The following is a 47324-nucleotide window of genomic DNA, read 5'->3' on the forward strand; positions in this document are numbered from 1 at the left end:
TTTTTTTATATTTATTGTTGTAAATTATTGTGCTTGTTGAGCTTGTTCTATAGCTTCTTGCCATGTTCTATTCATTTCATCCCAACCAATTGTTGAAATTTGATAGATAGTGTAGATTAAATACAGAACGTTAATAATCATAATAATCATTGCTACAAGTTTAGCAGTTTCCATAGGTTTGGTTTCTCCTTCATAAGCATCAGGGTTTAGTTGTGCATCTTTAATTTTGTTTCCAGCTATAAAATAAGCAGGAGCAGATAGTAAAATACCTAAGCCTCCAAAACAGCAGCATAAAAGACCTACAATTGATAATACATAAACTACAGTTGGGTTGAGTTTTTTCTTCATAAGTTGGATTGTTTAAATTAATTTCTTGACTGTAAAACTAATAATAATAATTAAAACGGAAGCTATTGCTAATCCATTAATAATTTTATTAATAGACTTAAATTTATAAAAAAGTGAGGTTATTATAACAATAGCTAATGGTATAAGTGCATAAATAGCTGGATACATTTTAAAAGCAGCTATAAATTCACCTTGAAATAATAAGCTAATACCACGTTGTAAACCACAACCCATACATTCAAAGCCAAACAATTTTTTGTTTAGACAAGGTAGCATGTATTGTTCTTGAAATAGTAACATTAAAGCAAATGTAAAAAATATCTACAAAAAAAGCTGCTTTTAGTTAGCAAGATCAATAGCTTTTTAGACTAATAGCAAATGAGTTTTAAAGTTTATTTGGTATAACTGTCTATTGAAAATAATTATCTTAGCCATTTATTAGATAAAATGAAACACAAAAATACCATAAGTTATTTACTTATTTTACTAGGAGGGAGTATTGCTATTTATGCTAATGCAAATGAAAAGCAGAGTATTCTGCTTTTGATATTAGGTATTTTTACGTTAATGTCTGGTTTGTATATTTTAAATGCATCGTTGTCTAGCAAACCTCCAAGAAATGATTATGAAATTAAGGACGAAGAAGAATGAGTTTTAATATAGGTGATTTTGTATATGTTTTGGATGAAGCACTCTCTGGTAACATTATTAGAATAGTAGGTTCTGAAATAACTATTGAGGACGAAGATGGTTTTGAGTTGTCTTTTAGGGCTCATGAAATTGTAAAAAAGCAAGGTGATAGTCTTAGAAAAGGAGCTTTTAGAAGTAAAAGTATAAATCAAGTACTTTCAGAAAAAGAATCAAATAAAAAAAGAACACTCCCAAGAGTAAAACCAAAAGAACGCTTTCAACCAACTATGGAAGTCGATTTGCACATTCATCATTTAGTGAAATCTGAAAGACATTTAGGGAGTCATGATAAAAAATTAATTCAGCTTGAAACAGCAAAGCATAAATTAGAATTTGCCATGCAAAAGAAAATACAGAAAATTGTATTTATTCATGGCGTAGGAGAAGGTACTTTAAAGCTAGAATTAGAATATTTATTTAAGCGCTATAACAACTTAAAGTTTTATGATGCCGATTACAAAAAATACGGTCAAGGCGCAACAGAGGTTTATATCTATCAAAATATTGATCCACACGATTAACTATTTTAGGTGTTAAAATGCTGGTGTTACAGATCTTGAAGTTGTAGTTGTTAACGTTCCAAAATCTAAAGTATCTTGAATTAATATTGGTAAAACAATATTTGTTAGATTTAGTGATAATTGAAAACTTTGTGAAATGGGATGTAATCTAAAAGCAGTTGCAGGAATGTTATTTACTACATCTACATTTAAATAATCTGCTCCTACAGTATTATTTTCTATATCGTTTGCAGGGTTTTGATCTTGTGTAGTGCCTTCTTCATTGATAGTGAGTATCAAATCGTTGTCATCATCCGTGTCAAGATAATTTGGAATACCATCACCATCTGTATCTAAAGCTTCGGTAAGTAATAATTCTACAGTGTAATTTGGCATTTCGCTTGCTGTTAATACATTATCACCATCATCATCTGCATCTATATAATTTGGCAAACCATCACCATCTGTATCATCGTTTTCTAAATCACCATCACCATCTATGTCTTCTAATTCAGCAGGAATGCCGTCGTTATCGTCTTCGGTTAACACTATTGCAAAAATGGCGTTTACATTAGAATTATAATCATTGGTTACACTTAAGTTTGAAGGTGGTATTACACTGCAAAAAACGTCGCTATTAATTTCATTATTATAAGTTCTATAATTAAATTGATTATCATTATTAGTAAACGCAGGATTATTATTAATTAAGTTTACCAGTAAAGGGTTGGTAGCATCAAATTCTGTTGCAATTAATTCTACTAGCGTTGTATTGATAACAACTGAAAGCGATTCTGCTGGATCTGTTTTTATTTTGTAGCATATTAAATCGCCACAGTCGACAGTATTAAACGTCTCTTCAAATTCTAATGCTGTTGTAATAATATCACCATCATTACAACTTGTAAAAAGAAAAGCTAGAGTTAAAAAAGAAAAAATAATTCTCATATATAGTAGATTATACAGCAAAAATAACAGAATTACGTAAATGATACCATAGCTTATGGTAATTAATTTTATTTGACTTATTTTTGACAGCTAGAAACACTTGTTTTTCCTTTTGCAATATAGTGATAACAAAGGATTAGCAATAAATATTAAAGTTTTCCCAAAAAATGAAGCAAGTATATTTTGATAGTGCAGCAACAACGCAAATAAGATCAGAAATTGTTGAGAAAATGACAACTGTTATGCAAGAGTGTTATGGTAATGCCTCTTCAACACATAGTTATGGACGTTCATCCAAGTCTATGGTTGAAAATGCAAGAAAAACAGTTGCAAAACAACTTAATTGTTCGGCTTCCGAAATTATATTTACTTCTGGAGGAACAGAAGCAGATAATCTTGCCTTGCGTAGTTCTGTTAGAGATTTAGGAGTAAAGACTATAATCACTTCACGTATTGAGCATCATGCAGTTATTTACACTGTAAATCAATTAGAACGCGAATATGGTATAACTGTTAAGTTTGTAGATTTAGATGAAGAAGGACAAATAGACTATACACATCTTGAAGCATTATTACAATCGCCAAAAAAGAAATTGGTGAGCTTAATGCATGTAAATAATGAAATAGGAAACATTTTAGATATTAAACGTGTAGGCGAATTATGCAAAGCAAATAACGCTCTATTTCATAGTGATACTGTACAATCTGTAGGGCATTACGAATTAGATTTGCAAGATATATCTATTGATTTTTTGGCAGTTAGCGCACATAAATTTCATGGTCCAAAAGGTGTAGGTTTTGCTTTTGTTAGAAAAAATTCGGGTATTAAACCTTTAATTTTTGGAGGAGAGCAGGAGCGAGGAGCAAGAGCAGGAACAGAAGCTGTACACAATATTGTTGGTTTAGAGGAAGCGTTAAAAATATCATATGCTAATTTAACTGAAGAACGTGCTTATATCACTTCATTAAAAAAATATTTTATTAAATCTATAATCGAAGCCTTTCCAGAAGCGAGTTTTAATGGAAGTTCGGCAAATTTTGAAAAAAGCACCTATACTCTTGTTAATGTATGTTTACCAATTGCACCAGAAAAAGCACCAATATTATTGTTTCAATTGGACTTAAAAGGAATCGCTTGCTCTAAAGGAAGTGCTTGCCAAAGTGGTAGTGCTAAAGGTTCTCATGTATTATCACAGATTTTATGTTATGAGGATATGCAGAAGCCTTCACTTAGATTTTCATTTTGTAAATACAATACAACAACAGAAATTGATTATGTTGTAGATGTTTTAAAAGACTTTATGTAATTTTGCTATATGTTAAACTACACTACTTATTTACATAAAACAGCTACCGAATGGGTGACTTTTGTTCATGGAGCAGGAGGAAGTTCGTCTATTTGGTTTAAGCAAGTAAGAAGTTTTGGTGCACAGTTTAACGTATTAGTTCTAGATTTAAGAGGTCATGGTAATTCTAAACCAGCTTTAAAAGATGCTTTTAATTCTAAATATACTTTCGATTCTATTACCAATGATATTGTAGAGGTTATAGACCATTTAAAGATTCAAAAATCCCATTTTATAGGTATTTCCTTAGGTACTATTTTAATAAGAAATCTTGCCGAAAATCATCCAGAACGCGTGCAAAGCATGATTATGGGTGGCGCCATTATGAAATTAAATTTCCGCTCGCAAGTACTTATTAAACTTGGTGTTGTATTTAAATCGGTAGTGCCTTATATGTTACTTTATAAGTTTTTTGCATTTATTATTATGCCACGTAAAAATCATAAAAAGTCACGTTTATTGTTTGTCAATGAAGCAAAAAAACTGTACCAAAAAGAGTTTTTACGTTGGTTTAAACTCACTTCGGAAATAAACCCATTATTACGTTTCTTTAGAGCTAAAGACATAAAAATACCAACTTTATATGTTATGGGCGAACAAGACCATTTATTTTTACCGTCTATAAAAAATATAGTAGCTAAACATATAAAATCGACGCTGTTAGTCATTGAAAATTGTGGACACGTTGTAAATGTAGAGCAACCAGAAACATTTAACATTCAGGCTATTAAGTTTATTAATGAATTAGCTTAATAACTTTGTCTGAATTTTTTTTCTACTGAGAAATTAATCAGATTCATAAAATTATCGTGCACACCAAGTGTTGTTTCTAATTTTAATTGATTGATAATGTCTTTAATACGTTTGGCATCGAATTGCAGATCTGGAATAGAAATATAGTTTTTAAACAACTGCCCAATCGTTTTATAATAAATCGCTTCGAAGCTATTAAGGTCTAATGGCATTTTGTCTATATACTCATAATTGTTTATTTGAAAAGATTCCAACACTTTACCAACGTAATCCTTATGCAAAACTTGTTTTGGATTTACGATATTTAGCTCTTTAATTTCTGGATGATCTACGGCATATAAAATGGCTTTTGATACAAAATCGACTGGCACGATATTGAGTCCGCTTTCTTTATCAATCCATATTCTAAAAGCATTCGTAAACTTCTTAGAATATTTATCTAAAAACATTGGCCAAGAGTAAAATACATCGAATTTTGGTGTTTCAAAAAACGGCTTATCTAGTAATCGACCACAAATAATACTAGGTCTTAAAATTTGCGAAGCAATATTAATAGCCTTGCATTTTTGTATTACATATTGTTCAGTTTCGTATTTAGATTGCTCGTAAGGGTTTCTAAAACTATCGACGTTATATTTTGAAATAGTATCGTTTACCACTTCATTCTGGATACCAAAAGAGTAGGCCGTACTTATATAAATAAACCTGTTGACAGATTCCGGAAGATTTTCCAAAAGCTGTTGTGTTGCAATATAGTTTTGCTCATGTACTACTGTTTTAGAATTTGTAGCGTGAGATAAATTAGTAGAACCTGCACAATGTATTATTGTAGAAAAATTATAGGCTTTAAGCGTGTCTTTTTTTATATTAACAAGGTCTTCTGCAATTACTGTAATTCTTTCCAGACACTTTTCTACACTAATATCTTTTAGGTAGTCAGGCTTAGTACTATTATTTAAAACCTTTAATAAGCGTTCTTTTGCAGTAATACTTTTATCTCTAATTACAACATAAAGGTGCTCTTGAGTATTATTAGAAATGACTTGTTTAAGCCAATCGAATATTACATGACTTCCAACAATTCCAGTTCCTCCAGTAAGCAGACAATTCATAGTTTGTAATTAATATAAATTAGGCACGAATATACTATAATTACTGTTGTTGTAAGACTTCTATTTGTTCTAAAATCTTTTGTGCTTCTGCTTGTTTTTTATCGCTTTCACTTCTGTTAGTAGTCGATAGCTTGTAAGATTGTTCTAGCAGGCTTTTATAAGCGTCTTGTAGTTTATCGAGTTTACTTTTCTTTTTAAATATTCCAAACATAGTTTTATTTTTTTTACAAAGATAAAAACTAGTATCTCATTTACTTTTAAGGTTTTGTTAAAACGGTTCTTATAATAAAATTATCTATCTAAAGAATACAGAATGCAGATAACGTCCTGGCATAAAAGTAAAACCTCCAGCAATAATTAGTGCTCCAAAATAGAGTAGTATCATCTTGCGTTTATGCACTGTAATATTTCCTTTTTTAATTGCGATGTATGCAGTGGGAACAGTATAAATAGTTAAAAAGCTAAAGAGGTGAATCCATCCAAAATGATTAAAAACGGTTGGGCCAACTCCAGCGGGCATAAAAAGCGTTACAAATGCCGTAAATAGCATAAGAGCCATATATATTCTTCCCAAGGTTTTGTGTAATGGCGTTCCTTTTTTTAAAATAAGACTAACAGTTCCAAGTACAAAAGCAGGAAGCACTGTAAATAAATGAATGAACATTAATGTTTCGTAAGACATAGTTAGTGGTTTAATTGCATATTCAAATATGTGTAATTTATAATTGAAGTCAATTTATAAAAGTATGAGTTGTTATTTTTAGGTGACGAAATGTGTTTTAAAGACAAGATATCTTAATTTTTAACTGTTGGTCTTTCAATACCTATTAACTTTAAGCAGTTAAATAATATTCTTTTAGGTTATGATTTGTGGTTAGTGAAGCTTTTATTTTTTTTATAAATGAATAAGTTTGATTCGTTTATCATTAATGAATATGAACGTTCCCATTGTTGCGTTTCCTTTTAAGATGAAATCAAACTTCTTTGTTAAATTTTCGGGCACTTCAATTTCGACTTTATCAAAATACAAGAATGTATTATTTCCAATCGGTTTTAATGTTACATTCATTTCTTCATTTCCAGGATCTAAATTAGTATAGTATCTATTGGGATCGAGATATAATTTAAATTGAGTTGAATCTGGCATCTTTGTTTTTGATACAACTTTATTTAATGAATAATCAAATGTTGTTCCATCAGATAGTGGTTGCTTTAATGCTGTCCGCTTAACACTTAATTTATATCTGTAACCCCAAGCAAATTCAAAACGATCTAAGTATTCGATTGATGAATCTGGGGAGCTAAACGTTAATCTTTTGAAATGCTCATAATTTTGAAAGGATAAATAAGGATCGATAATTACGTTTTTATTTGTAGTGGTTTGCCCATTTAAGGACATTGAGATAAAAGTAAAAAGTATAATTATTATATAATTCATATTTTGTTATTTTTAGAATAATTGCTTTTCGTAAATGTCTAACAATGTCAGGTTATTATAGTTTTCTATTTTGAAAGGTTCACTGTAATGTCTAATTACTTTGTCATTTCTGTACATAATTTTTAAAATTATGTAGCCTTGTTTCAGGACGAGTCAGTATTAACCAGAACGTTATTACATATGGTTTGTTACGTGTTTTAAGCACCTAATTCAGTAAATAAAAACCGAATAGAAAATCCAGGAATATTTTCGCAAGTAGGCTAGAACTAGCAATAAATGGTATACGGTATTACCCACAGTTTTTATTCCTCAATTGATGTCTCCCAACCATCATAATCTCCATTCAAGTCAGATGCTTTTTGCCACAATTCCAATGTATATTCATCTATTTCGTCATAACTAACTTTGTCAATTCGTGATACTGAAATAACAAATTTGTATTCATTCGGTTGTTCTATTTTTTCTTTGGTTTTTGTCAAATCTGCTTATTATTTCATCCTGAATTTTCCATAATTCGTCAGCATCTGCGCTACTTGACAAACCATTGTCTTTCTGATTTGGCATTTTGATTGAAATATAGACAACGTTTTCTTGTTCTTTTATTGGTGCAACAATAGTCAAATTCAAATCGGTGGCAATAGAACTTAATTTGTCATTTACATTCGAGAAGTAAAATGTCCAATCTGGTTGATATTCGTTTTTCGGCTCGGATTGTCCGAATATTTTACTTAAAAATCCCATGAATAAAATGATGGTTAATATTTTGTGACGATGTTTTTTCAAATTGTGGGTAACCCGGCGAGGATTATGAGTTGTTTTCGCCTGTAAGATATTGTAAATATCTGTAAGGTAGAAATAACCGTAAGGTCGAAATAACTTATAACCAAGAGTTCTTGTTTAGTGCGCAGGGAAGCAAGCAGTCAACAATAACTTTGGCGAAGCCCTAGTCGGGTTCTGGTTAATGCGAGCGGAGCGGAGTATTAACCAGAACGTTTGTGTATATGGTTTATTGAGTTGTTAAATAACTAATTTAATAAATCTAAACTGAATATAAAAACGGTACGGTTTTTATAAGCAGGCCAGGACTAGCAATAAATTAAAGGCGCAATTATTTATTTTTTGTTTTATGCACTGCATAAAGAAGTGTTTGGCTTTCTTTTCCTTTAAGTTCTATTCTGCCAAGTTTATCAAAAACAAAATTTGTATTATTTAGTTCTTTTTTTAAACGACCAGAAATTAACAGATCTTGTTTAAGTTCATTGCATTTACCTTGAATTCTAGCAGCTGTATTTATTGTGTCTCCATGGTATGCAATTTCTTTTTTGAATTTGCCTACTTCGGCCACCGTAACAATACCGGCATTCATACCAGCTTTAAAATGTGGGATACAATTGTAATTCTTTAGGTAATATTCCATTCGGCTATCCAGTCGCTCTTTAAAATTGAAATATGCATTGAGGCAGTTTTCATCTCTTAGTCCATCTTGAAGTTTCCATGTCAAGATTACTTCATCACCTACATATTGATAAATTTCTGCTTCATTTTCTACTACAATGCCTAAATCGTTGAAGCAGTCTTGAATCATTTTGCTGTATTCAATGTGACCTAAATCTTCGGCATGTTTCGTTGAAGACTGGAGATCAATGAACATAAAAATGCGTTCTTCCTCACTAGGAGTATAGAACTTACCACGTAAAAGTTTCCAGAAATTGTTGCTCCCAAGAAATAAGTTTACTTGCCTTAGACCAAACATAAAAATATCTACAGATACTATGTATAAATAGATTGCAAAACTACCAGGTTCAAAAGCAAATCCTATAAATGATATATTCTCTCCATAAACGGCATAGCCTAATGAAATGATTGACACTAGAAATAGGATAACATAAACTAATCTTAGTGCCAATAATTTTTGAAAGGATATTCTTTTATAACTATGCTCCTCTGTTAATATTTGTGCATAGCCCGAGATAAATCCTATAATTGGTCCAGAAATAAAGATTGTGATTATTGATTCCCAAAATTCAAATTGAACAGAACCTAACTCTTTAGTTCCTTCTCCTCTTACAATACTGAAAAATATTAACGCTAGAGTCCACCCAATACTATATTGCTGAATAATTTTCCATCTGCGTTTATTCTTGAACTTCATTGCGTTCTCTTTTTGTGGCTATTAATTAATTGTTTAGTGATTAGTAGTTTACGTAGATAAATAATGACATTTATTATTACATTTTTATTTAGAGAATGTTTACGTTTTGTTTTGGTGTGCTAAAGATATAAAAATGATAGAATCCCATTATTCATAATTCCAAATATGTTTTTATGGGTTTTAATTTCTAGTTGCGGTTTTTCTTTATTGCTTTAAAACGTTTATACATGGCTTGTTGCCCGTTTAAGTAACCCATTTAATAAATATAAACTGAATAGAAAAACAGCACGGTTTTTATAAGTAGGCGAGGACTAGCAATAAATTATATTCTTTGTTGTACTTAGTTTTTTATCCATTCAAAATATAAGTCATCACGCAATCTATTCAGACTTGTTATTGATAAAAACTTAAAAGCAGGTGCGATAAAAACATATCTTAGCATTAGCATTTACAAAACAACTACTAAAATAAAAATAGGCAAAAACCCTTCCGATTTAGTTAAGATTGTAACTGAAGTTCCGACTACAGGAAAGCAAAGAATTATACTCATAAAAATTCTAAAAACTTTGTGGATTTCGACTTTCACGTATCCATTTTTAGAGTTAATTTTTCCTGTCATAACACAAAGAACCTTCTCTCAGATAGTTGAATAGATTATTTTGAATTCGTTTCCGATTATTATTCCGCGAAAAGGTCTGTCGGTATATTACGAAGTCATATTTTTAGACTTTTCAGTTCTCCGAGTTAATCAATTTAGCATTTCTGCTTGGTCATCAATTATCTTAAATTGCTTTTCTTAACAATATCCCGTAAAATTAGCCTGATAAGATGCCTTTTACTTTCTATTAGTCACTTCTTCAGTTTCGCAACCAAACAAGCTTTTCTCCATAATTAATTTGCTTACACCTTCTGGTAGCATGTTTTGCCAGCCGTCTTCACCTTTATTAATCATACTTAATACTTTTCTAGAGAATATATTAAGAGTAGCTGGATCGTAGTCTGCAATATCTACCACTTTACCATTGTATTTAAAGAACTTATAAAGTTCTTTCATACGTGGATGCACTTTTAAATTGTCACTTGTAGTTATAGTACCATCTTCATTTTCCATTGGATATAAATACACACGTAAATCTTTAAAAAAGAGTTTACCAAAGGCTTCTAAAATACCACCACTTAATTGTCTGTAGTATTTCTCATCGAAAATATCTATTAAATTATTCACGCCCATTGCTAAGCCCATTCTTGCTTTAGAGTATTGCGAGAAGTATTCTACAAGTTTGTAGTATTCTTGGAAATTAGAAATTAATACGGTTTGACCTAAAGAGCATAACAGCTTAGCACGATCCATAAAATCTTGCTCGTCTATTTCTCCTTCTGCTCGTAGATTTGAAAGTGTGATTTCAAAAACAACTTGTGTTTTTTCTTCATCTACTTTATTTTCTTTTAAGAACATGTCTAAAGATTTTTTGTACATATCCATATTTACTTTGGTAACAGGTCTAAAACTTCCACGAAGCGTTAATATGTTACGCTTGTAAAGCACTCTTGCCGGTAAAACGTTGTTTCCGTCTGGTGCGAACATTACAGCATCGGTCATACCATTTTTTACCAATTGCAAGCTCATTAAACGGTTATCTACATTTGCAAAAACAGGACCAGAGAAATTAATAGTATCGATTTCTAATTGATCTTTGTCCAGATGGTCGTATAAATAGCGTAATAATTTTCTGGGTTCATTATACTTATAAAACGCGCCATAAATAAGGTTTGTTCCTAATTTACCTAAGGTTTCTTGTTGTAAACGTGCATCGGTTTCTTTAAAACGAATATGTAAAACAATTTCGTTATACTCTTGTTCTGCATCTACTTGATATTTAATACCAATCCAACCGTGTCCTTTGTACTTTTTAGCAAAATCTATAGTGGCCACAGTATTAGCATAACTAAAAAACATTTTATGAGGATGCTTGTCTCTGGTAATACGTTGCTCGATTAAATTTATTTCATGATCTAGCATTTTACGCAAACGATCTTCGGTAACGTAGCGCTTATCTTTTTCAATACCATAAATGGCATCACTAAAATCCTTATCGTAAGCAGACATTGCTTTGGCTATGGTTCCAGAACCTCCACCTGCTCTAAAAAACTGACGTACAGTTTCTTGACCTGCACCAATTTCGGAAAAAGTACCGTAAATATTTTCGTTTAAATTTATACGAAGTGCTTTATCTTTTAGCGAAGGAATACTTTCTATATCTTTGTCTCCTTTTAGTTTAATTTCCATAGTTGAGGCGTTGTTTTGTCTTACTTACAAAGGTATCAAATAAGTATAGCAAATAAAAAAATAACTTATTTTTGTGATAAATAATAGCAACAGTGAAAATTACATTTTTAGGCACAGGAACATCACAAGGCATACCAGTAATTGGTAGCACGCATCCTGTATGTTTAAGTGCTAATTCTAAAGATAAACGCTTACGTGTTTCTATTATGGTGGAATGGCAAGACTATACTTTTGTCGTAGATTGTGGTCCAGATTTTAGACAGCAAATGCTGCGTGCCAATCCAGAAAAAATTGATGCTTTTATATTTACGCATGAACATGCAGACCATACCGCTGGGCTAGATGATATTCGTCCGTTTTTTTTTAAACAAGGAGATATAAATATTTATGCTCATCAGCGTGTTTTAGAACAGTTGCAACAGCGTTTTGAATATATTTTTACAAAAGAAGAAAAGTATCCTGGTGTTCCAAATTTAATAGAAAATGAAATAGTAAATAAACCATTTACTATTAATGGATTAGAGATTACTCCTGTTGAAGGACTCCATTATAAGCTTCCTGTTTTTGGTTATAGATTTGGCAATTTTGCTTACTTAACAGATATGAAAACGATTGCTGAATCCGAAAAACGAAAGCTTTTAAATTTGGATGTTTTAGTACTTAATGCTTTACGCGAAAAAGAACATATTTCACATTTTAACCTCGCTCAAGCATTAGCAATAATTAAAGAATTAAAGCCTAAACGCGCTTATTTAACACATATTAGTCACTATTTAGGTTTTCATGATACAGTACAACAAAAACTTCCTGAGAACGTTTTTTTAGCGTACGATGAACTTACAATAGATATTCCAAATCCATAAATTAAATTTCAAACGACTTAACAACTTACGCATTATGAAGAATCGCATTTTTATGTATCTGTTTATATTTTCTGTTTTACTGTTATTATTTCAGTTTATGAATTCTAAAAAAATATTTGATGATAGTAATCAAAAAGCGTCTACTTCTAAAAAGCAAATACAAAAATACCAAGATTCAATTTTAACCTTAAAGGATGATATTTACAATTTGTCTCAATTTAGTTTTGATTATGATGATTATTCTTACGATTATTTTTTAAATCAAGGTTACGATGTAGACAAACTTATGGTTACCGTTAAAGATGCCTTGTATTCACAAAACGAGTATGAAGGCGAGCAACATCCGCTAGTGCCTTATGTTTCTACAACAAATACTAAAATTTTAATAAACTCTATTAGAGTTTTAAATCACAAATGGATTATTGCCGATTTTACTGATGGACAACTTTGGGGAGAAATGCTAGTGGCTTATTCTCTAAACGAGGAAGGAGAACTTAATTTTAGAGTTTCGGAATCTTTATTGAAACCTATTCACTAGTCATTATTTCACATTAAGATAAGCAGTAGTTATTGTGTATTCTCCATTTATATTATAGCCTTCTACAGTAATTTTATATGTGCCTTTATCGTTACTAGTATAGGTTGTATAAGTGTTTGAAGCGCGATTTCTGTCGGCAACTAAAACGAACTAGTAATCCTAAAATTATGAGATAATGATATGTGAGTTTTAGGCTCTTCATGGTTAAAATTTAAATTTATAAGTAATTGTTGGAACAGGAATAGAAAATATGATGTTTTAAAAACTTGAATTTTACCATCATTATTTTGGAAAAATACAGAATTTGGATTATTACGACCTAATATATTGTAAACTGAGGCTTAATAGACAAAAATGATTATCAAATCGAATAGTTAAAATTTAAAACTAAAAAAATAGAAAGTAAATAACTTAAAGCAATTTAATTAACCAATTCTTAAGTTCATAAAAGTTTTGTGGTGCAACACCATGCCCTACAGGAAATTCTGAATAGTGGTGCTTAATGTTTAACTTGGAAAGAAATTCTGGCGTTTTTCTAGCCCAATCTACAGGAATAACTTGGTCTACAGAGCCATGAGAGCAATAAAAGTTTAAATGTTTGTAGTTGTTCTCTGGTTGCGTTTTAAATAAATCTTCGTTAATATAACCACTTAAAGCAATTACATTATTAATTTTTTCTGGATAGGAGAGTGCTACTGCATAACTCAAAATAGTGCCTTGACTAAACCCTAAAAGCGAAACATTGTCTTTATTTACAGAGTAATTAGCAAGAGCTTCATCTATAAATGTGGCTATTAAATCGCGAGATTTAATAGCTTCCTCATTATCACTCCATTTACCTTTTTCTGCATCAAAATTAATGGCATACCAAGCATTTCCATAAGGTTGCATACCATAAGGCGCTCTAACCGAAATAATAAATAATTCTTCAGGCAATTCACTAGCAAAAGAAAACAAATCGTTTTCATCACTACCGTAACCATGAAGCAAAATAAGAAGGGGAGCATTCTCTATTAAAGACGATTCGCGAACAACGTGATACAAAGATAAATCTGCCATTAGTTACCTAAGTCTTTAAACCATTGTTGAAATTTTTCACCAACAACAGGAATTAATTTTGTTTCACCTTTTACTGCAAAAATTATAGCATATAACCAACTTGCAAATGTAACAAGCCATAGAATGCTACCAAACATACTATTAACGTATTTTTCAACAACATTAGATAAAATTAGCATAATTATTAAGCCTATCATTTGTCGAATGTGAAAATTTGTAAAAGAATTTTTTCTCTCAAAATTCATAAAAACAGCTACAAAAGTGCCTATAAACGTTATGTAACTTATTATGGCAAGTGTTTTCCCTTCTTCGATGGTGTTTTTATTCATTTCTATAAAACAGTTTTATTGTTTGCAATTACACCATAAACTTTGCCTTTTAACTCTTTATTTAAAAACAGACTGTTTTTAGATTTTGAGTGTATGTTTTTTGTTGTAAAAGTATACTTTGTATCTGGATTAAAAAGCGCTAAATCGGCCTTGTTTCCTATAGCTATAATAGTATGTTCAACATTAAATCTGGCTTTTCCCTTAGTTAATAATTGTATCGTTTTTTTTGTTGAAAATAGGGTTTGTAAAGCTCCAAAAGCGCTTTCAAGCCCTATGGTTCCATAATAGGCAAAATCGAATTCTACTTTTTTATCTTCTATAGTTACAGGATTATGGTCGCTTGTAACCATATCTATTGTACCATCTTTTACGCCTTCAATTAAAGCATCGATATCGCTTTGTATTCTTAGAGGCGGAAGCACTTTAAAATGGGTGTCAAAATCTTCTAATTCGCTATCTGTAAGGCACAAGTTGTGTATTGCAACACTACAGGTAACGTTTAATTTTTTCTTTTTAGCGCTTCTTATTAAATCTACAGATTCTGCTGTAGAGAGTGTTGGGATATGTAATTTTCCACCAGTATATTCTAATAAATACAAATCTCTAGCGACTTGTAGTGCTTCAGCTAGACTAGGATTTCCTTTTAATCCTAAGCTTGTACTTGTTATATTCTCGTTCATTACGCCTTGACCAGAAATTCTATTTTCTTGAGGAAAAGAGCACACTAAACCATCGAAATTGCTAGCGTACTGCAAAGCAATTTTTAAAAGATTAGGGTTTGTAATCGGTTTTTTATAATCTGAAAACGCAACTGCACCAGCTGTTTTCATATCGTACAGTTCTGCTAAATCAACACTCGCGCTATTTTTAGTTAGTGCTCCAATTGGTAATAAGGTAACAGCATTGTTTTGAGCTTTCATATTTATAAAAGCGATGGCAGAGTTTGTATCGATAATTGGATAAGTGTTGGTTTGCATGGCAACGCTTGTAAACCCCGATTTTGCAGCAGTTTTTAATCCGTTTTCTATAGTTTCTCGATCTTCAAAACCTGGTTCTCCAAAACAGACACTACTATCGAACCAACCTTGCGAGATATGCAAATTCTCAAGGTTTATTTCTTTGTAATTGTTAGTGTTTTTAATGTTTTGAGCGATTTTAGAAATCTTACCTTTTTCAATTAAAAGGTCTTGGGTAGTGTTATGAAAATCACTCTTAGAATCAAGTATTGTTGCAGATTTTATAAGTACGTTCATTTAAAATATTTTAAGATGAGCATTTCAAAAACTAAAAGTATTAACGCTAAAATAACAAACCATTTCCATAGGGCGTTTACTTTATTGTCCTTTTTTATGGTGTTAAAGACCTCAGAAATAGAATTGCTAACCGTTACATTATCAAGATTTGAAAAATTTTGATATACCAAGCTGCTTTCATTTCTATTATAATTATAGCTGACATTTTCTATAATTTCGGACTTATTTTTGATATTATAAATTCCGGCTTTTTCTGGAGTTTCAGAAGTTGTAATAGCTACTTTATTATTAAAATATTGTTGTTGTGGAATAACATTGGCGTTATCATTAACCAATGTTAAGACAGCATCTTGTTGTAAATCTGTAACCACATCGTAAGTGTTTTCTTTACCTATAGTATAATACAAGTTAGACAATTGTAAGCTGCGTTTCGAGATGTTATAAAAGGTTGGCACAATAAGATTAATATCTTGAAAACTCGAGTTTTTTCTGTTTAAAGCTGAAGTAAATACAAAGGCATTATTGTTTTCTGATAAAAATGGTTTGCCGTCTTCAAATTGAAGCACAGCAGAAGCATTTGCTAAGTTTTGAGGATAGTAAGATTTTATCTTGGGATATTGAAAATTAGAGATCTGTTTCTCGAATACACCATCACTATACAATGGATGCGAATAATTAATAGTTGTTAAGCGTTTTTCAGTTTTAGAAAGCGCAGAAAAAGGATTGAAGTTATAGTTTAGAAGTATGTTGTTATAGTCTTGGATATCAATATTTTCTGATGGAATAACAATTAAAACACCACCATTAGTTGTAAAGGACTTTAGAGCTGTTGTTAGCGAGCTAGGAATCTGGTTTAATTCGTTTAATATAATAAGATTTTGACTCGTAATATCACTGTAATTTAACTGATTGAAAGCTGTTGATTTATAACTAAATTCGTTGGCAGTGTAGATGCTTTTTAAGAAAGCATCGCTAGTTTCATTAATAGCCAAAACGTTTATTTGTGAGTTGTTATTTATGTTAAAATATAACGTATTATCAAACTGAAGATTAACATCATCGATAGACACTTTTCCATCAATACTTTCGTTTGCTGGTAAGGTAAATACAGCTGTTGCTTTATCTGTTATTTTAACCGAGGATTTAGTCAATAAATTACCATTATTATATAAAGACACTGGAAGGTTATTAAGATTGCTTCCGTTATTTTTAAGATTAACAGTTAATTCTATATTGCTTGATGTTCTTTTAGAAATGTATAAACTGTCTATACTAACGTTATTCTTATTTACAGGTTTTAATTGTACCAAATTAAGAGTCGTGTTCTTGTCATTTCCAGCTTTAAAATTGGTGTCCTTTTGCTGAAAATCACTTATAAAAACTACATTTTTAATCGTGTTACTGTTTTTAGAAAAGTACTTTTTACTTTTTAGTAAAGCAGCTTCATATGGTAATTGATTTGTAGAATAGTTAAGTTGTAACAAATCGTTGGTAATGGCTTTTATAGTCGTATTTCTAAAGCTATTATCATTTGTAATAAGTGAGATGGTTTCATCGTCAGGAATAGTACTAATAATGTCGCTTACAGCGCGTTTAAGCAATTCGCCTTTAGCACCTTTTACTTGCATACTAAAAGAGTTATCGAGATAAATAACAGTTTCAGATTTAGTATTAAACGTTTTAGTTTTTGAAGTAAATGGCTGCGCAAATGCAATAACAATTGCTGCAAGAATACCCATTCTGGTTAATAAAGTAAGCCACTTTTTTATTTGAGCACTTTTTCGTGTTTGTAGCGACACTTTCTTTAGAAAGGCGACATTAGTAAACGCTTCCTTTTGGAATTTACGTAACTGAAATAAGTGAACAATAATTGGGATTAGCAGTAAGAATAACGCGTAAAGAAGTTCTGGGTGTTTAAACTGCATTGCTAATTTTGATTAGGCAAATATAAAAATAATACTCAAGTATGAGAAGCTTTAACAGAAGAAAAAATAATCAAGCATCGATTCTTTATTTAATTTAGAAAAGTAGCTTCTAATAAGGACTTGTTCGTCTTTATTTGCAACACTTACAATAGTCTGTGAGTGTTCTATAGTCTCCAAATCGTTAAATGGTTTCATTTCTACGTCATAAATATGTTTTCCTATTTTTTTAGGATTATCGCAAATCCATTGAAATGGAATATTTAAAGCAATGAGCTTTTTAGCTATTGTTTTTCCTTTTTTTCCTGCTCCCCAAATAACTAAAGGTCTGGAGTTGTTGTATTCTATTTTTAGGAAATAGTGTAGTTTAATGTCTAAAAAACTGTTTTCGGCATAATTAGCATCCGTTCTAGACGCTCTTGTACCATAATCTCTCCATAAATGAAGGATTTTATCACTAGGGATTACTTTGTAATTAGCTTCATAAAACCTAAAGGTTAAATCGTAGTCCTCTGGGTAGCGTGTTGGATTAAAGGCATCAATGGTTAACAAATCTTCTCGATTAATCATCCAACAAGGTGATGGAATAACACACTCTTTATATATTTCAGAATAATTAATTCCATTTGTAGTTAAACTGTTTAACCATTGCTCGTATTTTCTGTAGCCATCGCTTATGCCTTCCGCAGAAAAATAACTAACCAAGCCGGTTGCTATGTGGTTTTTTCCGTGTAGTTGTAAATTATTAAGTAGTGTTTCAAGTTTAATGTTTGGCATAATATCATCACTATCCATTCTAGTAATGTAATCACCTTTGGATTTTGAAAATGCTAATTTTAGGGCATCAATAATTCCGGAGCCTTCATTTTTATAAAGAGTAATTCGTTTATCCTTTTTAGCATAATTTTCTACTAATTTATAACTGCTATCCGTTGAGTTATCGTCTATAATTAGTAATTCCCAATTAGAATAGGTTTGATTAATTATAGAATCTAAGCATTCACTAAGAAATACCTGTGTGTTTTTAAAAGGAATTAATATGCTAATTAATGGATTTTGCATGGTTGCAATATAATAATCTGTAACCTTGAATTTAATAGATATTAACAAAACTTTACAATTTGTATATGTAACGGATTGTACATTTGTTCGTCTTAGTATTTTAGACCATTAACATAAAACAAAAACAATGAAAAAACACCTATTAAGTGTTGTATTTACTGGAGTTCTTCTAGTAGGATGTAACGCTACAAAAACTGCAGGCGGAAAATCTACTAACGATTTAGCCTCGTTAAATCCTATTGAAACAACTTTAGATTTAACAAAAGTTATCGACGATAAAGCGCCAGTTACAATAAACCCTGGACGTTTTACTGTAGAAACGGTAACGTATAGATTGCCAAGAGTAGTACAAGGAACGTATTCTGTTAGTGACTTTGGAAAGTATATTGACGATTTTAAAGCCATTGATTATAAAGGAACAGAATTACCAGTAGTAAAAACAGATACTAATACTTGGACTATTAGTAATGCTACTAATTTAGATATGGTAACGTATAATGTTAACGATACTTTCGATATGGAAGCTCAAGGTGGTGGAATAGGGTTAGAGGTGCCATTTTCGCCTGCTGGAACTAACATAGAAACAACTAACTACGTTTTAAATTTACACGGTTTTATTGGGTATTTTGATTCTTTAAAAACGGCACAATATAAATTAGACGTTACTGCTCCAAAAACAATGTTGAAAACATCTGCATTACAAGAGACTGGAACAAAAATGAATGCTGATGGCATGTCTATGACTTCAAGCTATTTTGCTCCAAGATATTTTGATATTACAGATAATCCAATGTTTTACGGTGCATTAGATGTTGAAGAATTTAAAGTTGGAGATATTAAAATTGTATTAAGTGTGTATTCGCCTAACAAAGTACATTCTGCTGAAAAAATTAAAGCAGTAATGGAAAAAATGATGTTAGCACAAAAAGCATATTTAGGAGACGTTAATACAACGCCTCGTTATGATATTTATTTATATTTATCTGAAGGAAAAGCAGAGTCTCCAAAAGGTTTTGGAGCTTTAGAGCACCATACATCTACTGTAGTTGTCCTACCAGAATCTATGCCAGACGCCGCTTTAGCAGAAAGTATGATCGATGTGGTTTCTCACGAGTTTTTTCATATTGTAACTCCATTAAGTGTGCATTCTGAAGATGTACATTACTTCGATTACAACCAACCAACATTCTCTAAACATTTATGGATGTACGAAGGTGTAACCGAATATTTTGCAACGTTATTTCAAGTAGATCAAGGTTTAGTTAGTGAAGATGAGTTTTTTACTAAAATAATGGGTAAAATTAAATCTGCATCTGCAATGGATGATGCGATGAGTTTTACTGAAATGAGTGAAAATATTCTTGACGAACCTTATGCTCCGCAATACGTAAACGTATATTCTAAAGGCGCTTTAATAGGAATGTGTATTGATATTATATTACGTGAGGAAAGTAATGGAACTAGAGGCATTTTATCTCTAATGAAAGAACTATCTCTTAAATACGGTAAAAACAAACCTTTTGAAGATGATAATTTAATTGCTGAAATTACTGCAATGACGTATCCTTCTGTTGGAGCATTTTTAAACACACATGTTGTTGGTGGAACACCAATTAACTACAACGACTTTTTTGCTAAAGCAGGTTTAGCATTAACTGAAGGAAAAGTAAAAACTAATTACATCCAGAATGATGGTGTATTAATCTTTGCTCCAGATATGACTACAATGACATTACCTTTCTCTGAAGCTGTAAAGAGCAATAGTTTCTGGGCAGAAAATGGTGTATTACCGGGAGATGTTATTAAAACAATTGATGGTAAAGAGTTAACAATGGCTAATGCTCAAGAGATGTTAACTGCTGCTTACATGTGGAAACCTGGTAGAGATGTAGATGTTGTAATTGATAGAAAAGGTAAAGAAGTTATTGTTAAAACAACATTAACACAATCTTACACTACGGGTTCAAGTTTAGCTGTAGATCCTAATGCAACACCAAAGCAGAACACTTTGCGTAAAGCTTGGTTAAAAGGATAATTATTATATTAAAAATAATAAAGACCTATTAGTTAATTTCTAATAGGTCTTTTTTTTGTATTAATGTTTTGGACTAGAATCCTTCAAAAACGCCTAAACCAAACAACGCGAAATCATATTTTACAGGATCAGATTTATCCAGTTTTCGTAGAGAAGCATCCAATTCTGCTAGCGCTTTACCATCGTTTTGTTTTCGATTTAAAAGGCCTAGTTTTCTTGCGACGTTTCCAGAATGCACATCTAACGGACAAGATAATTGAGTAGGAGAGAGGCTTTTCCAAATTCCAAAATCGACTCCAGTATTATCGTCTCTAACCATCCATCTCAAAAACATATTAATACGTTTTGCGGCTGATTTTTTAAGGGGATCACTAACATGTTTTTCGGTACGTTGTAGATGTTCGATTTCAAAAAAGGTTTGTTTAAAATGATGAATGGCGTTTTGTAAGGATTGATTTTCTGCATGCTTAGCAAAGACAGATTCTAATCCATTATGGTTTTTGTAAATATGCTGAAGACTTTTAATAAAAGTGATAAAGTCTAAGCCATTAAAGGTTCTATGAGCAAAAGGTTCTAATTTCGCTAAATCTGTTTCTTGGTGATTCATCACAAAATCGTGAGGAGAATGCTCTAGTAGAGTCATCATTTTATTTGCATTATTAATAATGCTTTTTCTATTTCCCCATGCAATAGTTGCACTTAAAAATCCGGCAATTTCAATATCTTCTTTTTTACTAAATTGATGTGGAATTTGTATAGGATCGCTTGTGATAAAATCGGGTCTGTTGTATTGCTCTACTTTGGCGTCCAGAAATTCTTTGAGTTCTTTTTTATTCATTTTTCACATGTTTATAACAAAATGGGCTCTAATTTTTACCAAATATAAACCCTAAATAGAAACTTAAGTATTTTATATCCTTTTACTGTCACTAAGCCTTCACAATAAAAATTAAGAGTTAAGTCTAAAATGAAAAATCCCCATCGCTAGATGAGGATTTGTATAATTTAGTTAGAATAGTTTTATTCTATGCGATTAAATACAATAGCATCCTTTGAATAATCAGTTGGTCGTGTTCCACCTCCAAAAGCCATTGCCATCTGCAATTCGTCACTAGATTTCATTTCCAGAATCCCTTTTATTCTTCCCATTTCTGTGTTAGATTCATTATCTATAATTATAAAACCAATACTCGCAGGTGATGTTTTGTCATCGATAGTATATTTCATCGCGGCTTTTTTTCCTTGGTGATCGTATGATTTTCCTCCCATGGATTGTCCATTGAACTCGAATGTTGAATACCCTTCACTTGACAAGGTTAGAAAACCAATATCACCCTTATCTTTTCCTTTCCATTTTCCTACATATTCGCTATCTGAAACAGTAAAAGAACATAAAAGCAATAGTGTAACGAGAACAAACGATAATCTCTTTAGAATTTTAATAATCAGTGTTTTAAGTTTAGAAAGTATGAATATAAATCAATAACTTAAAAAATACTAATTTATTTTTTAACATGTCCCTTCAACAAGTATTACAATACTATTTTTTTACTAAAAAAAAGTAGATGAATATTTTATTGATTGTAAAAAAAGAATATTAAAACATAATGGTAAAGACTTCCATATAAATAAAGGGCATTAAAATTATAGATGTAGTAGTAGCTTACTCCATCTTCCCATCAACCATAACCAACTTTCTGTCAGCCAAATTAGCTAATTCTTCGTTATGTGTTACAATTACAAATGTTTGTCCAAATTCATCACGAAGTTTAAAGAATAGATTGTGAAGATTTTCGGCACTTTCGCTGTCAAGGTTTCCAGATGGTTCATCGGCAAAAATAATACTAGGATTATTAATGAGAGCTCTCGCTACTGCAATTCGTTGCTGTTCTCCACCGGAAAGCTCGTTTGGTTTGTGGTTGTATCTGTGAGATAAACCTAAGAAATCCAATAATTCTTTAGCGCGTTTTATAGCATCGGCTTTAGGTGTTTTTTTTATAAAAGCAGGAATGCAAACGTTTTCTACGGCTGTAAACTCTGGTAACAATTGATGAAACTGAAAAATAAATCCAATATGTTCGTTTCTAAATTTCGCCAATTGCTTTTCAGAAAGAGCACTAATATTTTCGTTATTAATGACTAGAGAAGAACCATCGGTTTTAGAAATACGATCTAAAGTACCTAAAATTTGAAGTAATGTTGTTTTTCCTGCTCCTGAAGCGCCAACAATAGAAACAACTTCGCCTTTTTTAATGTGAACGTTAACGCCTTTTAAAACGTGCAAGTCGTCGTAATACTTATGGATATTTTTAGCTTTAATCATATAAAAAAATAAGAGAATGAAAAATACTACTTTACAAACTAATTTACAACTTAAAACGGTTTAAGATTTACCTTTAAATATGTTTTTTAAATTTGAATAATCTATAAAGTAAACCATTCTAAGTGAAAAAGTATTTCCATTTGGCTGATCTAATAATTCATTTAAACTACTGCCAAAATCTTGAGCTCCATCATCATTAAAATTAAAAATACGATTACGATATTGTGCAGTTAAAAAACTTCCAGGAGCAAATTGCCAAGAGTACGTTAGGTTAAGATTCCAAGTACTAAAATTAACATCTGGATCGCTAATGTCTTCTTTTGTGTAATCATTGTCTCTATGTAATCTTCCATTTTCACCGAGCTCATAAATGTTATCCTCATATTGTACTGAACTCCAATAGTTTCTAAAACTTAAGGTTAAACTATTCATTGCGTTAAAGTTATAGCTTCCAGAAATACTGTTTTCTATAGTTAATTGATCGCGTTGACCATAAATAATATCATCTCCAATAAAATCTATCCAACCGCGTTCGCGAAGTTCTTGATCCCATTCAAAAGAATATATTACAATAAAGTTTTCATTGAATTTTATTCTTGGTTCTACACCAAAAAACACACTTTGATACGTTCTGCCTTCTTCAAAAAGTGTTTCATAGCCTACATTAACATCTATTGCATACTTTTTATTATAATTTGTAGATATAAATGCACCTGTATTTAACCAATCTTCAGTAATAAAATAGCGACCATCAACGCGAGGACCAAAATAATTAAATTGTTTTCCTGGTTGTACATTAAAATTACCTCCATAAGCCATTAAGCTCTTTTTTCCTATGGCAAAAACGCGCCCACCAAAATTGAACCCTGTAAAAGTTCCTGGTCTATATAAGCTATTATAGTTCGCCCAAGAGTTAATTCTGAAATTGTTTAAATTTTCCGTTGGTTCAAAAATTTGATAAGAAAAATCGGCACTAAAATTACTATAGTTGTTTCTAAAAAGAAGTCCCATATCATTAATATCGTATTCTTTATCTGCCAATTCATGAGTTAAACTCCATCTATATTGTCCACTATTTTTACCAAAACCTAAACTTGAACTTATTCCAGTTTGTGTTCCATCTACAAGGTTAATATTGCTCATCTTTACTTCGGCAATAGCCCCATAAGTATTTTTCTTATTTTTTAAATCGAATAATAATCCAGTAACATTGGCATCTCTATAACCAGAACCATTTCTGTCTCCATTTATATCATTAAAACCGGAACCATTACGCGTAACATTTGTATTTATTAAGGTTACGGACGAGTTTTTATTAAATTGTTGATCTACAACTAAAATGTTGTAATTGGTTAAAGGTTCGACTGTTTCGCTACGCTTGTCACCAGTAACAGCATCAATAATATCTACATCTGTTTTTTCAGTAATAGCATTAAAAAATCCGATGCCTAAACCATTTTTTGTTCTACCTGAGACTTTTACTGCATTCAGCAAGGCTGTTTTCTGCGGAAAATCTCCGTCTATAATTTCGTCTGTTCCAAGAATAGGGTTACCAATTGGATTACTACCAATACGTCTAGAAAAGAATAAATTACCTTTTCTAAATAAATCGACACCTTCTGTAAAAAACTGTCTTTGCTCGGAAAAAGCTTGTTCGAATGGTCCTAAATTAAGCTGCACATCGTCAAAACCGACTTGGCTAAAATCTGGAATAAGTGTTGCATCAAGTGTAAAATTCTCTGTAATTCCGTATTTTATATCTAATCCTACATTAAAATCGTCGAATTTATCACCATCGAAACGATCTCCTACATACGAGGCAAAAGGATAAAAACTTAATCGCGTAGGAGGTTCAAGATTTAAAAGTCCTTTTAACTCCCCATTAAAAAAACCAATACCAGCACCACTAGTAACATCTACAGGGTTCCATGTAGTCTGTTCTCTTGTTGTTCTATAGTGCCTGTGAAATTGAATGCCCCAAGTTGGGTTTTCTTGTTGCGTAAAACGTAACGCTCTGTAAGGAATCTTTATTTCTACAATCCAACCATCAGCAACGGTTTTTGTTGCACTTTCCCAGACGGCATTCCATCCAAAATCTTCTCCGTTTCCTGGACTCTCGGAAGCATCCGCTTGAGTTCCAGAACTAAATACAAAAAATTCGGTATTATTTTGTGCATCGTTATTTGGGTTAAAAACCGCAGCAAAAAAATCTGACTGACCAAAATCATCTCGTTGCGTAAACTGTTTCATCATATCTTCTGGGTTATCATAGAGGTAGGCAGAAATATAAATACCAGTATCATCGTAAGTCATTTTAACTTCAGTACGCTTATTTTCTGGCATTGTTTTACCTACTGTAGGTTGGAACTCAACAAAATCTGTAGCAATTTGTGCGGTTTTCCATGCTTCGTCGTCTAAAACACCATCAATTTTTGGTGCATTATCGGTTCTCGTAATAGAATATGTTTTTTTGTCTTGTGCAGTGACTTGAAAAGTAAGTAATGCAGCTAATACGACAACTGAAAAAAGTTTCATTCGATTTATGGTAGTTAATGATTGATAAGTTAAAGACTAGCAAAGTTTTAGTTTGTTACAACCTTCATTGCAAAACTACTTTTACAAAGGTTTTTTTGTCTTAATAAAAAGTTAAATAAATAGCCTTAAGTAAGGTCTTACTTAATAATTGGACTTTATTTAAGTAAATTTATCTAATGGAGAATAAAAACTTAAAAATAGCAACTTTCGCAAATGGTTGTTTTTGGTGTACTGAAGCCGTTTTTAATAGAGTATTGGGTGTACAAAAAGTAATTTCTGGCTTTACCGGTGGAAACATAAAAAATCCTGCTTATCGCGAAATTACTACAGGTAGAACTGGTCATGCAGAAGGTATTCAGATTTTTTATAATGAAACACAGATTAGTTATATTGAATTGCTTGAGATATTCTTTGCAACTCATGATCCGACCACTTTAAATAGGCAAAATCATGATGTTGGCACTCAGTATCGTTCTGCGGTTTTTTATCATTCTGAAGTACAGAAACATCAAGCTGAAGCCTTTATCAAGCATTTAGATTCTGAGAATATTTTTGAGAATAAAATTGTAACCGAAGTTACTGCTTTCGATGTTTTTTATAATGCTGAAGCAGACCATCATGAATATTACGAGCGCAATTCTGAGAACTCGTATTGCCAATTCGTTATTCATCCAAAATTAAAAAAACTGAGTACCTATTATAGCACTAAACTAAAAACTAACAATTCAACGAAAACACAATAAGATGCCATATAAAAAATTTGAAGAGTATAACATGCAAGTTACAGACGATGTAAAAAGGCGCTATAAAAGTATTATTGAAGATTTAGGTTAAGATACGCAACGTGATGGTTTACTTAAAACTCCAGAACGTGCAGTAAAGACTATGTAGTTTTTAACACAAGGTTACGAGCAAGATGAAGCTCAAATATTAAAAAGTGCTATGTTCAAGGAAGAATATAACGATATGGTAATAGTAAAAAATATCGAGTTGTATTCACTCTGTGAGCATCACATATTACCGTTTTTTGGAAAAGCGCATATTGCTTACATACCAAATGGACACATTGTTGGATTAAGTAAACTACCAAGAATAGTAGATGTTTTTGCAAGACGTTTACAAGTACAAGAGCGTTTAACACATCAAATATTAGATTGCATAAACGATACTCTTAAGCCAGAAGGTGTAGCTGTTGTAATTGAAGCGTCACACATGTTTATGATGCTGCGTGGCGTGTAAAAACAGAACTCTATAACAACCACATCTAGTTTTAGAGGTGATTTTAAAAATAAAGAAACGCGTGCTGAGTTTTTAAAATTGATAAGTTCTAATTTGAGTTAGAGTGATGTTTAACGTTGCGTGAAATTCTATGAGCTTGGTTGTTTTGTAACAAATCTCATAAAATCATGACTTGTATTGTAATATAGACATTCTGTTTTATCTAATATAGTAGTGTTTTAATACTCTAATAAAAAATGGAACACTATTTGCTTTATTAACGGTATTAATATAAACTAAACAATGAATTTAGAAAACACAAACAAATACAAAATATTAGCAGCTAGTATCCTTTTTGATGCAATAGGTCTTGCTAGCTTTATTATTCCTGGAATAGGAGAGATTACAGATGTAATTTGGGCTCCAGCATCAGCTTATTTAATGACTAAGCTTTATAAAGGTACTGCAGGAAAATTAGGTGCAGCTGTTTCTTTTATTGAAGAAGTAATGCCAGGATTAGATGTGATACCAACATTTACATTAATGTGGTTATACACCTACGTATTTAAAACAAAAACTATTATTGATATAAGTTAATTACTCATCGTGATTTATATATTGAAAAAGCACTCGTAAGAGTGCTTTTTTTGTTCTTTTAAAAGATATAATTCCTTTCAAGTAATTCTACAAATTTTTCAATTTCACTTGCTGAAGGATTATCGCTTCTATTTTTTACAGAATAAAATTAAATACTTTCAACAAATTTTGAAAATACTTTTTTATGAAGTTCCAGATCCATATTTGGAGAAAGTGACGCACGTACAATATAATCTTTGTCTCCTTCTTTAGTTGTGCCTTGAGTAGATGTTGCAGGTATGGTCCAATAACATCCTTTTAACTGCCCATAACTTACACAGAACTTACTTTCATTAGGGATTTCGGTAATCATTAAATTAATTAACTTCAAATTTAAACCTCTTTTGTAAGTTTCCTTTTCTTCATCAGTATCACCTTTAGTAGGAAGGTCTAATGAAAAAACAGATGGTGTAAATCCTTTTTCTGCCAATTCTTCAGAAACAAAATTGATTTTCGCTTCTGGTAAAGTTTCCTTAATAAAGTTTACAAATTCACGTGTGTTTTTATATGCATCAACAATTCTTTGTTTCATTGAAGGCAATTGTTTGGTTAATATTTCATATTGAAAATCTGTAGCCTCATTATCACAAAGTGTGAGATGCATTTCTATTTTCTCCATCAATGCTATCGTTTTTTTATTTCCTACACAATAGCCAGCAGTACATTGACCACCACTTGGAAATTTCGATCCACTAGCAAACGAAATGGTTCTAACTGTTGATAGTATTTCATCATCTCCTAAAAAGTGTACATTAGGACAAAACGTTTGATCTAAAATAAAAACAGGATCAATAGCTATTTCACCAGTTTCAGTTTTACGTGTTGCACTTAAAGCTTCTTTTAATTTTTGAAGGTCTGGAACTTCAACTCTTGGGTTTGTTGGGATTTCGGCAATTATATAAGGAACAGCATCTTGTTTAGCAATTTTATTTAAAACGGTATCAATACTTTGCACCATATCACTATTACCATCCACAGGTAAATCTACCACTTCAACATTATCAATGCAAGCTGCAACGCGTCTTGCTTGGTCGTTTGTTCCACCATAACAATTTGGAGGTACAATAATTTTGATAGCCTTTCCTTTGTGTTTTTCTAGTGCATCATGAATTAGACCCATTAGAATAGCATATTGAATAGAGAGTCCGCTAGAAGACACTAGTGCTTTTGTAGTTGTACTAGTAATCTCGTTAATAGCACTTAAGACTAATGCTTTGTTTGTTTCTACGTTACTATTCTTATTCTCTAAAGAAGAGTGCTCTAAAAGTGATTTTAAGGCCACAAGAGCATTGGCTGGCGTCATTGCTATAGTTTCTCTTCTTCTTACATGCTGAATATCTGAAATGTAATTATTATTATTATTATTATTATGTTCACCATTTACTAATAAAACACTTCCAAGGTGAGACTGAATATTGATAAAAAAGTCAATATTTGGATTAGAGCTAATAGTGCCGATTTTATCTTCTTGTGAAATGAAAATGGTACTGCCATTATATGCAGAAATGGCTTCCATAGTCTCAACTTTATTCAAATCAAAGGCATAGCCATAAACACTTTTTACTATTTCAGCATCAAAACACTCTGGTAATTCACCTATATATGCAATTTGTGTGTTTTTATTATCTAATAAATTTTTTCTTAAAATGGCCAAAATAGGAACCGTCTTTGAAGAGAAACTGATTACGTTTTCTGGTTTTAGATCATGCAATTTAGCAACTACCCATTCTAGTAGGCAAGATAATGGATGACCTAATCTTATATAGTCGTATGCAGTAGGTAATTTACTAAGTGCAGACGCTTTATAATTATTGTTATTAAATAAGGTTTCAAACTGCTCTAAAAATTGAGTTTTAGCTAACTGTTCATCATAAATATCTAGTCGATGGGTTGTTGTACTCAACCAGCCAACTGGCATGTTTTCTAATACAGCTTTAATATAATTTTTCATTTTATTCTCTTCCATAACTTACACCTTTAAATAGGTTGGCAAGATACATAACTGTTTAGAATTATGTCGCTTTTATTTAGGGGAGTACAAATTAAATACTTTAGTTTTTTAGAAAATTAAGGACTTGTTTTAAGTCCTTAATGACAATGTTAGAAAGGGAATGTAAACTGTAATAGAATTTTAGTAAATAGTCTTACACTAGTCCTGAAATCCATATGTGATGGCATATTTTTTTAATCTATTATTCCATCAAATGTTTTATAGACAAATTCGGTTGACAGAGAATCCTTAATAATATCAAATTGTAAATTTGTGAATTCTGCTCCTCTGCGTCCAACTCCTTTTTTTTCTCGCACATTTTCTAATTTATTCCAATCATTATATATGGTTAAATTAAGAACAGCACATAAGCCATCACCTTGAACATTGAAGTATAAGGATTCTTTTCCATTTTGGTCATCATATTTTTTAAGCCAATAAGTTAATTTTGATTGGTCAATTGTATTAAGTTGTTTGACTAACTCGTCTTTGTATATTTTTGAATCTGGCATATTATTTTCAAATATGGAATTTTCATTATTACATTCTGGTCTATCGCAAGAAACAAATCCAAATAGTAAAAAGATTAAAATAAAATTAATTAATAGTGTTTTCATATGTTCGTTTTTTATGTGTTTGGGTGTCTCGTGTTATTGGTTTGTATTATTCTAAAATATAGTACGATAACGTTTTTTTATATTGTTTATTACTATCTAATATAACCGAAAAGTAATAGGCGATAGTTTAGTTGTTTTTATATCAGATTATAGTATTTTATTGATGAAAATATATTAGCACTTGATTACTTTTATTATCATGATTTAACTAAAATTCCAAATTATTGTTTTAAATTATAAATAAATTCTGTACTCCATGTTTTTTGTTTAAAAAATTCTGACTATTATTTTGAGTTATGACAATTGAATTTTTATAGCAGAACTTTAAAGTAGGGCAGGAGCCAACATTTTTAAATGTAGGTGTTGGCTAATATTATTTATTCCTTCTTATTTTTCTCTTCAGATAATTCATTGTTTATCAGTTTTTTTTAAGCTAAACGTTCGCTTTTTTAGAAAAACCGTTTGCCAATTTTTCTTAAATGCTTATGCCATTCAGAATCGGTTGTTAATTGACCTTTTCGTTTATCTCCCATTTATCAAAATATTATTATTTCGTTTCTTTTAGTTTTTCAACTAATGGTATTTTAATGTTATAATTAATGATACAAAGCATAATACACTTTTGAGCGACTCAAGACTTAGATTGAAACATCTATTTAAACAAAAAAATGATTTTGGGATAAAGCTTTTACAACTAGATTATTCAATATTTTAAACTAGAACTTCACTAACCTGAATGACAGGTTCAATGTTTGTAAAATTAGGTAAATCTCCCATTATTTTTTCAGCATTTGGTCCAAAGGCATTTTGGAATTCTTCTACAGAGTCAAAATACATATTACCCATTCCGGCAAATGGAGCTATGGATCCGGGAGCACCACCACCAATTCCTTTTTCAACAGTTGCACCCTTAAGTGATACTCCTAATAGAGAACCAACCAGTGGTAAATGTTTATTACAATAATAGTCCATGTCAAATGTTTTACCTGCCGAGTTAGGATAAACGACACTTACCTTAATCATTCCTTTTTTCATTATAATTTATTTTAGATTATTGTTACTATTAAAATGGTATTTATTCTTTTTTTCCACTTTAGGAAATGGTCTGAAAGTATATGATTTTTGAACTATTTTCCAACGCTCTTGATATTTCATTAATAGAAAATAATCTGTAAAAATCCTCCAATTCCGTATTACAATTTCTGCTTTCGCAATTGCCGCATCATTTTAGTAATCAATAGAAATAATACCTCCTATTCGGTTTGATTTTTGTCCCTCTTTGACATTTGCAATGTATTTCTTTCCAGAGCGAATTCTTAGGCTGTCATTTATAATCGTGTATAAATTGAAATCTGGGTGAAAGGCTCTTTTAAGCTTTTCGGGTTCGCCATTCGCCGTTCCATCTATATAATCCATTAATGTTTCTGTAATCTGTGTGATTTCAGATTGGCTATTTTACAATTGGGCTTTAGCGTTTATCGTTCCAGCGAAAACGAAGACTATAAACAAGATTTTAGTGAGTTTCATTTTATATGATATTTTTCAAAGATTAGACTCTATCGTTTGTTTCTGTTTTTTTATCTTGTTAAGATATTGAAAATATCTGAGAAAAATAAAAGATAAGGCAAACGACAATTGCCAAAATGTTGAGGCATTGAAATTCATTTGGAACGCGGCGCGGCGTGAACTACAGTTTAGATTGGTGTTTAAAAACTAAACATAGTGAATAAACAATTGACAAAAGAAACTGTAATGCTTTTTGTATATGTGTTGTAATCTGCTATTAGTTGGACCTGTTTATGGTCACCCTATTATTCTAAAATAACTTCAATTGCTTTTTCTAAAAACTCGTCTTTACCAGATTTTACACCTTCTACTGTTTTATTCACATATATATCTGGTAATATTCCAACGGCATGATGCTGAGAACCGTCGTGTTTTACTACTTTCATTCCTGTCCAACTCATTCTGTAATTCGCTAATAAGGCAAACGGATTTACATTTCCGTTTGCACCAGCGGTAGGTTGACCAATAATAGTTGCTAAATTATAATGTTCTATAAAGCTCATATAACTTTCAGCATAACTTATAGATCTACCATCAATAATAAAGACCACTTTCTTATCACCTAAAAACGGTTCTTTAGCAGTTATTTCCCAGCCTGTATCAACATACCCAAGCATATTCTCTTGATCTGGGTATATTATTTTAGGTGTTCTCAACCATGCTTTTGAGGTATCATTTTCTTTGAGTAGATGCGAAATAAAATCATGATTACCATTTGGATAACCTCTCATATCGCAAATAATACCTTTGGCTGCTTTTAGTTCTGGTAAAAGTGAGGTAATGGTATCCATTTCTATTGTATCTAGATTAAGATAGTAGATGCCATTCTCTAAAAGTTTATACTTATTTTTTTGTATCTCAATTTCAGTTACGCTATAGTTATATGTTTTATCGCGTTTTAATGCTATAGTTTCATTATTTACTTGTATCAGTAATTCTGAATCTTTACCACCAAATAAACTTGAGCTTTGTGCTGAATGGTTTAGCCAACCTTTTGTCCCTGCCGAAATTCTAGAATTAACCTCTTTAAAATACTCCTTGGACGCCATATTATCTATTTTAGTAACAACATCTCCGACGTTTAGATTTATGCTGTCGTTAGACACCTGCGTAATGATTAGTTTATCTTCAATCCACTCCCAATGTATTGGTGGTACAAATTTACCAAAACTGCCACCAGAGACCCAAATATGTCCATCTTTCAAGCTTGCTGTAAATTTTTCTAAAGTAATGAGATGGTCATTTTCATTTTTATCGATAAAACTTTGGTTTAAAGCGGTTTCAAGTTCCTGTTCCCAATTAGTATTGACTTCTTCGAAATAAGGATAAAAGTGTTGAAAAACATTGTAAGCGATAATAATATTGCCTAGCCGTGTAGCCAATTCTGTAGGACTATCACTAAGGATATTCAATGCATCCTGCGTTGCCTTTAAATTATCACTTACAGGATAAGTGTTTTCATTATTACCAAATAGGTTTAATGGGATTTGACAAATAATACCATCACCAATTTCTTTTTCAATTAATTCTCCAAATTCCGGAGCTTCTTCAAAAATAGATTCACCTATTACTTTTTTTATTTTACCTTCATAAGATAATACGGCGCAACTTTCACCTTTTTTGTTTTCTGTTTTTGAAACGCTAAATGAATAACCTTTGCCTCTTCCTACCCAATCAGAATTTTCATTTTTATTTCCAATTTCGTCAGCTTCGAAATCACTATTGTTTAAAGGTATTTCAATCCATTTATCGCCCTCTTCATAGTAAAGGTGAATAGCGTCTAAATATAATGTGCCTTTACCCATAAACATACTTCCAAATGTCATTGAACTCGCCAAGTCATCGACTTCTCCTATAATTTCGTATTCTTGCCATTCATTACTTTTTATTGGTCTTGATCCCATATTATCAAAGAAACCCGTAGTCTTATCTGATTTATCAACCCTCAACCATAAATATCCACTTCCTTTTGAAGCTTCTTTAATTCTTACCCAACCCGTATATTTTATTCTTTTTCCTAGATATTTTTCAAGATTTAAAGACCTTGAAAGATTGCTATAGCGACTAGATTCGTCAACCTCTGAATACCTATTTACTCTCACACTACGATAAGGACTATTTTGGTTACTCATATCTAATGAAACACCTCTATGTTGCCAGTATGTTGATTGATAATCCTCCGTGTTTTCCGGAGTTATTGCTGCAAAATCATAGTTTCCCTTTGTTTCAGTAAATACAACGCTGGGTGCAATAGGTTTGAATAAACTGTTAAGTGTACTTATAACCTCGGATTTACTGTTGCATTTAATAATTTCTCCTGCACCATGAGCTGCAAAATAATTCCAATCAATTTTTGAGGCTTCATCACTGGGATGAAAATATTTTACATAGCCAAAAGCTTTTGCAAAGGTTTTTAAATTGTCGGTTTTGTCTTGCTCTTTTTTACATGAAGTAATAACAATTAAAATTATACTTAAAATAGAAATTAATTTTTTCATAGTATTAATGTATTGTTTAGTTTAATAGGCCTTTGTATTTTACTTATTTTTTAATCAGAGGAAATGTCTTAATTAATTTACCGACCATTTTTTGTTTCTACATTTAGAATGTGAAAATTTTAAATAAAATTGTAAAAAATTGAGTGCGAATATTTTATTTTTGACGCCTTTTGTACGACGTCTTTATTTATGTTTCAACATAAACTATTCTCCCTTCAACTAAAACCGAAAATAAAAAAAACCTTTAATTTATTACTTGATACTATGTTAAGTTAGGGAGTAATAATTGAAGACTGTTTACTAATGGTTTATTTAGATAACACAGCCTGTTTTTTTAAATTTTCCATCACAAAAAAACAATAAATAAACTGTATTTAAAAAGAGTAGTTGCTTAATTTTATAAAATTAAGTATCTAAAATGCGCAACAAACAATACTGATACTCTTAAATTGTTTTATTGTTTATCCATTTTATCTAGCTCTCTAATTATTTTAGAAGGGAGCACTCCTGTTCTTTTTTTTAAAGCAGAATTGAAAGATTCTTTACTTTTAAAACCAATTTCATTGGCTATGGATTGTATGGAGTATTTTCTAAATATTTTGTCTTTTTTTAACCTGTCAAGAACAAAATCTATCCTTAAATCATTAATGTAATTTGTGAAGTTTTTCTTGTAATATGAATTAATAATTTTGGACAAATAGGTTGTGTTTGTTTTGATTTTCTTTGCAACATTTGAGGCCGTACAATCTGTTCTTAAATAATATTTTTTATGCTCTAATTCCTTTAATTTATCTACTATTCTTTTTATTTCAAAATCCTTAATATCTAAAGACACAACTTTTGGTTTGATATTAGTTTTCTCTTTTATTGAAACTTTTTCTAGTAGTAATTTTAATTCTATACCATCCTTTTTTTGCTTTTTTCTATAGATTATAAAAAAGACAATAAATATAATAGAGAATAATAATGTAGTGACTATTAAAATAGTCTTTTGTTTTTGTTTTTGTTTTTTAAGGTTTTTTACTTCCGCATTATAGTTATCTACTTCAATTTTATTAAACTTTGAATTTACTGAATTATTAAAATTAGTCTTACCGCTTAAGGAAGCTAAATATTTTTCAAAATAATAATCAGCTTTTTCTAAATTGTTAGTCTTTAAATAAGATTTGTATAGCATCTTATGTGTTTTGTTTAGATAAAAACCTTCTTCCTTATTTCTATTTAATGCTGAAGTATCTAATCGCTTAAAGTTATCTATTGCCTCATTATACTGTTCTTTTTCAAAGGCTATTAAACCAGAATAGTAGGATTTTAAAATATTCTTATTAGGTCTGTTATAATAACTAGGTATTATTTTTAAAGCATTTTTATAACTTTTTTCAGCTTCCTTTATATTTTTCTCTTGTAAATTTATTTCTAAATCTTGTAAATAGTAAGTGGTTTTATAAAATAAATTATTACCAGTATGTATTGTGTCTAAGATACTTTTAGCGTAGTTATTATAGATTTTAGCCGAATCCATTCTGTTTAATCCTAAATACATTTCGCTAAGTTTTAAGCTTACTGTTTCTAAGTTAATTCCCCAAGATTTATTTTCTTTATAATCCTTTGTTTCACTGATGATCTTAAGTTCTTTAAGGATCTCTTTTAAAGGATTTAGGGCTTGCTTAAATTGATCTGTTCTACCATAATAATCTGCAATCTGAAGTTTAAACTTGCAAACCCACATATTACTTTCAAAGTTCTCGGCGATCTCTAAAGCTTCATAATTATTTTGTATTATTTGTAAATCGTTATACCCGTTTTTTTTTGTAATACCAATATTTCTAATAACATAGGCTTTCATTAACTCATCATCTAATTTGTTTTCTTTTGCAAAATTTAGAAGCGCATTTGCAGATTGAATGAGGTCATCAAATTTTTCATATTTATTGTAATATATGGTTAAAAGGACATAGCCTTCACTTACAATAATAGGCTTGTTTTGGATTTTATAATTAGTAATAAATTTATTTATTACATTAATTGTTTTTAATGTGTCTGTTTCCTGGTGTTTGTTAATTGAATTTATCAGAATTTTTATTGGCCCCTTTAATTCTTGACAAAAAACAGAATACTGAAAAAAACAGACAATAGATAGATAGATTAATATTTTTTATTGAAGAGGTTCACCTATTTTTTTTTAATTTATTCAACTTATAATTCTTTAACATTTGTAAAAATTTATAACAATTGTTGTTCTGACCCATCTTTGTAAAGAGAGCTAAAAACTAATATTTTTTATTTACAATTTAGAGTTGTTGGAATTTTAAAGATGTCGAAATTACCGAACAAAAAATCACCATTAAAGATATTTCAATATATAACTTAGAATGTTGATTATTTTAGATTCTAACGGATACTTTGTTAATTCACAGCTTTTTTAGTAACTATTTTTTTTCGGAAGCTTTTATTTGAAGTTTATTTCGTAAGAATTTAAAATCGCATTGTTGTTCTAACATTAAAAACTCTTGGTGTTAAATAGTTAGGTATAGCATACTGTCTTTTACTATACACATCACGAACCCAAGTATTAGTAATTGAGTTTTGTACATCGAAAACATTAAAAATTTCGAATCCAAAAGAAAGCGCTTTGAAAGGTTTTTTCCAACCACTATCAAACTGCTTTTTGGCATCTACTACTACAAATTGAAAACCAATATCTGCGCGTTTGTAGTCAGGCAAACGGCTTTGGAATTGATATTTATCTGCATAACTAGGAGACCCTCCTGGTAAACCTGTATTATAAACTAAGTTTAAATACATTTTAAAATTCGGTAAATTTGGTACGTAATCTTGAAAAAGCGCAGCAAACTTTAATCGTTGGTCTGTTGGCCTGGCAATATTACCTCTGTTATTAATATTTTCTTCGGTCTTAAGATAGCCAAAACTAAACCAACTTTCTGTTCCTGGAACAAATTCACCATTTAAGCGCATATCTAATCCATGAGCATAGGCTGTTGCATTATTATTGGCATCGTAACGAATACGAACGTTTTCTACGGTATATGGATTTACATCGGTTAAATTTTTATAATAGACTTCTGTAGTAAGTTTAAAAGGTCTATCCCACATTTTAAAACTGTAATCGTTTCCTAATACTAAATGAAACGATTTCTGAGCCTTTACGTTTGGCTGTACAGTTCCAGTAGCATCACGCAATTCTCTGTAAAATGGTGGCTGATAATATAAACCGCCACTTACACGAAACAACATGTCTTTTTCCCAATTAGGCTTTATCGCAAATTGCGCTCTTGGGCTAACTACTATTTGGCTATCTCCGGTAACATTTTCACTGGTTACTTGCCAATTATGAGCGCGTACTCCAGCATTATACCAAACATCTGCTTTGCCTAAAGATGAACGTTTACTCCATTGTAAATACGCTTGTATTCTATTTATTTGTGTATTGTTTCTAGCTTGCACATTTTGAAAAGCGGTTAGCGGAAATGTATCTGGTTCGTAGGGTTCTTGATTGAAGCCTCCTGAATTTGGTGGATTTATAGAAAAGCCTGCCGAATCTATAACTTCCCATTCTATTAAACGATCTCTAATATCTTCGTTTGTATATTTTACAGACCACTTAATTTCGTTATCCTCAATATTAGCTGTTCCTTTATGTTCTACAGTAGTAATTAATGCGTCTAAGTTGTTACGACCATGGTTTAATTGTCCTCCAATACCTTCAGAAAATTCAACTTCACCTAAATCCTCATCTCCAATGTTACTGTTAACTTCTCCTAAACGATATTGTGCCAAGATATCGAAATGCTCTTCTTCTGTAGTATGGTAAGTTGAAGCAACCAAGCCTAAAGTTACATTATCATTGAGTTCATAATTTGCTTGTAATGCTCCAAAAAGTGTTTGGTAACTATCGCGTTCTTGACCTTGATAAAAAACTAATAATGCTAACGGATTATCTAATGTTCCAAAATTGGTTTGTCTTGTAAGCGGGTTGTAATTATATCTGTTGAGCGAGGCATTACCAAGAAAACTTAGTTCAAGCTTATCTGTAAATCTATAGGTTAAGTAGGTTTGTACATCTGCAAAAACAGGATTGAAATTCGTTTCTGTTTCTTTTGCTTGAACCAAAAGGGTATTATCGCGATAACGTAAACCTGTAATACTGGTAAATTTAGAATCTTTACTAGATGTTTCTATAGCAACGCTTCCTCCAAGCAGACTTAAATCGGCAGCAATACCAAAATCTTTTGGTCTTTTATAAGTGATATCTAGAACCGAAGATAATTTATCGCCATATTTAGCTTGAAATCCTCCAGCAGAGAAATCTACACTTTGCACTAAATCACTATTTATAAAACTTAAACCTTCTTGTTGTCCAGAACGCACAAGAAATGGCCTATACACTTCTATGCCATTAACATAAACAAGGTTTTCATCAAAATTCCCACCACGAACAGAATATTGAGTACTCAATTCGTTATTGCCACTAACACCAGGTAATGTTTTTAGTAAATTCTCTACACCAGCTTGCGCACCAGGAATTTTAACTAACGTTTCTGGATCGATTGTTATAATACCTTGAACATCTTTTCTTTTGCTTCCGTTAATTACAATGGTTTCAATTTGATCAACATCAGTTTTTAACACTGGATTAAATTCAAAAACTTCACCATTTTTTAAGTTTACAGTTACCGTAACATTTTTATGCGATACATGAGAGTAAACTAATGTAATATCTGTATTTGCTGGAATGTTAATTTTGTAAAAGCCGTTCTCATTTGTTGCCGTACCTGTTGTTTCTGTTTTAACATTTACGGCTTGAAGCGGAAAATTACCTTCATCTAAAATAACTCCATTTACAGTTGCGGTTTGCGCCAATGCGTAGAGTGGAAGTACTAAGGTTAATAGTTTTAGAAAGTTAGTTTTTATTTTCAAAATTTTATATTTTTATTTTTGATCTAAGCTTGTTAAATTTTTGTTGGTCTTGGCTTATTGAGTACTCGCAAATTATAGATTTATTGTATTGCGACAACGCTAATGTTGCAATACATTATTTCCTAAAAAAAGTAGTTTCAAATGTAGTGCTATTTCCTACATTATCTGTAACAATCACTTTTAATTTATTCTTAGTTTCAGTAACGTTGTTATCATTAAAATCGTATGTTAATGTTTTCTTTTTATAATTATATTCCATTAAAACCCATTTACCGTTTACGGTTGCTCTATAGTTGGAAATACCTGTGCCTTTATCGTTAATTTTAACTTTTAAAAAACGATATTTACTTATCCAACTGCCATTTTTAAAGTTTACAGCTTTTATACTAGGAGCTATAGTGTCTCTAGCAAGAACATAGGTGCCTAAATCTTTAGTATATGTGCTAAGCGTATTGCCTTTCCTTTTTGTAGTTGAATAGCTTGGCCAATCATTCCAACCTATCAACTCTGCAATGTATAATTGTTTTAAATCGTTTTCGTTAAAATCGCTAATATCGTAAGATATAGTAAAGCTTTTCTTTACAGGAATTACCGGCTTATGTAGTGTAAGTGTATCATTTTTAACACTGAAATCTATAAAAAAGCTGTCGTAAAAGGTGTCTTTGTAAAAACGGACTTTAAACTTGCCTTGTTCTAATTCTGCTTCAAGATCATGTTGAATGTAATGCTGTGTGGACACTTTTTCTTCAATATCGTTTGGTGATTTTACGTCACCTTTGATAGAGATATTTAGGATGGTTTCGTTGCCTTTAAAATCTTTAATTTTAGCTTTGTAGACCGATGCTGTACTATCGTAAATAGTGATGTAACCATTATCAATTATATTGTGGTACAAACTCAACGGGTTGTTTTCTTCAATAAATAACTTTTGAAGCCTTACTTTTTTTTCTTTAAAATGAGAATAATCTATTAAACGGTTTAAGTGTTTTGTCTCTGTAAATGAAAAACGTTTAAAATCAATTTCAAAATTTTGAACACCATTAAAAAATGTTGAAATATTATAAACGCCATTTTTATTGGCAGCTAAATCTTGCCTATCTACAGTCTGTAACGCAAAGCCAATGGTTCCAAATGCTTTTAAATCTTCAATTTTATAATCACCATTTTTTTGCGGAATAACACGAAGCTTTTGCTTTTTGTTCGAGCCATTAACATGAGAATTAACTCCAATTGGATACGCATAAACACTCGAAACAATTGGTTTTGTAGTATCTTCAACGTCAACACCAAATAACATTGGGTTAATTGGTCTTTCTGCATTATCACGAATTTCAAAATGCAAATGTGGACCAGCAGAGCTTCCTGTATTTCCAGAATAAGCGATAATTTCTCCCTTTATAATTTTTAATTCTTCTGCGGTTGGAAACACTTCAATTTCAAAAGATTCTTTTTCGTATTGTTTGGCTTTTATATATTCTTCAATGACTGGACTAAATTTTTGTAAATGTGCGTAAACGCTTGTATAACCATTAGGATGTGTGATGTATAAGGCTTTTCCATAGCCAAAATGAGCAATCTTTATTCTACTAACATAACCCTCTGCAATGCCATAAACTTTTAAACCTTCAATTTGCTTTGTTTTAATATCAATACCAGAGTGGAAGTGGTTTGAACGTAACTCTGCAAACGTACCTGCCAAAACAATATTAATGTCTAGAGGCGATCTAAAATAGTCCTGAGGATATTCGCTTTGCGAAAAAACAGAATAGCTAAGTAGGAAAAATAAAAGGAATTTGCGCATAAGCATTTAGTATACTGTTTTAAAGATATCGAATTTTTGTGTTAGTTTTACTATAGATGCTAAAATATACAATTGATTATTAATAGCAAAGACAAAATTAATGACGAAGCCATAGTATTGGTTATTTGAAGTTTAAATACTAATAAGTTGTATTACTCATTATTATTTCAAATTTTATGAAAAAACAATTGTTAAATAGGTTGTGTTCTGTTAACTTTGTGCGATAAGTATTGATATTAGTAGATGAGTAATATAGAGGATATTGTAGATGCTTTAGATAAAAAAATAAGCAAAGTCTTGCAAAACCAAGTTGTTTTAAAGGAAACTAATTTAAAATTATCTGAAGAGTTAGAACACTATCACAGTACAAAAAAAAGTCAAGAATTAGAAATTGATACTTGGAAAGAAAAGTACGATACACTCAAAATGGCCAATACAATACTAGGCAGTGATGAAGATAAACGAGATACAAAACTCAAAATAAACGCATTAATACGAGAAATAGATCATTGTATTGGTCAACTCTCCGAATAATGCAACATAGCAACTTATGGCAGAAATGCTTAAAATAAAGCTTTCGATAGCGAATAGAGTATACCCTTTAACAATTCCACCAAGTCAGGAAGAAGGTTTACGAAAAGCAGCTAAAAAAATTGAAGCTATGATTAAACAATTTGAGCAAAGTTATTCTGTTAGAGATAAACAAGATGTTTTAGCTATGTGTGCTTTACAATTTGCATCTCAAGTAGAACAGAAAACTTTAGATAAAGAACATGTAAATGAACATGTAGAAGAGAAGTTAATAGCTTTAAATCTTGTGTTACAGGAGCATTTAAGTTCGTAACGTTCTTATAGATAAAATTAGGTTACTGCCTACATTAATTATTTTTTTGATAAACTCAACAGTTAATTCTTTAAAAAGGGTGAGTTGAAGTTGTAAAAGCGTGCTGCTAATAGTTTACTATTTGGGCAGATACTTGATCAGCTTGTTAACCCTAAACGTGTTTTTAAGGAGTTTATACAAAACCAAAATTAGTGTAGGCTTTTTTTATACAATTAAACTAACTAACAATGGATCAAACAGTTATATTTAGTATTGCAGGAGTTGCTATAGGAGCTATTATTGGCTTTGTTATAGCAAAATTGATGGAGCGAAATAATGCTTCAAAATTAATTAAGAACTCAAAAAAATCAGCATCAAGTATTCTAAGAGATGCTAAAAGCCAAGGTGAGAGCATTAAAAAAGATAAAATGCTTCAGGCTAAAGAGAAATTTATTGAGCTTAAGTCTGAACACGAAAAAGTAATCTTATCTCGCGATAAGAAAATGGCAGAGGCCGAAAAACGTACTAGAGATAAAGAGTCTCAAACTTCTAGTGAGCTCGCAAAATCTAAGAAATTGAATACTGAGCTTGACGCGAAACAAAAAGACTATAATCACCGTATAGATATTCTTGATAAAAAGCAAGAAGATGTAGATAAGGCGCATAAAAGACAAATAGAACAGCTAGAGGTAATTTCTAGTCTATCTGCAGAAGATGCAAAATCTCAGTTAGTAGAATCTCTAAAAGGCGAAGCTAAAACAGAAGCCAATGTGTACATTCAAGCTAAAATGGAAGAGGCTAAAATGACTGCACAACAAGACGCTAAGAAAATAATAATTAATACGATACAGCGTATTGGTACAGAAGAAGCAGTAGATAACTGTGTGTCTGTTTTTAATATTGAAAATGATGATGTTAAAGGACGTATTATAGGTCGAGAAGGTAGAAATATTCGTGCCATTGAAGCTGCAACAGGTGTTGAGATTATTGTAGATGATACTCCAGAGGCTATTATTCTATCGTGTTTCGATTCTGTAAGACGTGAAATTGCGCGCTTATCTTTACACAAGTTGGTTACAGATGGAAGAATACATCCTGCAAGAATTGAAGAAGTTGTAAAAAAGACACAAAAACAAATAGAGCAAGAAATTATAGAAGTAGGTAAACGTACTGTTATCGATTTAGGAATTCATGGTTTAAATCCAGAATTAATAAAAATGGTTGGACGTATGAAATACCGTTCTTCTTATGGTCAAAACCTTTTACAACACTCACGTGAAGTTGCTAAACTGTGTGGCATAATGGCTGCAGAGTTAGGCTTAAACCCAAAATTAGCTAAAAGAGCCGGATTATTACACGATATAGGTAAAGTGCCAGATGCAGAAGCAGATATGGAAACGCCTCACGCTATTTTAGGTATGCAATGGGCAGAAAAATTTGGTGAAAAACCAGAGGTTTGTAATGCTATTGGTGCTCACCACGACGAGATAGAAATGACCTCTTTATTGTCACCAATTGTTCAGGTTTGTGATGCAATTTCTGGAGCAAGACCAGGAGCAAGACGTCAAGTTTTAGATAGTTATATCCAACGTTTAAAAGATTTAGAAGATATTGCCTTTGGTTTTCAAGGTGTAAAGAAAGCTTACGCTATACAAGCAGGTAGAGAGCTACGTGTTATAGTTGAAAGCGAAAGGGTAAACGACCAAAATGCAGCAGACTTATCGTTTAGTATTTCACAAAAAATACAAACAGATATGACGTATCCAGGACAAGTAAAAGTTACTGTTATTAGAGAAACGAGAGCTGTTAATATTGCAAAATAAAAACTGTTCTATTATAATTTTTAAGCCCAATTAGTTTTACTAATTGGGCTTTTATTTTTTTAACTCCTGCAAAGAAAGGAATCTGCTTTGTTAACTTATAATTACAACTATTGTCTTGGATGAAAATTTTGCATCACGTTTCTTAAATGACTTTTATCAACATGCATGTATATTTCTGTTGTAGTAATACTTTCATGACCAAGCATTAGTTGTATTGCTCTTAAATCGGCTCCATTTTCTAAAAGGTGTGTTGCAAAAGAATGCCTGAACGTGTGTGGAGAAATAGTCTTCTCCAAATTTATTTTAGTAGCTAGTTGCTTAATAATTGTAAAAATCATGGCACGCGTAAGCTGTTTTCCTCTTCGGTTTAAGAATAAAGTGTCTTGAAATTCGTTGGGAATGTTTTGGTGAATTCTTACTTCTTTCATATAGATATTTATATACTTCTGCGTCGCTTCAATAATGGGCACAAAACGCTGCTTATCACCTTTGCCTGTAACTTTAATAAACCCTTCGTCGAAAAACAAATCTGATGTTTTAAGATGCGTTAATTCACTAACACGCAAACCACAGCCATAAAGCAATTCTAAAATAGCACGATTACGTTCACCTTGCGGTTTACTTAAATCTATGGCATTTATAAGCTGGTTAATTTCATTTTCGCTTAAAGTATCTGGCAGTTTCCTACCAATTTTGGGAGAATCTATAGTATCTAACGGATTTGATTGCCGGTAGTCCTCAAAAACTAAGTAATTAAAAAAACCTTTTAAACCAGAGATTAAACGCGACTGTGAACGCGCATTAACTGTTTTAGCAATGGTATATATAAAGTGCTGAATAGTTTCTTTAGAAATTAGAATAGGAGAGATGGTAATATTATTTTCTTCTAAATAACACATTAGTTTCTTAACATCAAAACTGTAGTTACTTATCGAATTATTTGATAAGCCACGTTCTATTTTAAGATAGAGTTGATAATCTTTAAGTGCGTTTTGCCATTTCATACCACTAAAATAAAAAAGCCACTTCAATAAAGAAGCGGCTTTTTAAAAAAATATTGTTTTTGGTTCTTATAAACCAGGATAACTATTTGTAATAATTTCTACACCATCAATTACCCATCCAACAAGAAAGAATCCAGCGGTAAGGATAAAAAGTATATTCCAACCAATTGGACTTCCTAAATACCATCTATGCGCAGCAAAACCACCTAAAAATAACCAAAGTAAAATGGCTGTTGTTTGGTCTTTTGCTTTCATAACAGCAGGAGACGTCATTGCTGTATCTACAATATCTGTAGTTGCATTTGTTGTGTTTTCTACAGTTGTAGTTGTTGCTCTTTTTACTGGAAAAGAGGCGCTTGCTGTAGTGATTCCAATAAAGAATACTAAAAACGATAGTAATAGTTTAATTTTCATATTTATTTGGTTTATGTTTGTTTCTCAAAACTAAATGTTTTTTCTTACATATGAAAAATTCACTCCTCTTATTTTTTATTTTATTTTGCTTCCTATTCAGTTTTGCTCAGCAAAATTATGAATATGTTGGTTTTATAAAACTTAATGACTCTTCGTTAATAAGTTTAACGGTTAAATTACAAGAAACGAATGGCAAGATTAGCGGTTATACGTTAACAGATGTAGGTGGGGAACACGAAACAAAAAGTAGTATTATTGGAACATATGATTTAGAGAATAAAATTTTGCGGTTTAGAGAGGTTGAAACCATATATACTAAGTCTTATTTTTCAGAAGACGATTTGTGTTATATCAATTTTACGTCTAATGCATATAGATTAGGTAAATCTTCAAAACTTAAGGGTAAATTTAAGGGTTTGTTTCCAGATAAAACGGAATGCATAAATGGTGAGATTTTGTTAACAACAAAAGAAAAGCAATTAAAAAAATACAGAAGGCAAATAAATTTATAAAAAAAACGAAACGAATTCCAGATAGTGTAAAACAGAATATTGACCTTTTGAAAACAATGGATTCTATTCAAATGAATATTTTAAAAAGCAAGCAAACTATGAGCGTGTTTTCTAAAAGTAACACTATTAGAATTGAAATTTACGATGGCGGAAAAATTGATGGAGATAAAATTACCTTAACTTATAATGGTAAAACACTATTGAGAGGTTTTGAAACTTCAAAACAAAGAAAAAGTATTCCAATAACACTAATAAATAAAAAGAACACCTTTGTTTTATCTGCTGATAACGTTGGTAGTATATCCACCAATACTGCTGTAATTGAAATATTTGTTGATGGTTTAAAAATACGAGCTTTAACTAATCTTAAAGCTGGCGAGAACACTCAAATTGATTTTTATTTAAAATAGAATAAAGGCTAAAAGTATAATTACTTGTAAAATTATCTAATAAACCACATGCTGTGGTTTGATAATCTTTAAGTTTGTTTTGCCATTTCTTAACTCCAAGGTATTGTTTATTTAGAAACATAATAAATACAATTTTTATAATACTGAGAAACAGATAGTTGTTAACAAAGCACGTATAAAACTGTTAATAACTATGTTAAAGAAATTTAAAAACCCACTGTTTTTTTATAATTTTGGTATAATCAATTAATTAAAACTTTTAAATTATGAAAAAATTATTAGTATGTGCTGCGATAGCAGTATTCGGAATGAGTAGTGTTTTTGCTCAAGAATTTAATGTAGGTTTGAGTGCCGCTTTACCAATGGGTGATGCTGGAGACTTTACGACGTTTGGTGTTAATTTGGATGCAAATTATCTTTGGGATGTTTCTGATGATTTTAAAGCGGGTGTTACAACTGGTTATCATCATTATTTTGGAGATGAAGTTACTACTTCTGTCTTTGGAACAAGTTTAACTTTAGAGTTTGACGATTTTGGTTTTTTGCCAATTGCAGCTGCTGGTCGTTATAATGTTTCAGAAGTGTTGACTGTAGGAGCAGATTTAGGTTATGCAGTTGGATTGAGTCCAGATGGTAATGAGGGAGGTGTTTATTATGCACCAAAAATACAATATAGTGTTAGTGATAAAATAGATATTGTAGCTGCTTACAAAGGAATTAGTAATGATGGGTCGTTTGATTCTGTATCATTGGGTGTAGAATTTGGATTATAATAAATAACAAAAATTTTATAAATTAAAACCGAAACACACGTTTCGGTTTTTTTTATGTTCAAAACCAATAACTTAAACTTAGTAATCAATTAGTTAGACTTTTAGAGGTCAGTTTATGCTCTTTTTACTTGTTGAATATGGTTCTATAACATAGCTTTGCGCTCTCAAATTAATAAAATCAATAAAAAAATGAAAAAGATATTACTTTTATCAGTATTCGCATTATGTGCTACATTAAACATTAACGCTCAAGAAAGAGAAAGTGGAGATATTGAAATCGCTCCATACATTGGATATATGTCTTCATTTTTTAATGGTGATAATATAGACGCGTATGACTCAAGGAATGCTATCAGTTTTGGTGTGAAAGCAGACTATTTCTTTAATAACAGATGGAGTTTGCGTTCTGGACTAAGTTACGATAGTATGGGAGCAGAATATTTTGGTACAGAAGCAAAACTAGATTATTTAAATATTCCTATAAATGCAAACTGGCATTTTGGTTCAACAAGAAAATGGAATTTAAATTTTGGTGTTTCACCAGGGTTCTTGCTGTCGGCTGAGGATGCCGGAGCAGATGCAAAAGACTTAGTAGAGCCATTTCAGTTGGGAGTTTCATATGGTATTGGCTATAAACTAGAAGTGTCGGAGCAGTTTAGTATTCTTTTTGATTTTCAAGGATTAGTGGGTGTTACCAACTTTCAAAAGGCTGAAGGTGCTGCTAATAACATGAATGCAGGTTCTGGTTTAAGCATAGGTGGAGTATTCAAATTATAATATTTTTTTACTTTCACATAAAAAAAGCCGA

Annotated in this window: 45 protein-coding genes, 1 other RNA gene and 2 pseudogenes; 18 read left to right on the top strand and 30 right to left on the bottom strand. The window is 31.1% G+C overall.

Translation table 11 applies throughout. The features are described from left to right. Positions 1-24 precede the first annotated feature (24 nt). A complete protein-coding gene (locus tag RH82_RS03755; protein WP_034058193.1) occupies positions 25-348 on the bottom strand; it encodes a CCC motif membrane protein in 324 nt (107 codons plus the stop codon). 12 nt (positions 349-360) lie between these two features. After that, positions 361-648: a DUF2752 domain-containing protein gene (locus RH82_RS03760; RefSeq protein ID WP_034058194.1), complete on the bottom strand. Its 288-nt coding sequence runs from the start codon at positions 646-648 to the stop codon at positions 361-363. Positions 649-795: 147 nt separating this feature from the next. On the opposite strand from RH82_RS03760, the gene RH82_RS03765 reads away from it, so the two are divergent. After that, the gene (locus tag RH82_RS03765) at positions 796-999 is read left to right on the top strand and encodes a hypothetical protein (RefSeq protein ID WP_052158197.1); all 204 of its coding nucleotides are present in this window, start codon (positions 796-798) and stop codon (positions 997-999) included. Then, positions 996-1559 carry a Smr/MutS family protein gene (locus tag RH82_RS03770; protein ID WP_034058197.1) on the top strand — a complete coding sequence of 188 codons (564 nt, stop codon included), beginning with the start codon at positions 996-998 and terminating at the stop codon, positions 1557-1559. The genes RH82_RS03765 and RH82_RS03770 overlap by 4 nt, the downstream gene beginning before the upstream one ends. A gap of 12 nt (positions 1560-1571) precedes the next feature. On the opposite strand, the gene RH82_RS03775 is transcribed toward RH82_RS03770, so the two are convergent. Then, positions 1572-2486, bottom strand: coding sequence for a hypothetical protein (locus RH82_RS03775; protein WP_034058200.1), 915 nt, complete (start codon positions 2484-2486; stop codon positions 1572-1574). Between the two features lie 167 nt (positions 2487-2653). Between RH82_RS03775 and RH82_RS03780 the strand changes: the two genes are divergently transcribed. Next, complete coding sequence (locus tag RH82_RS03780; RefSeq protein WP_034058202.1) at positions 2654-3793, top strand: cysteine desulfurase family protein; 1140 nt, start codon at positions 2654-2656, stop codon at positions 3791-3793. Positions 3794-3802: 9 nt separating this feature from the next. After that, complete coding sequence (locus RH82_RS03785) at positions 3803-4585, top strand: alpha/beta fold hydrolase (RefSeq protein WP_034058204.1); 783 nt, start codon at positions 3803-3805, stop codon at positions 4583-4585. Here the strand turns inward: RH82_RS03785 and RH82_RS03790 are convergent. The 8 genes from RH82_RS03790 to RH82_RS03820 all read right to left on the bottom strand — a co-directional run bounded on the left by RH82_RS03790 (position 4582) and on the right by RH82_RS03820 (position 11574). Next, on the bottom strand, positions 4582-5697 hold the full coding sequence (locus RH82_RS03790) for an SDR family oxidoreductase (RefSeq protein ID WP_034058207.1): 1116 nt from the start codon (positions 5695-5697) through the stop codon (positions 4582-4584). The genes RH82_RS03785 and RH82_RS03790 overlap by 4 nt on opposite strands. Before the next feature lie 40 nt (positions 5698-5737). Next, entirely contained in the window at positions 5738-5908 is a 171-nt protein-coding gene (locus RH82_RS18325) for a Lacal_2735 family protein (protein ID WP_034058209.1), read from the bottom strand. A gap of 84 nt (positions 5909-5992) precedes the next feature. Further along, the gene (locus tag RH82_RS03800) at positions 5993-6379 is read right to left on the bottom strand and encodes a DUF2306 domain-containing protein (RefSeq protein ID WP_034058211.1); all 387 of its coding nucleotides are present in this window, start codon (positions 6377-6379) and stop codon (positions 5993-5995) included. 213 nt (positions 6380-6592) lie between these two features. Continuing rightward, positions 6593-7135 (bottom strand): DUF4377 domain-containing protein, encoded by a 543-nt coding sequence (locus tag RH82_RS03805; RefSeq protein ID WP_081979177.1) that lies wholly within the window; start codon positions 7133-7135, stop codon positions 6593-6595. Between the two features lie 302 nt (positions 7136-7437). After that, a complete protein-coding gene (locus tag RH82_RS19205; RefSeq protein WP_081979178.1) occupies positions 7438-7614 on the bottom strand; it encodes a ribonuclease E inhibitor RraB in 177 nt (58 codons plus the stop codon). Continuing rightward, the gene (locus RH82_RS03810) at positions 7577-7876 is read right to left on the bottom strand and encodes a DUF695 domain-containing protein (protein ID WP_034058224.1); all 300 of its coding nucleotides are present in this window, start codon (positions 7874-7876) and stop codon (positions 7577-7579) included. Before RH82_RS03810 ends, RH82_RS19205 begins: the two co-directional genes overlap by 38 nt. Before the next feature lie 367 nt (positions 7877-8243). Continuing rightward, positions 8244-9287 carry an adenylate/guanylate cyclase domain-containing protein gene (locus RH82_RS03815; RefSeq protein ID WP_052158198.1) on the bottom strand — a complete coding sequence of 348 codons (1044 nt, stop codon included), beginning with the start codon at positions 9285-9287 and terminating at the stop codon, positions 8244-8246. A gap of 835 nt (positions 9288-10122) precedes the next feature. Continuing rightward, positions 10123-11574, bottom strand: coding sequence for a hypothetical protein (locus RH82_RS03820; protein WP_034058227.1), 1452 nt, complete (start codon positions 11572-11574; stop codon positions 10123-10125). Between the two features lie 92 nt (positions 11575-11666). Between RH82_RS03820 and RH82_RS03825 the strand changes: the two genes are divergently transcribed. Together RH82_RS03825 and RH82_RS03830 are read left to right on the top strand one after the other, a co-directional pair. Beyond that, entirely contained in the window at positions 11667-12437 is a 771-nt protein-coding gene (locus RH82_RS03825) for an MBL fold metallo-hydrolase (RefSeq protein WP_034058229.1), read from the top strand. Between the two features lie 34 nt (positions 12438-12471). Further along, positions 12472-12975, top strand: coding sequence for a hypothetical protein (locus RH82_RS03830; RefSeq protein WP_052158199.1), 504 nt, complete (start codon positions 12472-12474; stop codon positions 12973-12975). Between the two features lie 411 nt (positions 12976-13386). Here the strand turns inward: RH82_RS03830 and RH82_RS03835 are convergent, their stop codons facing one another. The 5 genes from RH82_RS03835 to RH82_RS03855 are packed head-to-tail and all read right to left on the bottom strand — an operon-like array spanning position 13387 to position 18600. Next, positions 13387-14034 carry an alpha/beta hydrolase gene (locus tag RH82_RS03835; protein ID WP_034058234.1) on the bottom strand — a complete coding sequence of 216 codons (648 nt, stop codon included), beginning with the start codon at positions 14032-14034 and terminating at the stop codon, positions 13387-13389. Continuing rightward, entirely contained in the window at positions 14034-14363 is a 330-nt protein-coding gene (locus RH82_RS03840; protein WP_034058237.1) for a hypothetical protein, read from the bottom strand. The genes RH82_RS03835 and RH82_RS03840 overlap by 1 nt, the downstream gene beginning before the upstream one ends. A gap of 2 nt (positions 14364-14365) precedes the next feature. After that, the gene (locus RH82_RS03845) at positions 14366-15616 is read right to left on the bottom strand and encodes a dihydroorotase (RefSeq protein WP_034058239.1); all 1251 of its coding nucleotides are present in this window, start codon (positions 15614-15616) and stop codon (positions 14366-14368) included. After that, positions 15613-17541 carry a vWA domain-containing protein gene (locus tag RH82_RS03850; RefSeq protein ID WP_034058242.1) on the bottom strand — a complete coding sequence of 643 codons (1929 nt, stop codon included), beginning with the start codon at positions 17539-17541 and terminating at the stop codon, positions 15613-15615. The genes RH82_RS03845 and RH82_RS03850 overlap by 4 nt, the downstream gene beginning before the upstream one ends. A 51-nt stretch (positions 17542-17592) precedes the next feature. After that, on the bottom strand, positions 17593-18600 hold the full coding sequence (locus RH82_RS03855; protein ID WP_034058244.1) for a glycosyltransferase family 2 protein: 1008 nt from the start codon (positions 18598-18600) through the stop codon (positions 17593-17595). A 127-nt stretch (positions 18601-18727) separates the two neighbouring features. On the opposite strand from RH82_RS03855, the gene RH82_RS03860 reads away from it, so the two are divergent. Beyond that, entirely contained in the window at positions 18728-20635 is a 1908-nt protein-coding gene (locus RH82_RS03860) for a M61 family metallopeptidase (RefSeq protein WP_034058246.1), read from the top strand. A 73-nt stretch (positions 20636-20708) separates the two neighbouring features. Here the strand turns inward: RH82_RS03860 and RH82_RS03865 are convergent, their stop codons facing one another. The 4 genes from RH82_RS03865 to RH82_RS03880 all read right to left on the bottom strand — a co-directional run bounded on the left by RH82_RS03865 (position 20709) and on the right by RH82_RS03880 (position 25493). Next, positions 20709-21473 carry a TIGR02757 family protein gene (locus tag RH82_RS03865; RefSeq protein ID WP_034058248.1) on the bottom strand — a complete coding sequence of 255 codons (765 nt, stop codon included), beginning with the start codon at positions 21471-21473 and terminating at the stop codon, positions 20709-20711. A 182-nt stretch (positions 21474-21655) separates the two neighbouring features. Further along, positions 21656-22036, bottom strand: a complete 381-nt coding sequence (locus RH82_RS03870) for a hypothetical protein (protein ID WP_241148001.1) — start codon at positions 22034-22036, stop codon at positions 21656-21658. Positions 22037-22298: 262 nt separating this feature from the next. Continuing rightward, positions 22299-22958: an ABC transporter ATP-binding protein gene (locus RH82_RS03875; RefSeq protein WP_034058253.1), complete on the bottom strand. Its 660-nt coding sequence runs from the start codon at positions 22956-22958 to the stop codon at positions 22299-22301. A 60-nt stretch (positions 22959-23018) separates the two neighbouring features. Beyond that, on the bottom strand, positions 23019-25493 hold the full coding sequence (locus tag RH82_RS03880) for a DUF5916 domain-containing protein (protein ID WP_034058256.1): 2475 nt from the start codon (positions 25491-25493) through the stop codon (positions 23019-23021). Positions 25494-25669: 176 nt separating this feature from the next. Here RH82_RS03880 and msrA point away from each other — a divergent pair, with 176 nt between their 5' ends. The 3 genes and pseudogenes from msrA (at position 25670) to RH82_RS03895 (ending at position 27308) form a co-directional block, all read left to right on the top strand. Beyond that, a complete protein-coding gene (gene msrA / locus RH82_RS03885; RefSeq protein WP_034058259.1) occupies positions 25670-26236 on the top strand; it encodes a peptide-methionine (S)-S-oxide reductase MsrA in 567 nt (188 codons plus the stop codon). Position 26237: 1 nt separating this feature from the next. Continuing rightward, positions 26238-26834 (top strand): annotated as a pseudogene (folE, locus tag RH82_RS03890) (GTP cyclohydrolase I FolE). Positions 26835-27014: 180 nt separating this feature from the next. Next, on the top strand, positions 27015-27308 hold the full coding sequence (locus RH82_RS03895; protein WP_034058262.1) for a hypothetical protein: 294 nt from the start codon (positions 27015-27017) through the stop codon (positions 27306-27308). A 148-nt stretch (positions 27309-27456) separates the two neighbouring features. Here the strand turns inward: RH82_RS03895 and RH82_RS03900 are convergent, their stop codons facing one another. From RH82_RS03900 to RH82_RS03935, 8 genes and pseudogenes are all read right to left on the bottom strand, one after another. Next, the gene (locus RH82_RS03900) at positions 27457-29313 is read right to left on the bottom strand and encodes a PLP-dependent aminotransferase family protein (protein WP_034058265.1); all 1857 of its coding nucleotides are present in this window, start codon (positions 29311-29313) and stop codon (positions 27457-27459) included. A gap of 218 nt (positions 29314-29531) precedes the next feature. After that, positions 29532-29954 (bottom strand): hypothetical protein, encoded by a 423-nt coding sequence (locus tag RH82_RS03905; RefSeq protein ID WP_034058268.1) that lies wholly within the window; start codon positions 29952-29954, stop codon positions 29532-29534. 711 nt (positions 29955-30665) lie between these two features. Continuing rightward, positions 30666-30989, bottom strand: coding sequence for an EthD family reductase (locus RH82_RS03910; RefSeq protein ID WP_241148002.1), 324 nt, complete (start codon positions 30987-30989; stop codon positions 30666-30668). A 6-nt stretch (positions 30990-30995) separates the two neighbouring features. Beyond that, positions 30996-31394: pseudogene (locus RH82_RS03915) on the bottom strand (nuclear transport factor 2 family protein). Between the two features lie 371 nt (positions 31395-31765). Beyond that, positions 31766-34018 carry a S41 family peptidase gene (locus RH82_RS03920; RefSeq protein ID WP_034058269.1) on the bottom strand — a complete coding sequence of 751 codons (2253 nt, stop codon included), beginning with the start codon at positions 34016-34018 and terminating at the stop codon, positions 31766-31768. 454 nt (positions 34019-34472) lie between these two features. Then, a complete protein-coding gene (locus RH82_RS03925) occupies positions 34473-35864 on the bottom strand; it encodes a helix-turn-helix domain-containing protein (RefSeq protein WP_034058270.1) in 1392 nt (463 codons plus the stop codon). A 629-nt stretch (positions 35865-36493) separates the two neighbouring features. Beyond that, positions 36494-38956: a TonB-dependent receptor gene (locus tag RH82_RS03930; RefSeq protein WP_394330721.1), complete on the bottom strand. Its 2463-nt coding sequence runs from the start codon at positions 38954-38956 to the stop codon at positions 36494-36496. Positions 38957-39071: 115 nt separating this feature from the next. Continuing rightward, positions 39072-40757, bottom strand: coding sequence for a M23 family metallopeptidase (locus RH82_RS03935; protein ID WP_034058271.1), 1686 nt, complete (start codon positions 40755-40757; stop codon positions 39072-39074). A gap of 243 nt (positions 40758-41000) precedes the next feature. On the opposite strand from RH82_RS03935, the gene RH82_RS03940 reads away from it, so the two are divergent. The 4 genes from RH82_RS03940 to rny all read left to right on the top strand — a co-directional run bounded on the left by RH82_RS03940 (position 41001) and on the right by rny (position 43403). Next, positions 41001-41291: a hypothetical protein gene (locus RH82_RS03940; RefSeq protein ID WP_034058272.1), complete on the top strand. Its 291-nt coding sequence runs from the start codon at positions 41001-41003 to the stop codon at positions 41289-41291. Between the two features lie 16 nt (positions 41292-41307). Then, complete coding sequence (locus RH82_RS03945; RefSeq protein ID WP_034058273.1) at positions 41308-41601, top strand: cell division protein ZapA; 294 nt, start codon at positions 41308-41310, stop codon at positions 41599-41601. A gap of 53 nt (positions 41602-41654) precedes the next feature. After that, a non-coding RNA gene (gene ssrS / locus RH82_RS18110) (6S RNA) lies at positions 41655-41775 on the top strand. 53 nt (positions 41776-41828) lie between these two features. Next, positions 41829-43403: a ribonuclease Y gene (rny, locus tag RH82_RS03950; protein WP_034058275.1), complete on the top strand. Its 1575-nt coding sequence runs from the start codon at positions 41829-41831 to the stop codon at positions 43401-43403. Positions 43404-43510: 107 nt separating this feature from the next. Here the strand turns inward: rny and xerD are convergent, their stop codons facing one another. Both xerD and RH82_RS03960 read right to left on the bottom strand, forming a co-directional pair. Further along, the gene (xerD, locus tag RH82_RS03955) at positions 43511-44407 is read right to left on the bottom strand and encodes a site-specific tyrosine recombinase XerD (RefSeq protein WP_034058278.1); all 897 of its coding nucleotides are present in this window, start codon (positions 44405-44407) and stop codon (positions 43511-43513) included. A 66-nt stretch (positions 44408-44473) separates the two neighbouring features. Further along, positions 44474-44821, bottom strand: a complete 348-nt coding sequence (locus RH82_RS03960; RefSeq protein ID WP_034058280.1) for a TM2 domain-containing protein — start codon at positions 44819-44821, stop codon at positions 44474-44476. Between the two features lie 50 nt (positions 44822-44871). On the opposite strand from RH82_RS03960, the gene RH82_RS03965 reads away from it, so the two are divergent. The 4 genes from RH82_RS03965 (at position 44872) to RH82_RS03980 (ending at position 47293) form a co-directional block, all read left to right on the top strand. Beyond that, positions 44872-45333, top strand: coding sequence for a hypothetical protein (locus tag RH82_RS03965; protein ID WP_034058282.1), 462 nt, complete (start codon positions 44872-44874; stop codon positions 45331-45333). 56 nt (positions 45334-45389) lie between these two features. Continuing rightward, positions 45390-45743 (top strand): hypothetical protein, encoded by a 354-nt coding sequence (locus RH82_RS03970; RefSeq protein ID WP_034058284.1) that lies wholly within the window; start codon positions 45390-45392, stop codon positions 45741-45743. 266 nt (positions 45744-46009) lie between these two features. Continuing rightward, positions 46010-46516: a hypothetical protein gene (locus tag RH82_RS03975; protein WP_034058286.1), complete on the top strand. Its 507-nt coding sequence runs from the start codon at positions 46010-46012 to the stop codon at positions 46514-46516. 189 nt (positions 46517-46705) lie between these two features. Beyond that, positions 46706-47293 carry a porin family protein gene (locus tag RH82_RS03980; RefSeq protein WP_034058287.1) on the top strand — a complete coding sequence of 196 codons (588 nt, stop codon included), beginning with the start codon at positions 46706-46708 and terminating at the stop codon, positions 47291-47293. Positions 47294-47324: the final 31 nt, after the last annotated feature.

This window comes from Lacinutrix jangbogonensis (genome assembly GCF_000797445.1).
Lineage (GTDB): Bacteria > Bacteroidota > Bacteroidia > Flavobacteriales > Flavobacteriaceae > Lacinutrix > Lacinutrix jangbogonensis.

Bases quoted from the DNA above. Each gene is read 5' to 3' on its own strand.
- RH82_RS03755 (WP_034058193.1), bottom strand. From the start codon at position 348: ATGAAGAAAAAACTCAACCCAACTGTAGTTTATGTATTATCAATTGTA.
- RH82_RS03760 (WP_034058194.1), bottom strand. From the start codon at position 648: ATGTTACTATTTCAAGAACAATACATGCTACCTTGTCTAAACAAAAAA.
- RH82_RS03765 (WP_052158197.1), top strand. From the start codon at position 796: ATGAAACACAAAAATACCATAAGTTATTTACTTATTTTACTAGGAGGG.
- RH82_RS03770 (WP_034058197.1), top strand. From the start codon at position 996: ATGAGTTTTAATATAGGTGATTTTGTATATGTTTTGGATGAAGCACTC.
- RH82_RS03775 (WP_034058200.1), bottom strand. From the start codon at position 2,486: ATGAGAATTATTTTTTCTTTTTTAACTCTAGCTTTTCTTTTTACAAGT.
- RH82_RS03780 (WP_034058202.1), top strand. From the start codon at position 2,654: ATGAAGCAAGTATATTTTGATAGTGCAGCAACAACGCAAATAAGATCA.
- RH82_RS03785 (WP_034058204.1), top strand. From the start codon at position 3,803: ATGTTAAACTACACTACTTATTTACATAAAACAGCTACCGAATGGGTG.
- RH82_RS03790 (WP_034058207.1), bottom strand. From the start codon at position 5,697: ATGAATTGTCTGCTTACTGGAGGAACTGGAATTGTTGGAAGTCATGTA.
- RH82_RS18325 (WP_034058209.1), bottom strand. From the start codon at position 5,908: ATGTTTGGAATATTTAAAAAGAAAAGTAAACTCGATAAACTACAAGAC.
- RH82_RS03800 (WP_034058211.1), bottom strand. From the start codon at position 6,379: ATGTCTTACGAAACATTAATGTTCATTCATTTATTTACAGTGCTTCCT.
- RH82_RS03805 (WP_081979177.1), bottom strand. From the start codon at position 7,135: ATGAATTATATAATAATTATACTTTTTACTTTTATCTCAATGTCCTTA.
- RH82_RS03810 (WP_034058224.1), bottom strand. From the start codon at position 7,876: ATGGGATTTTTAAGTAAAATATTCGGACAATCCGAGCCGAAAAACGAA.
- RH82_RS03815 (WP_052158198.1), bottom strand. From the start codon at position 9,287: ATGAAGTTCAAGAATAAACGCAGATGGAAAATTATTCAGCAATATAGT.
- RH82_RS03820 (WP_034058227.1), bottom strand. From the start codon at position 11,574: ATGGAAATTAAACTAAAAGGAGACAAAGATATAGAAAGTATTCCTTCG.
- RH82_RS03830 (WP_052158199.1), top strand. From the start codon at position 12,472: ATGAAGAATCGCATTTTTATGTATCTGTTTATATTTTCTGTTTTACTG.
- RH82_RS03835 (WP_034058234.1), bottom strand. From the start codon at position 14,034: ATGGCAGATTTATCTTTGTATCACGTTGTTCGCGAATCGTCTTTAATA.
- RH82_RS03840 (WP_034058237.1), bottom strand. From the start codon at position 14,363: ATGAATAAAAACACCATCGAAGAAGGGAAAACACTTGCCATAATAAGT.
- RH82_RS03845 (WP_034058239.1), bottom strand. From the start codon at position 15,616: ATGAACGTACTTATAAAATCTGCAACAATACTTGATTCTAAGAGTGAT.
- RH82_RS03850 (WP_034058242.1), bottom strand. From the start codon at position 17,541: ATGCAGTTTAAACACCCAGAACTTCTTTACGCGTTATTCTTACTGCTA.
- RH82_RS03855 (WP_034058244.1), bottom strand. From the start codon at position 18,600: ATGCAAAATCCATTAATTAGCATATTAATTCCTTTTAAAAACACACAG.
- RH82_RS03860 (WP_034058246.1), top strand. From the start codon at position 18,728: ATGAAAAAACACCTATTAAGTGTTGTATTTACTGGAGTTCTTCTAGTA.
- RH82_RS03865 (WP_034058248.1), bottom strand. From the start codon at position 21,473: ATGAATAAAAAAGAACTCAAAGAATTTCTGGACGCCAAAGTAGAGCAA.
- RH82_RS03875 (WP_034058253.1), bottom strand. From the start codon at position 22,958: ATGATTAAAGCTAAAAATATCCATAAGTATTACGACGACTTGCACGTT.
- RH82_RS03880 (WP_034058256.1), bottom strand. From the start codon at position 25,493: ATGAAACTTTTTTCAGTTGTCGTATTAGCTGCATTACTTACTTTTCAA.
- msrA (WP_034058259.1), top strand. From the start codon at position 25,670: ATGGAGAATAAAAACTTAAAAATAGCAACTTTCGCAAATGGTTGTTTT.
- RH82_RS03895 (WP_034058262.1), top strand. From the start codon at position 27,015: ATGAATTTAGAAAACACAAACAAATACAAAATATTAGCAGCTAGTATC.
- RH82_RS03900 (WP_034058265.1), bottom strand. From the start codon at position 29,313: ATGGAAGAGAATAAAATGAAAAATTATATTAAAGCTGTATTAGAAAAC.
- RH82_RS03905 (WP_034058268.1), bottom strand. From the start codon at position 29,954: ATGAAAACACTATTAATTAATTTTATTTTAATCTTTTTACTATTTGGA.
- RH82_RS03910 (WP_241148002.1), bottom strand. From the start codon at position 30,989: ATGAAAAAAGGAATGATTAAGGTAAGTGTCGTTTATCCTAACTCGGCA.
- RH82_RS03920 (WP_034058269.1), bottom strand. From the start codon at position 34,018: ATGAAAAAATTAATTTCTATTTTAAGTATAATTTTAATTGTTATTACT.
- RH82_RS03925 (WP_034058270.1), bottom strand. From the start codon at position 35,864: ATGAAAGCCTATGTTATTAGAAATATTGGTATTACAAAAAAAAACGGG.
- RH82_RS03935 (WP_034058271.1), bottom strand. From the start codon at position 40,757: ATGCGCAAATTCCTTTTATTTTTCCTACTTAGCTATTCTGTTTTTTCG.
- RH82_RS03940 (WP_034058272.1), top strand. From the start codon at position 41,001: ATGAGTAATATAGAGGATATTGTAGATGCTTTAGATAAAAAAATAAGC.
- RH82_RS03945 (WP_034058273.1), top strand. From the start codon at position 41,308: ATGGCAGAAATGCTTAAAATAAAGCTTTCGATAGCGAATAGAGTATAC.
- rny (WP_034058275.1), top strand. From the start codon at position 41,829: ATGGATCAAACAGTTATATTTAGTATTGCAGGAGTTGCTATAGGAGCT.
- xerD (WP_034058278.1), bottom strand. From the start codon at position 44,407: ATGAAATGGCAAAACGCACTTAAAGATTATCAACTCTATCTTAAAATA.
- RH82_RS03960 (WP_034058280.1), bottom strand. From the start codon at position 44,821: ATGAAAATTAAACTATTACTATCGTTTTTAGTATTCTTTATTGGAATC.
- RH82_RS03965 (WP_034058282.1), top strand. From the start codon at position 44,872: ATGAAAAATTCACTCCTCTTATTTTTTATTTTATTTTGCTTCCTATTC.
- RH82_RS03970 (WP_034058284.1), top strand. From the start codon at position 45,390: ATGGATTCTATTCAAATGAATATTTTAAAAAGCAAGCAAACTATGAGC.
- RH82_RS03975 (WP_034058286.1), top strand. From the start codon at position 46,010: ATGAAAAAATTATTAGTATGTGCTGCGATAGCAGTATTCGGAATGAGT.
- RH82_RS03980 (WP_034058287.1), top strand. From the start codon at position 46,706: ATGAAAAAGATATTACTTTTATCAGTATTCGCATTATGTGCTACATTA.